Annotated in this window: 47 protein-coding genes (2 of these 47 cut by a window edge); 13 read left to right on the top strand and 34 right to left on the bottom strand. The window is 59.8% G+C overall.

Annotated features, from left to right (window positions below):
- From ureG to BLW11_RS01685, 5 genes are all read right to left on the bottom strand, one after another.
- Positions 1-591: the 5' portion of an urease accessory protein UreG gene (gene ureG, locus BLW11_RS01705; protein ID WP_048360301.1), read on the bottom strand. Its footprint begins 18 nt before the window's first position; the window shows 591 of its 609 coding nt (coding positions 1-591); the start codon lies at positions 589-591; its stop codon lies off the left edge, out of view.
- A 9-nt stretch (positions 592-600) separates the two neighbouring features.
- Entirely contained in the window at positions 601-1,275 is a 675-nt protein-coding gene (locus tag BLW11_RS01700; RefSeq protein WP_048360300.1) for an urease accessory protein UreF, read from the bottom strand.
- On the bottom strand, positions 1,272-1,772 hold the full coding sequence (gene ureE, locus BLW11_RS01695) for an urease accessory protein UreE (protein ID WP_048360299.1): 501 nt from the start codon (positions 1,770-1,772) through the stop codon (positions 1,272-1,274). The genes BLW11_RS01700 and ureE overlap by 4 nt, the downstream gene beginning before the upstream one ends.
- Before the next feature lie 161 nt (positions 1,773-1,933).
- Positions 1,934-2,566 carry a TetR family transcriptional regulator gene (locus tag BLW11_RS01690; RefSeq protein ID WP_046809184.1) on the bottom strand — a complete coding sequence of 211 codons (633 nt, stop codon included), beginning with the start codon at positions 2,564-2,566 and terminating at the stop codon, positions 1,934-1,936.
- Positions 2,567-2,724: 158 nt separating this feature from the next.
- Entirely contained in the window at positions 2,725-2,997 is a 273-nt protein-coding gene (locus BLW11_RS01685) for a hypothetical protein (RefSeq protein WP_048360298.1), read from the bottom strand.
- Positions 2,998-3,250: 253 nt separating this feature from the next.
- On the opposite strand from BLW11_RS01685, the gene BLW11_RS01680 reads away from it, so the two are divergent.
- Positions 3,251-5,317: an AsmA family protein gene (locus BLW11_RS01680; protein WP_048360297.1), complete on the top strand. Its 2,067-nt coding sequence runs from the start codon at positions 3,251-3,253 to the stop codon at positions 5,315-5,317.
- A gap of 90 nt (positions 5,318-5,407) precedes the next feature.
- On the opposite strand, the gene BLW11_RS01675 is transcribed toward BLW11_RS01680, so the two are convergent.
- Complete coding sequence (locus tag BLW11_RS01675; RefSeq protein WP_048360296.1) at positions 5,408-6,295, bottom strand: DMT family transporter; 888 nt, start codon at positions 6,293-6,295, stop codon at positions 5,408-5,410.
- Between the two features lie 97 nt (positions 6,296-6,392).
- Here BLW11_RS01675 and BLW11_RS01670 point away from each other — a divergent pair, with 97 nt between their 5' ends.
- The 3 genes from BLW11_RS01670 to BLW11_RS01660 all read left to right on the top strand — a co-directional run bounded on the left by BLW11_RS01670 (position 6,393) and on the right by BLW11_RS01660 (position 8,770).
- Positions 6,393-7,178, top strand: a complete 786-nt coding sequence (locus BLW11_RS01670) for an AraC family transcriptional regulator (protein ID WP_048360295.1) — start codon at positions 6,393-6,395, stop codon at positions 7,176-7,178.
- A 92-nt stretch (positions 7,179-7,270) separates the two neighbouring features.
- Positions 7,271-7,564, top strand: a complete 294-nt coding sequence (locus BLW11_RS01665) for a PsiF family protein (RefSeq protein ID WP_048360294.1) — start codon at positions 7,271-7,273, stop codon at positions 7,562-7,564.
- A gap of 195 nt (positions 7,565-7,759) precedes the next feature.
- A complete protein-coding gene (locus BLW11_RS01660) occupies positions 7,760-8,770 on the top strand; it encodes an AI-2E family transporter (protein WP_048360293.1) in 1,011 nt (336 codons plus the stop codon).
- 102 nt (positions 8,771-8,872) lie between these two features.
- On the opposite strand, the gene BLW11_RS01655 is transcribed toward BLW11_RS01660, so the two are convergent.
- Complete coding sequence (locus BLW11_RS01655) at positions 8,873-10,138, bottom strand: Hsp70 family protein (protein ID WP_048360292.1); 1,266 nt, start codon at positions 10,136-10,138, stop codon at positions 8,873-8,875.
- 301 nt (positions 10,139-10,439) lie between these two features.
- On the opposite strand from BLW11_RS01655, the gene cbpA reads away from it, so the two are divergent.
- The 4 genes from cbpA (at position 10,440) to BLW11_RS01635 (ending at position 22,380) form a co-directional block, all read left to right on the top strand.
- Positions 10,440-11,351: a curved DNA-binding protein gene (gene cbpA / locus BLW11_RS01650; protein WP_048360291.1), complete on the top strand. Its 912-nt coding sequence runs from the start codon at positions 10,440-10,442 to the stop codon at positions 11,349-11,351.
- A 2-nt stretch (positions 11,352-11,353) separates the two neighbouring features.
- Positions 11,354-11,656: a chaperone modulator CbpM gene (locus BLW11_RS01645; RefSeq protein WP_048360290.1), complete on the top strand. Its 303-nt coding sequence runs from the start codon at positions 11,354-11,356 to the stop codon at positions 11,654-11,656.
- Positions 11,657-11,799: 143 nt separating this feature from the next.
- Positions 11,800-17,022 carry an NEL-type E3 ubiquitin ligase domain-containing protein gene (locus BLW11_RS01640; protein ID WP_048360289.1) on the top strand — a complete coding sequence of 1,741 codons (5,223 nt, stop codon included), beginning with the start codon at positions 11,800-11,802 and terminating at the stop codon, positions 17,020-17,022.
- A gap of 132 nt (positions 17,023-17,154) precedes the next feature.
- Positions 17,155-22,380, top strand: a complete 5,226-nt coding sequence (locus BLW11_RS01635; protein WP_053069555.1) for an NEL-type E3 ubiquitin ligase domain-containing protein — start codon at positions 17,155-17,157, stop codon at positions 22,378-22,380.
- 25 nt (positions 22,381-22,405) lie between these two features.
- Here BLW11_RS01635 and ureC read toward each other — a convergent pair whose 3' ends face one another.
- The 11 genes from ureC to urtA form a co-directional block, all read right to left on the bottom strand.
- On the bottom strand, positions 22,406-24,106 hold the full coding sequence (gene ureC / locus BLW11_RS01630; protein WP_048360288.1) for an urease subunit alpha: 1,701 nt from the start codon (positions 24,104-24,106) through the stop codon (positions 22,406-22,408).
- 55 nt (positions 24,107-24,161) lie between these two features.
- A complete protein-coding gene (locus BLW11_RS01625; RefSeq protein WP_048360287.1) occupies positions 24,162-24,527 on the bottom strand; it encodes an urease subunit beta in 366 nt (121 codons plus the stop codon).
- On the bottom strand, positions 24,524-25,057 hold the full coding sequence (locus tag BLW11_RS01620; protein ID WP_048360286.1) for a GNAT family N-acetyltransferase: 534 nt from the start codon (positions 25,055-25,057) through the stop codon (positions 24,524-24,526). Before BLW11_RS01620 ends, BLW11_RS01625 begins: the two co-directional genes overlap by 4 nt.
- Positions 25,054-25,587, bottom strand: a complete 534-nt coding sequence (locus BLW11_RS01615) for a GNAT family N-acetyltransferase (protein WP_048360285.1) — start codon at positions 25,585-25,587, stop codon at positions 25,054-25,056. Before BLW11_RS01615 ends, BLW11_RS01620 begins: the two co-directional genes overlap by 4 nt.
- Before the next feature lie 9 nt (positions 25,588-25,596).
- Positions 25,597-25,899 carry an urease subunit gamma gene (ureA, locus tag BLW11_RS01610; RefSeq protein WP_048360284.1) on the bottom strand — a complete coding sequence of 101 codons (303 nt, stop codon included), beginning with the start codon at positions 25,897-25,899 and terminating at the stop codon, positions 25,597-25,599.
- Between the two features lie 82 nt (positions 25,900-25,981).
- Positions 25,982-26,821: an urease accessory protein UreD gene (locus tag BLW11_RS01605; protein WP_048360283.1), complete on the bottom strand. Its 840-nt coding sequence runs from the start codon at positions 26,819-26,821 to the stop codon at positions 25,982-25,984.
- Between the two features lie 33 nt (positions 26,822-26,854).
- The gene (gene urtE, locus BLW11_RS01600) at positions 26,855-27,553 is read right to left on the bottom strand and encodes an urea ABC transporter ATP-binding subunit UrtE (RefSeq protein ID WP_048360282.1); all 699 of its coding nucleotides are present in this window, start codon (positions 27,551-27,553) and stop codon (positions 26,855-26,857) included.
- A 139-nt stretch (positions 27,554-27,692) separates the two neighbouring features.
- A complete protein-coding gene (urtD, locus tag BLW11_RS01595) occupies positions 27,693-28,538 on the bottom strand; it encodes an urea ABC transporter ATP-binding protein UrtD (RefSeq protein ID WP_048360281.1) in 846 nt (281 codons plus the stop codon).
- Entirely contained in the window at positions 28,535-29,614 is a 1,080-nt protein-coding gene (gene urtC, locus BLW11_RS01590) for an urea ABC transporter permease subunit UrtC (protein ID WP_048360280.1), read from the bottom strand. Before urtC ends, urtD begins: the two co-directional genes overlap by 4 nt.
- On the bottom strand, positions 29,614-31,116 hold the full coding sequence (gene urtB / locus BLW11_RS01585; protein WP_048360279.1) for an urea ABC transporter permease subunit UrtB: 1,503 nt from the start codon (positions 31,114-31,116) through the stop codon (positions 29,614-29,616). Before urtB ends, urtC begins: the two co-directional genes overlap by 1 nt.
- 172 nt (positions 31,117-31,288) lie before the next feature.
- Positions 31,289-32,554: an urea ABC transporter substrate-binding protein gene (gene urtA, locus BLW11_RS01580; RefSeq protein ID WP_048360278.1), complete on the bottom strand. Its 1,266-nt coding sequence runs from the start codon at positions 32,552-32,554 to the stop codon at positions 31,289-31,291.
- 545 nt (positions 32,555-33,099) lie between these two features.
- Here urtA and BLW11_RS01575 point away from each other — a divergent pair.
- Positions 33,100-36,546, top strand: coding sequence for a DUF4329 domain-containing protein (locus BLW11_RS01575; RefSeq protein WP_053069554.1), 3,447 nt, complete (start codon positions 33,100-33,102; stop codon positions 36,544-36,546).
- On the opposite strand, the gene BLW11_RS01570 is transcribed toward BLW11_RS01575, so the two are convergent.
- From BLW11_RS01570 to BLW11_RS01505, 14 genes are all read right to left on the bottom strand, one after another.
- On the bottom strand, positions 36,543-37,553 hold the full coding sequence (locus BLW11_RS01570) for a FecCD family ABC transporter permease (protein ID WP_048360277.1): 1,011 nt from the start codon (positions 37,551-37,553) through the stop codon (positions 36,543-36,545). The two genes, BLW11_RS01575 and BLW11_RS01570, sit on opposite strands and share 4 nt — an antisense overlap.
- Complete coding sequence (locus BLW11_RS01565) at positions 37,550-38,500, bottom strand: ABC transporter substrate-binding protein (protein WP_048360276.1); 951 nt, start codon at positions 38,498-38,500, stop codon at positions 37,550-37,552. Before BLW11_RS01565 ends, BLW11_RS01570 begins: the two co-directional genes overlap by 4 nt.
- Positions 38,497-39,285, bottom strand: coding sequence for an ABC transporter ATP-binding protein (locus tag BLW11_RS01560; protein ID WP_048360275.1), 789 nt, complete (start codon positions 39,283-39,285; stop codon positions 38,497-38,499). The genes BLW11_RS01565 and BLW11_RS01560 overlap by 4 nt, the downstream gene beginning before the upstream one ends.
- 167 nt (positions 39,286-39,452) lie before the next feature.
- Positions 39,453-41,582, bottom strand: coding sequence for a TonB-dependent receptor (locus tag BLW11_RS01555; RefSeq protein WP_048360274.1), 2,130 nt, complete (start codon positions 41,580-41,582; stop codon positions 39,453-39,455).
- Positions 41,583-41,745: 163 nt separating this feature from the next.
- Positions 41,746-43,122, bottom strand: coding sequence for a PepSY-associated TM helix domain-containing protein (locus tag BLW11_RS01550; RefSeq protein ID WP_048360273.1), 1,377 nt, complete (start codon positions 43,120-43,122; stop codon positions 41,746-41,748).
- A 93-nt stretch (positions 43,123-43,215) separates the two neighbouring features.
- Positions 43,216-45,294 (bottom strand): TonB-dependent copper receptor, encoded by a 2,079-nt coding sequence (locus BLW11_RS01545; protein ID WP_048360272.1) that lies wholly within the window; start codon positions 45,292-45,294, stop codon positions 43,216-43,218.
- 98 nt (positions 45,295-45,392) lie between these two features.
- Positions 45,393-45,761, bottom strand: a complete 369-nt coding sequence (locus BLW11_RS01540) for a DUF2946 domain-containing protein (RefSeq protein ID WP_048360271.1) — start codon at positions 45,759-45,761, stop codon at positions 45,393-45,395.
- Between the two features lie 48 nt (positions 45,762-45,809).
- Positions 45,810-46,304, bottom strand: coding sequence for a copper chaperone PCu(A)C (locus BLW11_RS01535; RefSeq protein WP_048360270.1), 495 nt, complete (start codon positions 46,302-46,304; stop codon positions 45,810-45,812).
- A 48-nt stretch (positions 46,305-46,352) separates the two neighbouring features.
- Positions 46,353-46,751 (bottom strand): DUF2946 domain-containing protein, encoded by a 399-nt coding sequence (locus BLW11_RS01530; protein WP_048360269.1) that lies wholly within the window; start codon positions 46,749-46,751, stop codon positions 46,353-46,355.
- A gap of 102 nt (positions 46,752-46,853) precedes the next feature.
- Positions 46,854-47,177, bottom strand: a complete 324-nt coding sequence (locus tag BLW11_RS01525) for a helix-turn-helix domain-containing transcriptional regulator (RefSeq protein WP_048360268.1) — start codon at positions 47,175-47,177, stop codon at positions 46,854-46,856.
- Between the two features lie 17 nt (positions 47,178-47,194).
- Positions 47,195-47,521, bottom strand: coding sequence for a type II toxin-antitoxin system RelE/ParE family toxin (locus tag BLW11_RS01520; protein WP_048360267.1), 327 nt, complete (start codon positions 47,519-47,521; stop codon positions 47,195-47,197).
- Positions 47,522-47,575: 54 nt separating this feature from the next.
- On the bottom strand, positions 47,576-48,298 hold the full coding sequence (locus BLW11_RS01515; protein ID WP_048360266.1) for a cobalt-precorrin-6A reductase: 723 nt from the start codon (positions 48,296-48,298) through the stop codon (positions 47,576-47,578).
- Entirely contained in the window at positions 48,295-49,392 is a 1,098-nt protein-coding gene (locus tag BLW11_RS01510) for a cobalt-precorrin-5B (C(1))-methyltransferase (protein WP_048360265.1), read from the bottom strand. Before BLW11_RS01510 ends, BLW11_RS01515 begins: the two co-directional genes overlap by 4 nt.
- Complete coding sequence (locus BLW11_RS01505) at positions 49,385-50,596, bottom strand: bifunctional cobalt-precorrin-7 (C(5))-methyltransferase/cobalt-precorrin-6B (C(15))-methyltransferase (RefSeq protein WP_048360264.1); 1,212 nt, start codon at positions 50,594-50,596, stop codon at positions 49,385-49,387. The genes BLW11_RS01510 and BLW11_RS01505 overlap by 8 nt, the downstream gene beginning before the upstream one ends.
- Positions 50,597-50,940: 344 nt before the next feature.
- On the opposite strand from BLW11_RS01505, the gene cobG reads away from it, so the two are divergent.
- Genes cobG through cobJ form a run of 4 tightly spaced genes read left to right on the top strand, consistent with a single transcriptional unit; the run spans position 50,941 to position 55,286 of the window.
- A complete protein-coding gene (cobG, locus tag BLW11_RS01495; protein ID WP_241486135.1) occupies positions 50,941-52,272 on the top strand; it encodes a precorrin-3B synthase in 1,332 nt (443 codons plus the stop codon).
- Entirely contained in the window at positions 52,265-52,891 is a 627-nt protein-coding gene (locus tag BLW11_RS01490; RefSeq protein ID WP_046810051.1) for a precorrin-8X methylmutase, read from the top strand. Before cobG ends, BLW11_RS01490 begins: the two co-directional genes overlap by 8 nt.
- A complete protein-coding gene (locus BLW11_RS01485) occupies positions 52,891-53,622 on the top strand; it encodes a precorrin-2 C(20)-methyltransferase (protein WP_048360262.1) in 732 nt (243 codons plus the stop codon). Before BLW11_RS01490 ends, BLW11_RS01485 begins: the two co-directional genes overlap by 1 nt.
- Complete coding sequence (gene cobJ / locus BLW11_RS01480; protein ID WP_048360261.1) at positions 53,619-55,286, top strand: precorrin-3B C(17)-methyltransferase; 1,668 nt, start codon at positions 53,619-53,621, stop codon at positions 55,284-55,286. The genes BLW11_RS01485 and cobJ overlap by 4 nt, the downstream gene beginning before the upstream one ends.
- Positions 55,287-55,365: 79 nt before the next feature.
- Here cobJ and BLW11_RS01475 read toward each other — a convergent pair whose 3' ends face one another.
- Both BLW11_RS01475 and BLW11_RS01470 read right to left on the bottom strand, forming a co-directional pair.
- Positions 55,366-55,962: a MarC family protein gene (locus BLW11_RS01475; protein WP_048360260.1), complete on the bottom strand. Its 597-nt coding sequence runs from the start codon at positions 55,960-55,962 to the stop codon at positions 55,366-55,368.
- A 67-nt stretch (positions 55,963-56,029) separates the two neighbouring features.
- Positions 56,030-57,671 carry the 3' portion of a hybrid sensor histidine kinase/response regulator gene (locus BLW11_RS01470; RefSeq protein WP_048360259.1) on the bottom strand. 1,139 nt of this gene lie beyond the right edge of the window, so only the last 1,642 of its 2,781 coding nucleotides appear in the window; its start codon lies off the right edge, out of view; its stop codon occupies positions 56,030-56,032.

Genomic DNA, 57,671 nt, shown 5'->3' with positions numbered 1-57,671 from the left:
ACGCTCGATAAACGCCACGATGGCATCCAGGCCATGCCCGGTCTTTTGGTTGCTGAACACAAAGGGTTTGTCGCCGCGCATGCGCCGTGTGTCGTTGTCCATCAACTCAAGCGATGCACCCACCAGCGGCGCGAGGTCGATTTTGTTGATCACCAGCAAGTCCGACTTGCAGATCCCCGGCCCGCCCTTGCGCGGCAGTTTGTCCCCGGCGGACACGTCGATCACGTAGATCGTCAGGTCGGACAACTCCGGGCTGAAGGTGGCCGACAAGTTATCCCCACCCGATTCCACCAGGATCAGATCCAGCCCCGGAAAACGGCGGTTCAATTGATCCACAGCCTCCAGATTGATCGACGCATCTTCGCGGATGGCCGTGTGCGGGCACCCCCCGGTTTCGACACCGATGATGCGCTCCGGCGCCAGCGCCGCATTGCGCACCAAAAAGTCGGCGTCTTCGCGGGTGTAGATATCGTTGGTCACGACGGCCAGGTTGTATTTGTCGCGCAGGGCCAGGCACAGGGCCAGGGTGAGCGCGGTTTTGCCGGAGCCCACCGGGCCACCGATGCCAACACGCAAAGGCTGTGTGTTCATTGCATTCTCCTAGGAACGAAACAGGCGGCTGTACTGGCGCTCGTGGGCCATGCTCGCCAATGACAGGCCGAAAGCGGCACTGCCCAAGTGGGATAAGTCGAGGGTGCTGGCGTGTTGCTGGGCTTGCTGCAAGGCGGGCGACAACTCGCTGGTCATGCGCTGGGCAGCTTGCTGGCCCAGGGGCAAGGTTTTCATCAGCACCGCCAATTGGTTTTCCAGCCAGCTCCAGAGCCAGGCGGCCAGCGCGTCCTGTGGGGTGATGCCCCACGCGCGAGCGGCCAGGGCCCAGCCGAGGGCCAGATGGGGTTCGTTCTGTTGTACGAGAAACTGCCGTGCAGGCTCGTCCAGCTCTGGCAAACCGGTGAGCAACTGTTGCAGGGAATAGCCCATCTGCCGGCTTTCCTGATGCAGCTCGCGGGTTTCACGGCTGGCGCGGTGCTCATCGCAAAACCGCTGCAGGGCGCTCCAGTCTTCGTCGGCCGCCGCCTGGCAATGGGCGAGCAACAACGGTGCCTCGAAGCGCGCCAGGTTGAGCAGCAATTGGTCGCAGATCCAGCGGGCGGCACTTGCCGGGTCAGCCACGCGGCCATTCTCCACGGCCATTTCCAGCCCTTGGGAATAGCTGTAGCCGCCAATCGGCAGCTGCGGGCTGGCCAGACGCAGCAGCGCCCAGGCCGGACTCACAAGCGCACGCCAAACTGATGCAGGCGCGGTGCGTAGTTAAAGTCTTCCTCACCCGCACGGGAGTGATGATGACCGCCACCATAGGCGCCGTGTTCCGGCTGGAAAGGTGCTTCGATGGCCTCGGTGTGAGCGCCCAGTTGCTCCAGCATGGCCTTGAGCACGTAGTCATCGAGCAGCCGCAGCCAGCCATCACCGACCTGCAAGGCCACGTGGCGGTTGCCCAGGTGATAGGCGGCGCGGGTCAGTTCAAAGGCGTTGCAGCAGGTGACATGCAGCAGTTTTTCGGGGCTGGCGCAGACACGTACGATGCGCCCGTCCTGGGCCTGGAGAAATTCGCCGTCATGCAGCGCAGACTGGCCACGCTCAAGGAACAGGCCTACGTCTTCGCCACTGCTGCTGAAGCAGCGCAGGCGACTTTTGCTTCGGGCTTCGAAGTTCAGGTGTAACTCGGCGCTCCACACGGGGTGGGCCTGGACTCTGCGATGTATAACCAGCATCGGAAGGCTTCCTGCAATTGACAATACCGGGGTCAGAGCAAGGGGCTTGCCAACCCGGGTAAAGACCGCAGATGCAGGCCCAAAAAGAGTGCAGGAAGATGAAGATGTTCTAAATAAGTGCGCAATAACCGCGTTGACGCCCCAATAAGGTGCGCTTGCGGCTACTCGGTGCTGCCCAAGCCTTTCCAGTGCTTGAGCCCGATGAAGATAAAGCGCAGTTGCTGACTGATCTTGGCCTGGGGTTGCAGGTGGTCGGGCAGGGTGTCGGCAGGCGGGTCGATGACGTCGGGCAGGGCGGCAAACACGCTTTTGACCACCAGGTCGGCAATCACGGTCAGGCCGGCGTGGTCCAGGTGCTGCAACTTGGGCTTGGAGCCAAGGTCGGCAGCCAGGTCCGAGGTAATGTCTTCGCGCAGCGCACCAATAGCCTGACGCACCGGTTGTGAACCGCCGTATTGCTCACGGGCCAGAAACAGGAACTGCGAGCGATTGGCCTCCACCACGTCGAGAAAAATGCGCACCGAGGCGTTGATCACGCCGCCCATGAACAGTTCGTTGTGACGCACCAGTCGAATGGTTTCGCGAAAGGTCTGGCCGACTTCACTGACCAGCGCCAGGCCCAGTTGGTCCATGTCACTGAAGTGACGATAAAACCCGGTGGGCACGATGCCAGCCGTTTTGGCGACTTCGCGCAGGCTCAGGCTGCCAAAGCCGCGACCCGATTCCATCAAGTGGCGGGCAGCATCCATCAGCGCAAGGCGGGTTTGTTGCTTCTGTTCGGCGCGAGGCAGCATCGGGGCTGGTATTCCAGACAAGTACAGCGGCGCACTCTAGCAAATTTGATCCATCCCTTGTAGCCGCTGCCGAAGGCTGCGATGGGTGCGTAGCAACCCCAGGATTTTTAAGGCCTTGCGGCCCTTATCGCAGCCTCGCGGCACCCGCAGAGAGAGGGTTAGCTGGCACGTTGATTTCTCTCTGCCAGACGATCAGCACCACCTTCGGCGACAAACTGGTTGCTTGGGGTGCGGTCGTAGCCATCTTCGGCGTAGCTGTTTTGCTGATCCAGGGTACGTTGTGCGCCGTCTTCAGCCACTGGGTCGAGCGGTTGGCTCAGGGTGCTGGAGGCCGGTTGTACCATTGGGGTTGGCGTTTCATCGGCAGGCATGGCGAATGCGTTGAAGGCCAAAAGTGAAAGGGAAAGACCAAACAATACTGGGCGTTTCATGGTGTGTGCTCCGTAGCAATGCAACTGGGTGGGTGTGGTGGCAATGCTACGCTTGGCTACCGGATATCAAAGTTCATACGGCCAATGGTGATAATCAACACAATTGATTGTCCAGATTCGGAGGCTCTAGCCTGCGCCTTCTGAGGTTTTTTACACGAAAGACGTACCGGGGTTAAACCTTCAGGCGTCTTTGTCAGTCGTACATTTACAGCGTCGAAACTGGGACGTTCTGTCGTAATCAAGGAGCCGTGACATGACGCGCACCCGTAAAACCCTTGCCTGGGCAGGCGGTATTTTTGTCTTGCTGGTGGCCGTGCTGGTGGTGATCCTCGCCACCTTCGACTGGAACCGCATCAAGCCGACCATCAATAGCCAGGTGTCCGGGATTCTCCATCGCCCCTTTGCCATTAATGGCGATCTGGCCGTGCGCTGGCAGCGCGAGGAGGGCGCGGGGGGCTGGCGGGCATGGGTGCCGTGGCCGCATGTCATCGCTCAGGACCTGACCCTGGGTAACCCCGAGTGGGCGAAAAATCCGCAAATGGCCAGCCTCAAAAAAGTTGAGCTGCGCCTTTCGCCGCTGGCGCTGCTGAGCCAGACCGTGGATATCCCGCGAATCAACCTCACCGAGCCCAGCGCCAACCTTGAGCGCCTGGCCGATGGCAAGGCGAACTGGACGTTCACCTTCGACCCCAAAGACCCGAATGCCGAGCCGTCCAGCTGGACGCTGGACATCGGTGCCATTGGTTTCGACAAGGGGCACGTGACGTTCGCTGACCAAACCCTGGATACCCGGCTGGATGTGCTGATTGACTCCCTGGGCAAGCCGATCCCGTTTAGCGAGATCGTCGGCGAAACGGACGCGAAAAAGATCCTGGAGAAAGGTAGCGCGCCGCAAGACTATGCCTTCGCCCTGAAGGTCAACGGTCATTATCACGGCCAGAAACTCAGTGGCAGCGGTAAAATTGGCGGCCTGTTGGCGTTGCAGGACGCAACTCAGCCCTTCCCGTTGCAGGCCCAGGTGAGCATTGCCGACACCCGCGTGGCGCTCGCCGGTACCTTGACCGACCCGCTGAACCTGGGGGCTCTGGACCTGCGCCTGAAGCTGGCCGGTGCCAGCCTGAGCAACCTTTACCCTTTGACTGGCGTGACCCTGCCGGACTCGCCGGCCTATTCAACGGAGGGTCATTTGACTGCCAAATTGCATGAGCCGGGCGGGGCGGTCTTCAGCTATGAAAACTTCAACGGCAAAATCGGCGCCAGCGATATCCACGGTGATTTGAAGTACGTGGCCAGCCAGCCGCGACCAAAACTGTCAGGCAAGCTGGTGTCCAACCAACTGCTGATGGCTGACCTCGGGCCGCTGATCGGTGCCGACTCCAACGCCCAGCAAAAGGCCCGTGGCGGTGAGAGCAAACAACCTGCAGGCAAGGTGCTGCCGGTCGAAGAGTTTCGCACCGAGCGCTGGCGCGACATGGACGCCGATGTTGAATTGACGGGTAAGCGCATCGTGCAGAGCGCCGAGCTGCCGTTCACCGATCTCTACACCCATGTGGTGCTCAATGACGGCGAGCTGAGCCTGGAGCCGCTGCGCTTTGGTGTGGCGGGCGGCAAGCTGGATGCGCAGATTCGTCTCAATGGCCGGGCTATGCCGTTGAAAGGCAGCGCCAAACTGACCGCGCGCAACTTCAAGCTCAAGCAGTTGTTCCCGACCTTTGAACCGATGAAAACCAGCTTCGGTGAACTCAATGGCGATGCCACGATTACCGGGACCGGCAACTCGGTGGCCAAGTTGCTGGGCACCGCCAACGGTGATTTGAAGATGATCATCAATGACGGGGCCATCAGTCGCAGCCTTATGGAGATTGCCGGGTTGAACGTCGGCAATTATGTGGTGGGCAAAATCTTTGGTGACGAAGACGTCAAGATCAACTGTGCGGCAGCGGACTTCGGGATCAAGAGCGGCCTGGCCAGCAGCCGGTTGTTTGTGTTCGATACCGAGAACGCGATTATCTACATCGACGGGACGGTCAACTTCGCCACCGAACAGCTCGACCTGAAAGTCACCCCCGAGTCCAAAGGCCTGCGCCTGTTCTCACTGCGCTCACCCTTGTATGTGCGTGGCACATTCGCCAAGCCTTCGGCGGGGGTACAAGCCGTGCCGTTGCTGTTGCGCGGTGCTGGCATGGTGGCGTTGGGCGTGATTGCGGGCCCGGCGGCGGGGCTGCTGGCCCTGGTTGCACCCAGCGGCGGCGAACCCAACCAGTGCGCGCCGCTGCTGCAACAAATGCAGCAGGGCAAAGTGCCGAAAACGGTGAAGTAAGAGCCTATCAAAAGCCAAAAGCGCCCTCTCCCTGCGAGGGGGCCGCCGGACATCGGAGGTGGGCAGGGAGAGGGTTGGGGTGAGGGCAGATCAGCAGGCCGCTTTCACCGCCCGCAACGGCGTAGTCCAGCGCTCCGACAAAATCACCCCGCCCAGGGTCAGCGCGCCGCCAATCAAGTGGTAGGCATGCAGCTGTTCTTTCAACACCACGGCAGCAATCAGTGCCGTAATCAGTGGCAATAGATTGAAAAACAGCGTGGTGCGGCTCGGGCCCAAGGTGGCCACGGCCTTCATCCATGCCAGCGGCGCGATCATCGATGCCAGCACGCAGGCGTACAGCACCAGCCCCATGTTGTGCACGGTCGGGCCGACCTTGGGGGAGGCCAGGTACAGCGGAAACAACACCACAATCGCCACCAATATCTGCATGTACAGCATTTGCAGGGGCGGCAGGCGCAGCTGCCATTTCTTCAGCAGGGTGCTGTAAATCGCATAGGCCAGGGTGGCGAACAGCATCATCGCGTCACCCAGGTTCAGGCCATGGTCGAGCAAGGCCCCGAGGCTGCCGCTCGACACCACCACCAGCACACCGGCAAACGACACGACGGCGCCCACCAGAGCTCCGGCCGTCAGGCGCTGCCCCAGGCTGATAATCGACATGGCCAGCACCATCAACGGCATCAGCGACAGGATGATCCCCATGTTGGTGGCCGAGGTGCGGGCCGCCGCGTAGTAGGCCAGGCTTTGGTAAATCGCCATGCCGAGCACGCCGAGGACGAAGATCTTGCCCAGGTTGGGGCGGATAACTGACCAGTTGGCCATCACCGGTTTGAGCATAAACGGGGTAAACAACAGGCCGGCCAGCAGCCAGCGGTAAAAGCCGATCTCGGACGGGAAGATCGCACCGACCGCCAGTTTGTTGATCACGGTATTGCCGGCCCAGATAAAAATGGCCAGAAGCGGGTAAGCGTATTGCATCAGGAACAACCACAGGGTTAATGAGGGGGGATTATCCGCTTGTCTGTCTGCAAGCCTATACTTCGATCCAGTCAACCTCGTACCGAATCCAGACAGCATGCGCAAAAACCTGATCAGCGTTCCCGAATTCGACGGCTTGCCGGCGCCGGTTTACTTCCGCTACGCCGAAATCGAAGCCCACAGCCATGCCGAACCCCACGTACATGCCTGGGGTTCTCTGGATTACGTGGCCCGCGGGGTGATGCGCTTCGAGGTCGACGGTCGGCGTTTTATGTCGCCGCCACAGTACGCGGTCTGGGTCCCGCCCAACACCGAGCACAGTGCCTACAACGCCCAGGCCATTGTGTACCGCTCGGTGTATCTGGATGCCGAGCATTGCCAGCATTTGCCGACCACGCCGGTCACGCTGGCCATCAGCGATATTCTCAAGGCCATCCTCAGCGACTTTGCGCGCCGAGATATCAATATCCCCGAGACCGAAGCGGACATTCGCCTGGCCCGGGTGCTGGTCGACCAATTGCGTCAGGCGCCGGTGCATCAGTGCTATCTGCCTTATGCCAGCCACCCTGGCTTGCTCCATGTGCTTGAAGCGCTGCAACACCAGCCCGGCGATAACCGGCCGCTGGGCCAGTGGGCTGAGCAGGTGCATGTCAGCGAGCGCACGCTTGCACGTTTGTTTGTCCGCGAATTGGGCATGAGCTTTGGCGAGTGGCGCCAGCGGCTACGCTTTCTGGCGGCGATTGAGGCGCTGGAATCGGCGCGCAGCGTGCAGGACGTGGGTTTCGATCTGGGCTACAGCACCTCATCGGCGTTTATCGCCATGTTTGCGCGCCAGGCCGGGTGTACGCCGGAGCAGTATCGACGCCAGGTTCGCTCGCGCTGAGAAGTCGCTGGCCATGCCCGCGATGTAACAGAGTTTGTCTACACTTCAGAAACATCCGCGGCCACTCGGTGCGGTGATAAGGAGAAAACTCCATGAAGATGCTGCGTGTACCTTTGCTGCTGATTGGCTTGTTGTTGTGCTCCCAGGGTTTTGCGGCCACCGCCCAACAAAACAAAATGACCACCTGCAACGCTGACGCCAGCGCCAAAGCCCTAAAGGGCGATGAGCGCAAAGCCTTTATGAGTAACTGCCTTAAAGCCAAACCGGCGACCGCAGCCACCACCCAGCAGGACAAAATGAAAACCTGCAACGCCACTGCCGGCACCCAGGCCCTCAAGGGCGATGCACGCAAAACCTTTATGAGCGATTGCCTGAAGAAAAAATAAAGCGGGCTCTTGTAGCTGCTGACGAGACACTTCAACTGTGGGAGCGAGCCTGCTTGCGAAGATCATTCGCGAGCAGGCTCGCTCCCACAGGGGCATTGAGGTGTGGCTTCAGCACTCGCCGGTCACAAAATCTAGTGCTGCCGGTCGAAGGCTGGCAGACTGCCTGTCCTTTCGCGCTGCCAGTTTTGAGGCTGTATGCCATCGTTTTCTCAGCGTCACATCATGCTTGCCAGCTACATCATCATTGCTGGCGGTCTGTTGCTGGTTTTTCCATTGCGTTTGTTGCCAAGCCTGCTGGCCGGTTTATTGGTGTTCGAGCTGGTCAATATGCTCACCCCGCAATTGCAGCGCCTGATCGCAGGTCGGCGTGCGCGCTGGCTGGCGGTGGCGTTGCTGGGTACCCTTATTGTCAGTGTGCTGGCGCTGATCTTCGCCGGAGCCATCAGCTTTTTGCTGCATGAGGCCGAAAATCCGGGGGCTTCGCTGGATAAGTTCATGACCGTGGTTGATCGGGCCCGTGGCCAGCTGCCGCCGCTTCTGGACAGCTACTTGCCCGCCAGTGCCGCAGAGTTCCGCATCGCCATCGGCGAATGGATGAACAAGCACCTCAGCGATCTGCAACTAGTGGGCAAAGACGCGGCCCACATGTTTGTGACCCTGCTGATCGGCATGGTGCTGGGGGCAATCATGGCCTTGCAGACCATTCCCGATATCAGCCGCAGCAAACCGCTGGCTGCCGCGCTGTTCGAGCGTCTGCACCTGCTGGTACAGGCCTTTCGCAATATCGTGTTTGCCCAGATCAAGATCGCGCTGCTCAACACCGTGTTTACCGGCGTGTTTCTGGCGGTGGTACTGCCGCTGCTGGGCATTCACCTGCCGCTGACCAAAACCCTGATCGTACTGACCTTCCTGCTGGGCTTGCTGCCGGTGATCGGCAACCTGATCTCCAACACGCTGATCACCATCGTTGGCTTGTCACTGTCGATCTGGGTGGCGGTGGGTGCGCTGGCCTATCTGATTGTTATCCACAAGCTGGAATACTTTCTCAACGCCAGGATTGTGGGCGGGCAGATCAGTGCCAAGTCCTGGGAGCTGCTGCTGGCAATGCTGGTGTTTGAAGCAGCCTTCGGCCTGCCGGGTGTGGTGGCGGGGCCGATTTATTACGCGTATTTGAAAAGCGAATTGAAACAGGTGGGGCTGGTTTAACAGCTTGCCCTCACCCTAGCCCTCTCCCGGAGGGAGAGGGGACTAAAGGCAAAAGCAGATTTGCGCCCTCTCCCTCCGGGAGAGGGTTGGGGTGAGGGTGTTTTAGCCGTACCGCTTTTTAGCCTCAATCGCCAAACCGCTGCCGATGCTGCCAAAAATGTTGCCTTCCACGTGGTTGGCATTGGGCAGCATGGCCGAGACGCTCTGGCGCAAGGCCGGAATACCGCTCGAACCACCGGTGAAGAACACCGTATCCACCTGCTCCACACCTACGCCTGCGCTGTTGAGCAGGTTGGTCACGCTGTTGCGGATACGCTCAAGCTGGTTGTCGATGGCCGCTTCAAACATCGCCCGGCTCAGGTCAACGCTCAGTCCGGGTTCAACCCGATCCAGCGCCACGTGGCGGTTTTCGTTGTGGGTCAGTTCGATCTTGGTTTCTTCGATTTCCATCGCCAACCAGTGACCGGCACGCTGTTCGATCAACTTGAACAGGCGATCAATGCCGCCGGTGTCAACGATGTCGTAGCGCATGCTGTTCAAGGCAATCTGGGTTTTTTGCGCGTACACCGAGTTGATGGTGTGCCAGGTCGCCAGGTTCATGTGGTGGCTGGTCGGCATGTAGGCGCCGCTTTTCATCCGGCTGCCGTAACCAAACAACGGCATCACGCCTTGCAGGCTCAGCTGTTTGTCGAAGTCGGTACCGCCCACGTGCACACCGCCGGTGGCGAGGATGTCGTCCTGGCGGTTGTCCATGCCACGACGCTCGGGGGACAGGCGCACCAGCGAGAAGTCGGAGGTACCGCCGCCGATATCGACAATCAGCACCAACTCTTCACGCTCTATGGTCGACTCGTAGTCGAATGCCGCCGCAATCGGCTCGTACTGGAAAGACACTTCCTTGAAGCCGATGGCGCGGGCCACGTCGGTCAGGGTGTTTTCGGCTTCCTGGTCGGCCAGGGGGTCGTCATCGACAAAAAACACCGGGCGGCCCAGCACCACTTCTTCGAAATCCCGACCTGCGGTGTCTTCAGCGCGCTTTTTAAGCTGGCCGATAAACAGCCCCAGCAAGTCCTTGAACGGCATCGCCGTGCCCAGCACGCTGGTGTCGTGCTTGATCAGCTTGGAGCCCAGCAGGCTCTTGAGCGAACGCATCAGACGGCCTTCGTAGCCTTCCAGGTACTCATGCAGCGCCAGACGACCGTACACCGGGCGGCGTTCTTCAATATTGAAGAACACCACTGAGGGCAGGGTGATCTTGTCGTCCTCCAGCGCGATGAGGGTTTCCACGCCTGGGCGAAGCCAGCCGACGGTGGAGTTGGACGTGCCGAAGTCGATGCCGCAGGCACGTGCTGGAGTGGCGCTTTTCATGTCTTTCGTGTTCCGGTTAAAAAACGGCCGCGCAGTGTATGTCAGACCGCCACAGAATCGAAGGGCGACGATTCGCTAATTCGCAGGTTTTAATCCCCTTGAAAGACTATCCTTCATCCCCAAACTTCCAGACATTGGTTTGGTAGTTGTCAGGCGACTCTGTGAAGCCCGTAGGCTGCCGATAAACTTTTGCAGCACCGTTCAGCCACACGATTGAGATCGGTCAATCCACAGGCGGGCCGACCAGAGCATTCTGGGTGCCCAGAGCGGCGCGATATTGATAACGGATGGTGATCCTTACATGGACTTCAAAGACTATTACAAGATCCTGGGTGTCGAGCCCACGGCTGACGATAAGGCGATCAAGACCGCCTATCGCAAGCTGGCGCGCAAGTATCACCCGGATGTAAGCAAGGAAAAGGACGCCGAGAGCAAATTCAAGGACGTCAACGAGGCCTATGAAGCGCTTAAAAGCGCCGAAAAACGTGCCGAGTACGATGAAATTCGCAAATACGGCCAACACGGCCAACCGTTCCAGGGCCCGCCGGGCTGGCAGGGCCATTCCAGCGGTGGTTTCGAAGATCAGGGCGATTTTTCAGATTTTTTCAGCTCGATCTTCGGTTCGCGCGGTAATGGTTTTGGTGGCCAGTCGGGCCGCAGCGCGGGTCGACGTGGACAGGATGTAGAAATGGAACTGCCGATTTTCCTAGAAGAAACCCTGTCGGGCGAGTCGAAGCAGATCAGCTTCCAGATCGGCGACACCAGCAAGACCCTTAGCGTGAAGATCCCGGCCGGTGTGACGGACGGTGAGCGTATCCGCCTTAAAGGGCAGGGCGCGCCGGGCATGGGCGGTGCAGCCAATGGTGATCTATACCTGATCATTCGCTTTGCGCCGCACCCTAAATTCGATGTTGAAGGTCACGACCTGGTCATCACTGTGCCGTTGGCACCGTGGGAAGCTGCGCTGGGCACCAAGGTGGCGATACCGACCTTGACCAGCAAGGTGATGATGACCATTCGCCCGGACAGCCAGAGCGGTCAACGCTTGCGCATCAAGGGCCACGGCCTGAGCGACAAGAAAGGCCAGCGTGGTGATTTGTATGCCCAATTGAAAGTAGTCATGCCGACCCATGGCGACGAGGCCACCAAAGCACTGTGGCAAGAACTCGCCGACAAAGCGGCATTTGACCCGAGAGCCCAATGGAGTAACTGATCATGAGCAGCACCCTGATCGTTCAGCTGGACATGGAAAGGTTCTGCGAAGAGGCCAATATCCCGGCCACTTACGTGATAGAGATTGTCGAACACGGAATTATCGAACCTCAGGGCCGCACGCCAGACGTGTGGCGTTTTGAAGACTACGAACTGGTCATCGCCAAGCGTGCGGCCAAGCTGCGTGATGATTTGCACATGGAGTGGCAGGGCGTCGCCCTGGCGCTGGAACTTCTGGAAGAAGTGCAGCAACTGCGTGACGAAAACCGTCGGTTGAAGCAGCAATTGGGGCGGTTTGTAGGGTAATGACCACGCTAAACCTGCAGGCGCGCTACTTGAGTGTGCCTGCAGGCTTTCACCTGACGTGCGCTGGGGGATAAATAGATACCCCTTGAGTAAATCACCTCCTCGATAACCTGATGAACTCATCATTTATCAAGGAGTTTTCCATGTCTGAGACGACAGGTCGTGTCTTGCTTCCCGGCGCAACGCCGATCACCGAAGCGCGGCATTATGAGTTCTTAAAGGCCTCTATTCCCCATTATCTGGTAGACGCTAAGCCAGAGCATCGCGCTGCACTTAAAAGCACCGAACTACGCATGCCAGGCTGGTATGGCGCTTTGACGCCTGCTCGTAAAAAACATCTCAAGCCTTTACTGGAGGCGCGATTTACCTCGCAGAATCGTCTGGATCTGTACTTGAACAAAGTGCTACCGCTTGAGGCGTTTGCACAGCCTTTATTGGAAGCCGCCCTGAAAACCGCAGGCTTCACCCTGAACGTCAATGATGTGTACCTGAAGCTATACATCCCGGCAGTAGATGCTTTCGGCGTTAACACCGGGGGGTATGGCACGTACACGTTGTCATTGCTGCAAGCGGCGTTGCACAACTTCGAACAACCCGAAACTCAAGCGAATTTCTTTGCCGCAGAGTCCGGTTTTATCACTCGCCCGGATGACCTGGGGCGATATCAACCCTACAGCACCTTGCTGAAAATCGAAGTCTTCACCCAGCTGTGTCGTGACCTCGATCTTGGCGCTAAATACCAGGAGTACCTTAAACCGTACCTGGATCCCCAGGAGCCCGTGTCCCAAGGTGTATTGGAGCACCGTTACTTCACACAGCAAAAAGCCATGCTCAAGCTGGATGCGCAAATCGCGTTGTTCAAAGGTGATATTCGCCCCGACGATCATGACCTGATGCTGCGAGTGATCAACGGTGAGCGCAACATCACTTATGGCGACCAGCAACTGTGGTATCGCACGCCCTGCGTGATGGAGCTTTTGCTGCATGGCTGCGTCGTGTTCTCTTTTAGCGAGAAATACCGATACGCCACGGATCTCATTGTCTGGATTCCCGGTGATCCCGAGCACCCCCTGAAGCGGTACGCCACTTATGATGATTTTCGCGATGAGTTGGTTCGCAAGCTCACGGCTCGCAGCTCGTCTTTGGCGCAGACCGGTTTTACGCCGTATCAGGCGTTTATTAGCCGTTTTATCAAGCAAAGTGATCGCCCTTATTACTACAAGCGCTTAACTGAGCTGGTTGAGGACGCTCCGCAACAGCCATGGGGGGTTGAGTGGTTCCGTTCTGAAACCACCCAGTTCTGGGTCCGCGCCTTAGCGCCGCAAGCTTCGTTGATATTCGTTGTATCGCCAAACCCTGAAACCCATAAAAGCCGTGTTCTGGCAGAGCATCCCTCGATCCATGTTAACGCCACCAACATGGGCGGCGAAGGCATCTGGGCAGACATTGATCTGTGGAGCACCTTGCTCAAAGAGATGCGCACCCAAGCCTTTGCCAATGCACAAAGCATGGCGATCCCTACTGCGCTGGCTGATGCAAATAATCGCTCGCTGCGCTATTCGCACTACCTGAACATCGGGCTGTTTGCGGTCAACCTGGTGGCGATGCTCATACCACCCTTGGGCGAAGTCATGATGGTGGTCATGGCGGGGCAATTGCTCTACGAAACCCTGGATGGGTTTGTCGAATGGAGCGAGGGGGACACGCAAGCAGCCTGGGCTCATATCAGCGACGTGCTTGAAAACCTGGCAACACTGGCGGTAGGCGCTGGCGTCTTTCACGTTGCGTCGCCGGTTATCGAAAAGCTCAAAGTGGTTTTCTTGCCCGATGGTTCACAACGACTGTGGAAGGCTGATCTGAGCCCCTATGAACGCTCAATTGAAATTCCACTGAATTCCCGCCCGGATAACGCGGGGTTGCACACAATAAAGGGGCAGAACGTGCTGTTGCACGAAGGTAAAACCTATGTGCTGCAATTCGATCCCATTTCCGGGCAGTACCGCGCCGGTCACCCCTATGACCCACATGCCTATAAGCCCGTGTTCAAACACAAAGGGCTGGGTATTTGGGTACATGAGGGCGAGAAGCCGCTGACCTGGGATCTGCCGATGCTGAAGCGCCGTCTGGGGACCTTGGGCGCAGATTATAGCGATACCGAATTCGATCACATCCTCAAGGTCAGTGATGTACAGGAAGATGATCTGCGGCGCATGTATGTCGAGGACGAGCCATTACCCGGCTTGCTGGTAGATAGCCTGCGTCAGTTCAGGGCCTACACCAAGGCCATGAAGGCTGTCGAAGAAGTACGGGCCGGGCGTCTCTCCAGGGATCTGAGTACGTATAGCGTCATTTTTACCACCGAGCTTGCGAGGTGGCCGCAGACCATGGCCTTTGATGTGTACGATGAGTTTTGGCCGCAAGTAAACGCCAAGCGTTACGGCAGCGCGCAGGCAACGGGCAGTAATCTAATCAGAATCAGCCAGGAAGAGTTGATGGAGGGGCAGTTACCGGGGCGAGTGATCGGTGCGTTGAGTCAGTCGCAAATAGAAGGGTTACTGGGTGATCAGGTTCCCTTTGACACCGAAGAGCGAGTGCGTGTGTTCAAGGAGCGACTGGCCATGCACATGGAAAAAAACACTCATCGGCTGTACACAAGTTTGTATGGCGAACCTGTGTCGGACACAGACCCGGCCAACGCATCCATTAAACTCGTCAAGCGTCTGTTCCCCCAATTGTCGACTGGCATGGCACGTCGGCTAGTGGCCGACATCAATCCCGCAGAAAGTCTTCAGCTCAAGGGCGGTAAATTACCGGCGCGCCTGCACAGGGTCGCGCGTCAATGGCAGCGCCAAACCCGCTTGTCTGCCGCTTATTTAGGGTTGTACCTGGACGGCCTGATAACAGCCGATACCGAAACCCTGGTCTTGAATACCCTTGAGCATCTGCCTGGCTGGCAAAACGACCTGCGTATTGAAATACGTAATAACCAGTTCAGTGGTGAGTTGAGAGCCAGTTTTGGAAAGAGTGATGCGAGCGTACGAAAAGTAGTGGTCCGAATCTCGGACGGTAGATACAAGGCGTTTGACGGCGAAGGCAATGAACTGCACGGCGATGATGATCTTTACAGCAGCCTGCAACATGCCCTGCCGGATGCCCACCGTAAAGCGGTGGGCGTGGCCCATGTCGGCCAAGGGGGTGAGTTAAAGCTCAAGATCCAGCAGCACGCACTACCGCGCCCCTATTTACGCGAGTTATTAGGTATGCGAGCTGATAATCGCCCATTTTTTCAGCCTCCCGAGCGTTTGTCTGACGGTCGACTGGGCTATCCGCTCAGTGGCCGAGGCGCAGCAGGTGCAGCCACCACCGCTAATGAAGCTTTGAAGGCCCGGCTTCAAAACCTCTATCCCGAGGTGGGTGAGGCGGCTGTGTCGAGTTTTCTGAATGCGCATGGGGAAAATGCGGTGGCTCGTATAAAGGTGTTGGAGGGCGAATTAGACCAGTTGGAGAGCACGCTTAATCGATGGATTATTTCGCCTGTTGACGGGGAAGTGGCGGGGTCGGGTGGTGTTTCTTGGGACCGCAAACGGGTAGTACTCCGTCAACGGCATTCGGTACGTAATCTCCTGAAGAAAGCCTGGCGTCGAGTGGGGCCCCGGCATGTCGTCAGCGACCGTAATCTGGGGCAGATGTTGGAATTCAAAGAACCGGGGTTGGGGCCCATTCTGGAGTCCTTGCCGCCCCTGACGGCGGATTTTGGTCATGTCACCCGCCTGGTCATGGACGATATCGGCGCAGCCGATGGCATCGATAGCTTTATGTCTCGCTTCAGCAAACTGCGCTCGCTCGAAATCAGGGATTGCAATTTGACGCATTTACCCGCGTCGATTGGGCGGATGCCGCGATTGGGCGAGCTTGACTTGTCGTTTAACGACATTGTGCTGACGCCTGAGTCTGTGATCCAACTGAGCCGATTGCCCCGCATGCAACTGATGTCGCTGGAGTCCAACCCTATTCGCTTGTCCCCGGATATCAGTCACATGCCTCTCCTGCGAGGCTTGAATCTGAGAAATTGTGAGGTCGAGCAATGGCCAACAGGGTTTTTGGCTGTTCCACGGCCTCGAGAATTTCAGATGTTCCTTGAACGAAACCGCCTTTCGAGCATTCCTGATGTGGCGCCGGGCTCCGACAGGGCTAATACCCTGGCCCGAGCATTGGTGACTTACGATGACTTGCCATTTGAGGTGCTCAATAAGTTGAAAACTTACCGGGAGGCAGTTGAGCTTGACCCTGAACGTCAACGACCCTTTGGCTTGGAAGGGGACAGCCGCAATTGGTTGCGCGGTTTTAGTCCTGAAGAGGTTGTGAGTAATCAAGCCTTGTGGAATCGCATAGAGCAGGAGCATGGTTCAGAACCCCTGTTTAACCTTTTTGAACAGCAGGTCTGGTCGTTTAAGAATCGCCCGAGGGAGGCGATCCTGGATATGCAAGGCAAGATATGGCGAATGCTGGGGGCGATGGATGAAAGCGCAGAACTTCTCGACAAGATTTTTCTGATGGCCTCTGCTCCCATGACGTGCGTGGATGCAGGGGCACAGATTTTCAATGCATTAGGCATTGAGGTGATGTTGCATGAGGCCTACCGCTTACCGCAGGAGTGGCTGGTTAAACTCGAGGTGCTGGACCTGTCCAGAGGCAAGGCACGTCTCAACCAGTTGGGCAGAATTGCCCGTGCGCGGGTCGATGAGTTGATCGCCGGGGGGCGTCGGCATCAAGCTTTTGATGAGACGGGCGATGTTGTGCCGCATTACCAGAATGGGGTTTTAATGAAGTCCATCGATGAGGTTGAGATTTACCTTAAATACACCACCGAACTCAATGACAGGTTGGCCTTGCCCTGGCAAGTACCTCATATGGTGTTCACCGAAGGTGATGTGACCGAAGAGATGCTTGAGAGCGCTTACCTCCACGTGAGAGCTTTGGAGGCGGGAACAGGGTTGCGTGATCAATTAATTGAACTGCCAATGTGGACTGAGTTTCTTGAGCGTTCTAACCCTGTCACGTTTGAGGCTGTGAAAAATAAAATAAATGCATTGATCGACTTGCAAGAAGCGCAAGAAACATTGGTCGCGCAAGGCGCCATGTTGTCCGAGGGGCAAAAAGAGGTATTGCGCCAGAGCATCCAGGCGGCCGCCGACACCCTTGCCATGGAGGTGGTTCCAGGGCAGGTGCTCGGTGATGAGGCGTATTACACGCTATTGGGCGTTTTTGACCAACAGAAGCAGGCCGCCATGCGATCTCTGACGAACGAGGCGTTGGGTGTAGGAGCCGACGAGGACGAGCCGAAAACAGGCAGAGCTGATTCCTGATTCGCCGTTACTTGTTGCGACGCGGATTGTAAAACCCAGCGTGGGCTTAAGTGAACGGCACTAAATAGATAACCCTTACAGCCGGTTGCCCCTCGATAAGCTGATGACTCAGACATTTTTCGAGGGTCAACCATGTTTGATTCCAACACTCAAGCGTCCTCCCTGATGATTCAAACGGCACGGCGAGGGCGTCATGATGCCTTCCTTAAGCGATCACTTCCCCCATGGCTGGTCGATACCAGCGTTGAACGCAAGACCGAGCTCAAGAACACCAAGCCCCATATTCCGGAGTGGTACGCGACTGCGACCGACAGGCAAAAAGCACAGCTCAAATCGTTGCTTGAGGTTCGATTTACTTCGCAAAATCGCTTGGATAAACACCTTAGCGCTTTGCAGACGGCTGAGGCGTTCGCGCAACCGCTGTTGGAGGTCGCCCTCAACTCTGCAGGCTTCACACTGCCCGTGAAGAACGTGTATCTGCGGCTCTACACGCCGACGGTGGATGCTTTTGGCGTCAGATCCGGGGCGCACAGCGTGCGTACGTTGTCATTGCTGCAAGCGGCGCTGCACAACTTTGAGCAGCCCGAATCACAAGCCAATTACTTTGCTGAAGAGTCCGGTTTTATTACGCAGCCCGATGAACTGGGGCGATCTCAACCCTATACCACTTCATTGAAACTCGAGACCTTTACCCAGTTGTGCCGTGACCTTGATATTGGCGCTCAGTACCAGGAACACCTACAGACGTATTTGAACCCCCAGGGCCGGGTGTCCCAAGGCTTACTGGAACAACGCTATGCCACACAGCAAAAAGCCATGCTCAAGCTGGATGCGGAAATTGCCTTGCTCAAAGGGGACATTGATCTCAACAGCCATGCTCTGATGCGGCGAGTGATCAACGGTGAGCGCAACATCAGAGTTGGCGAGCAGCAACTGTGGTATCGCACCCCCTGCGTGATGGAGCTTTTGCTGCATGGCTGCGTCGTGTTCTCTTTTAGCGAGAAATACCGATACGCCACTGATCTCATTGTCTGGATTCCCGGTGATCCCGAGCACCCCCTGAAGTGGTACGCCTCTTACGATGATTTTCGCGACGAACTGGTGCGCAAGCTCACGGCTCGCAGTTCGGCATTAACGCAGATAGGTTTGACGCCGTATCAGGCGTTTATTAGCCGGTTTATCCAACAAACGGATCGTCCTTATTACTACAGGCGCCTGACCGAACGAATCAAGGATGCTCCTGATCAGCCTTGGGGGGTGGAGTGGTTCCGCTCCGAAAGTACCCAATTCTGGTTTCGTGCTTTAGCGCCGCAAGCCTCGTTGGTGCTAGTGGTATCGCCCAGCCCCGAAACCCACAAAAGCCGTGTTCAGGCTGAACATCCTTCGATCAGCATTAACGCCACTACTTTGGGCGACGAAGGCACCTGGGTAGACATTGACCTCTGGAGCACATTGCTCAAACAGATGCGCGCCCAAGCCTTTTTAAATGGGCAAGCCATGGCGCTGCCCACCGCGATTACCGATGCTCATAACCGATCATTGCGCTATTCGCACTACCTGAACATCGGGCTGTTTGCAGTCAACCTGGTGGCGATGCTTATACCGCCCCTGGGCGAAGTCATGTTGGCAGTCATGGCCGGGCAATTGCTCTACGAAACCATCGAGGGTATTCACGAGTGGTCTGATGGCGACAAGGAAGCAGCCTGGGCCCATATCAGCGACGTGCTGGAAAATATGGCGACATTGGCAGTAGGTGCTGGTGTCTTTCACGTTGCGTCACCGATTATCGATGGCCTCAAAAAAATCAACTTGCGCAATGGGACTCAACGCCTGTGGAACCTTGACCTGCGTCCCTATGAGCGCTTGATTGAAATTTCCCCAGGCTCCAGGGTGAGTGAGCTGGGGCTGCACCTGATTGAGGGGCAGAAAGTGTTGTCGCACGAAGGTAAAACCTATGTGCTGGAATATGACCCCATTTACGAGCAATACCGCGGCATTCACCCCACAAACCCCACTGCCTACAGGCCCGAGTTTAAGAGCAGCGGGTATGGGGTATGGGTGGATGAAGGAGATCAGCCTCTTACATGGAGTCGCACGACACTGAAGCGTCGCTTGGGGCCATTGGTGAAAGGCCTGCGGGACATAGATATAGAGCTCATGCTCAAGGTGTGTGACGTGCAAGAGGGGGACCTGCGGCGCATGTATACCGAGGGCGAGCCGATGCCAGTGTTACTGCTGGAAAACTTGCGCCAATTTGAGGCCTACACCATGGCCAGGAGAGCCGTCGCTGAAGTGCGGGGCGGTTGTATTTCCGAAGAGCTGTGCGGCTATGCGGCCGCGCTCACGGTTGATATGCCCGGCTGGCCAGCGTCCAAAGCGGTTGTAGTGTCTGATTCACACGAGCTGGACGCGAGCAGCATCAGTTATGGCAACGCCAGGGCAACGCAGGCTGATGTGATCAACGTCAGTCGGGCTGATTTGATGGCAGGCGAGCTGCCGGGCCGCGTGGTGGACGCCTTGAGCGTGCCGCAACTTGAAGCGCTGCTGGGCAATCGCATGCCCTTTGAACGGGCAGATCGCCTGGCTATGTTCAAAGAACAGTTGAGCGTGCATATGGAAAAAAATATTCAGCGTCTGTTCAACAGCTTGCGTGAGGAGCGTGTAGCCACAGCAGAGCCTGCGCATCCGTCCATTGAATTGATTAAACAGATGTTTCCAAAACTACCCAGGGTGATGGCTCTGCGGTTGGTCGCCCAGGCGGGCCCTGACGAACTTAAACAGCTCGCCACGGGCAAGGTGCCCTTACGTTTGATGGAGGCGGCCCGCACGTTGCAGCGCAATGCTCGGCTTTCCTGCGCGTACTTGGGGTTTTATCTGGACGGATTGGTAACGACAGATACCGAAGTCCTGGTCTTGAATACGCTCAAATCGCTGCCCGGATGGAAAAACGACCTGCGCCTTGAAGTGCGCGAGGAGCACTTCAAAGGTCAACTGCGGGCCAGCATTGGCGCGCAGGATGCCGCCCATCGAAAAGTACTGGCGAGAATCTCCGATGGCAAATACCAGGCGTTGGATGAAGAGGGCAATCAGCTGCATGGCATCGATGACTTTTACAGCAGCTTGCAACACGCCTTGCCGGATGATTATCGAAAAGCACTTGGGGTACCTCATGTTGGGCAAGGTTTGCAGTTAAAACGTGATTTGCAGCATCGAGCGTTATCCCGCGACCAACTGCAAAAACTGCTGAAATTGAAATCCGACAGCCGCCCCTTTTTTTTGCCGCCCCAGCGTTTGGTTGATGGCCGGTTGGGTTATGTGCTCAGCGGTAGTGCTGTGCTTATTGAGGATGACGCTCAATGGGCTGCGATGAAAGTTCGGCTGGGACGGCTTTATCCAACGTTCACGCCGAACGAGATAAACGCTTTTTTTAAAAATAAAGATGCCTCCTCGAAACTTCGCCTCCAAGCGTTGGAGGATGAATTTGATACGTTCACCACTGCACTGTGGGAGTGGAGTTATCTGTCCATCGAGGGCAAACCTGTGAGTGCTACAACAACACCGCAAGAACGACGCATTCTAAGGCTCAAACATCAGGTGCGTGGGCGTCTGGAAAAAGCCTGGCGTCGATCCGGGCAGCCTCACTTTGACCGCACGGGGCAATACCTGGGCCAACAGTTGAGCTTTCCACTGGAGGGCGTGGGCCCGGTTTTGCAGAGCTTGCCGGCGCTGGGTGCTGACCTGGGTCATGTCAGCAAGCTTAGTTTCTCAGGGGTCGGGGTCACGGACGGGATTGACACATTTCTTCGCAGTTTCAAACACCTGCGAGAACTGGACATTACGGGCGAGTCTTTGACTCATTTGCTCCCGGCCATTACAGACATGCCTTTTTTAGAGGTACTCAATCTCAAAGGCAACGCTATTGTGCTGACCCCTGAGGCGATCGCTCAGTTGCGAACCTTGACCCTTATGCGCAAGCTGAACTTTGAGGGCTGCCCGTTGGGCTTGCCTCCGGATATCAGCCGCATGCCTTACCTGAAGCGATTGACGCTGACCCGGTGCAATCTTGATCGTTGGCCGACGGGGCTCTTCGCGCACCCGCGGGCACGTGAATTCAAGCTGCTTCTGGATGAGAACCCGCTTCGTCACATTCCCGATGTGGGGCCAGGTTCGGATAAGGCAGCAACCGTTGCGCGCACCTATTTGACCCTTAGTGAGCTAACCACGGCGGTGGCCGAGCGCTACAACCTGTATATCGAGTCGGTGGGTATAGACCCGCTGCGACTTACTCTTTCGAGATCTGAGCCCGATAGCCTCCACTGGATGAGTGGCTTGTCGCCCGACCAAGTGGCTCACAACCAGGCGCTATGGAACTTCGTAGAAGCACACGCAGGCTCTGAGCGCTTTTTCAATGTCATCCGCGATCAGGCTCGCCACTTGGACCTTCGCAGTCATGCGTTCAAGCTGGATATGACAGACAAGGTCTGGCGCATGCTGCAAGGGATCTCGGATAGCCCCGAACTTCGCGACACATTGTTCGAGATGGCGACCTCCCCTTATTTCTGCGTGGATGCGGGGGTGCAGTTGTTCAATGCGATGGGGGTCGAAGTCAGGCTGTATGAGATCTATCGGGGTTCCCCGATATTTGTCGGTACCGAAATTTTTGAGCTGGCCAGAGGCAAGGTGCGCCTGGATGAGTTGGGAGCCATTGCCAGGGCGCGGGTACGTGTGCTTGAAGCCGAAGGGCGTCTACACCCTGAGTACGATGCGAACGGTAATCGGGTTCTGCATTTTGACAGCCTTGGCAGGCAGATCCGCGACATTGATGAGGTTGAAATCTACCTGGCCTACACCACTGAGCTGGCGCAGAGGCTGAATTTGCCATGGCAGTCACCCGAAATGATGTTCCCCGAGTCTGATGTGCCCCCGGCAATGATAGAGCGTGCCTTTAAGCGAGTTCAGGAGCTGGAGCAAGGCGATGGCCTGATTGATCAACTTCTGGATCAGCCCATCTGGATCGAGTATTTGAAGGGCGCTCATGCTGCACAGCTCAAGCCGATAAGGGAAAAAATGATCGCTTTGACCGATTTGCAAACAGCGCTACGCGACTGGGTCGAAGAGCTGGGCTTAACTGAGCAACAGCGGGCGGAGCTACGCACAACCATCGAAACAGCCGCCCGCTTGCTGGGTAAATCTGCTGACGAGGTTGCCCTCGGCAGATTGATGTCCAATACGGTCTATGACGCTGACATGCGCGAGCTTGATGCCGAGGAGCGTGAAGTAATGCATGCCTTGACAGTACAACGCTCCAGACCGCCCCTGGATTCCCTGCTGAGCGATTCAGGCTCTGACCTGGATTAAGAGTCAGAGCGCTGCAAGGCGTGTTTCAAAACAGAAAATAACGCTGGGCCATCGGCAGCACGTCTGCCGGTTCACACCACAACAACACGCCATCGGCCTTGACCTGATAGGTCTGGGGGTCGACTTCAATGTCGGGTAAATAGCCGTTGTGAATCAGGTCGGTTTTTTGCACGTCGCGACAGCCTTTGACCACGGCAATCTTCTTCTGCAGGCCCAGCGCAGCAGGCACCCCTGCGTCGAACGCCGCCTGACTGATAAACGTCAGGCAGGTGGCATGCCGCGAGCCGCCGTAGCTGGCAAACATCGGCCGGTAGTGAACCGGTTGCGGCGTCGGGATCGAGGCGTTGGCATCCCCCATCAGGCTTGCGGCAATTGCCCCACCCTTGAGAATCAGCGTCGGCTTGACCCCGAAAAACGCCGGGCGCCACAGCACCAGATCGGCCCACTTGCCCACCTCGACTGACCCCACCTCATGGCTCACACCGTGGGTAATGGCCGGGTTGATGGTGTACTTGGCGATATAGCGTTTGGCGCGGAAGTTATCGTTGCCGGGGCAGTCTTGCGCCAGCGGGCCGCGCTGCTTTTTCATCTTGTCGGCGGTCTGCCAGGTGCGAGTAATGACTTCGCCCACCCGGCCCATGGCCTGGCTGTCGGAGCTGATCATCGAGAACGCGCCCAGGTCATGGAGGATGTCTTCAGCGGCAATGGTTTCACGGCGGATACGGCTTTCGGCGAAGGCCACGTCCTCGGCGATGCTCGGGTCCAGGTGATGGCACACCATCAACATGTCCAGGTGTTCGTCGATGGTGTTGCGGGTGAACGGCCGGGTCGGGTTGGTGGAGCTGGGCAGCACGTTGTTCAGGCCACAGGCCTTGATGATGTCCGGTGCATGACCGCCGCCCGCACCTTCGGTGTGATAGGTGTGAATGGTACGGCCCTTGAAGGCGGCCAGGGTGGTTTCGACAAAGCCCGATTCGTTCAGGGTGTCGCTGTGAATGGCCACCTGCACGTCGTACAGATCGGCCACGTTCAGGCAGTTGTCGATGGCGGCGGGGGTGGTGCCCCAGTCCTCATGCAGCTTGAGGCCGATGGCCCCGGCTTCGACCTGTTCGATCAGCGGTTGCGGCAGGCTGGCGTTGCCCTTGCCGGTGAACCCCATGTTCATCGGGAACGCGTCGGCTGCTTGCAGCATGCGCGCCATATGCCACGGCCCGGAGGTGCAAGTGGTGGCATTGGTGCCCGTGGCCGGGCCGGTGCCGCCGCCGATCATGGTGGTCACGCCGCTCATCAGCGCTTCTTCGATCTGCTGCGGGCAGATGAAGTGGATATGGGTGTCGATGCCGCCTGCAGTGAGGATCATGCCTTCGCCGGCGATGACTTCGGTGCTGGCGCCAATGGCGATGGTGACGTTGGGCTGAATGTCGGGGTTGCCGGCTTTGCCGATGGCGTGGATGCGCCCGTTCTTGAGCCCCACATCGGCTTTGACGATGCCCCAGTGGTCGACGATCAGCGCGTTGGTGATGAGTGTGTCCACCACCTCGCTGGCGAGCAATTGGCTTTGGCCCATGCCATCGCGAATCACCTTGCCGCCGCCAAACTTCACTTCCTCACCATAGGTGGTGAAATCCTGCTCGACCTCGATCCACAACTCGGTGTCGGCTAAACGAACCTTGTCGCCTACGGTGGGGCCGAACATGTCGGCGTAAGCCTGACGGGATATTTTCATTGTGAGTTCCTAAAAAATTGGTTCGAACCCTGTGGGAGCGAGCCTGCTCGCGAATTCATGGGGTAATGGTGTTGCTCCCGGGAGCTTCGCGAGCAGGCTCGCTCCCACGGGGGCTGTCCAGGTCGCCCATCACGCGCCCGGCAAAACCGAACACCCGGCGCAGCCCCGCCAGTTCAACCAGTTCCACTTCCCGGGTCTGGCCCGGCTCGAAACGCACTGCCGTGCCTGCCGCAATATTCAGGCGCATGCCGCGGCTGTCGCCACGGTCAAACATCAGGGCATCGTTGGTTTCGAAAAAGTGATAGTGCGATCCGACCTGGATTGGGCGGTCGCCGCGGTTGGACACGCTGAGCGTGTGCGTGCGACGGCCTACATTCAGCTCGATGTCACCCGATTCAATGCGGTATTCGCCCGGGATCATCGCGGCTCACTCAATGTCTTGAAGTAGATGGCGGTCGGGCTGTAATGGCCGTTGGGGCTTTGGCAATAGTTGGGCAGTTCGCCGACGCGGGTGTAACCCAGGGCACTGTAAAAGTTTTCGGCAGGGGAGCCGGCTTCGGTGTCCAGGTGCAGCAAGCCGCGCTTTTGCTCACGTGCGCCTTGCTCCAGGGCGTGGATCAGCACCTGCCCAAGCCCCCGGCGCCGCGCTTCATTGAGCACCAGCAGCTTTTGCACTTCGGCGCGGTTCAGGCCGTTGGCCTTTTGGCACAAAATCAGTTGCACGCTGGCCAGCACGCGCTGGTCTTCGATCAGGACCCACAGCAGCAGGTTGCCTTGCTCCAGTTGGGCGTGAACCTCGTTGAAATAGCGGCTGGCCTGCGGCTGATCGAGGTCGTTCATAAACCCTACCGAGGCGCCGTGCCCGACGGCGTCGAGCAGCAGCACAATCAAGTCATCGCGGTACTGGGCAAAGCTTTGCGCCGTGACGCGCACTACCTGTTCTGTGTTCATTCGGCGCATTCCTTTGGCGGCAGTGCGCCGGGGTTGAGCATCAGTTGCATAAAGGTCAGGTCGAGCCAGCGGCCGAACTTGATCCCCACCTGGGGCATGCGCCCGCTCGTGACAAAGCCAAGCTGTTTATGCACATGGATCGACGCCGCGTTGGCGCTTTCAATGGCCGCGACCATCACGTGTTTGTCGCAGGCCCGGGCGCGTTTGATCAATTCGGTCAGCAACTGTGGGCCGAGGCGTTTGCCCCGTTGTTCGGGATGGACATACACCGAATGCTCGACCGTGTGGCGGAACCCTTCAAACGGGCGCCAGTCGCCAAACGAGGCGTAACCCAGGGCGATATTGGCGTCGTCGACGATTACCAGAACCGGATAGCCCTGGGCCTGGCGGGCGTTGAACCATTGCTGGCGGTTGTCCAGATCGACCGTCTGCTCGTTCCAGATCGCGAGGGTGTTGAGCACCGCATCGTTGTAGATATCGCGAATCGCCGGCAGATCGGCCGGGACGGCATCACGAATGACGTAAGACATGGTGCGGCCTCAGGCGATGGGTTGATGGACAGTGACCAGCTTGGTGCCGTCCGGGAAGGTGGCTTCGACCTGGATGTCGGGGATCATTTCCGGGATGCCTTCCATCACCTGCTCGCGGGTCAGCAGGGTGGTGCCGTAGTGCATCAGGTCGGCCACGGTGCGGCCATCGCGGGCGCCTTCGAGCAGGGCGGCAGAGATATAGGCGATGGTTTCCGGGTAATTGAGAATCACGCCGCGCGCCAACCGTCGCTCCGCCAGCAGGCCGGCAGTGAAGATCAGCATCTTGTCTTTTTCGCGTGGAGTCAGGTCCATGGTGGAGTCCGTGTTCGGCAGTTAAAAGTAATCGGGGCCTTTTGCCCTCACCCTAATCCTCTCCCTGAGGGAGAGGGGCTCTTCAAGTGCTCCAGATCCGTGGCGCCAGTGCTTCTCGTCCCAGCAGCGCCGGACGCAGCAAGCGCCATAAATCAATCAGCCAGGCCCGTGCCTGCATGGCTTCACCGGCCAGACAGCGGGCCACCAGCAAGCCCGGTAACTGGGTCAAGTCACCGCGCACCGGGTTGGGCAAGTTGCGGCACATCTCCAGTAACCCGGTACTGATTTCACCCGTCACCAGCAAGGTTGCAAACACCGGGTTGCCATCCAGCCCGATGGGGGAATCCAGCAGACCGTCGCCGCCCACAATGCGCTGGCGCTCATGCCAGAGCAACTGGCCGTCACGGCGAATATCCAGCCGCGATTGAAAGTGGCCGTGCTCAAAACGCTCGCCGCTGGCCAGTCGCCCCAGCGCGACCATATCCCAGTAAAACAGCCGCGCATCGCCTTCAAGTTCGATGCGGGTGGTGAGTTCGGCCTGGGCGGCGCTGAACACGATGGTTTCTTGTGGCAGCCATTCCAGGGTCGCTCCGGCGGCCACGTTCAGGGTCAGGTTTTGATAGGCCGGGCCGGCAGCGCGATACCACTTGGCCGCGCCGGGGCTGGTCAGTTGCGCCCAGGCATCAGGGCCGACGCTGGCGCGAATGTCGAGGATGTCACCACCGGCAATCCCGCCCGGCGGGTGGACGATGATGTGCTGGCACACCTGGGGGCCTTCGGCGTACAGGTGCTTTTGCACCCGTAGCGGGCCGACGTGACGGCGCAGGGTCGGGCGCGTGCTGTCGCCAAAGCGGCCATAGCCCAGCTCCAGCTCGGCATGCCAGCTGGGGGTGAACAACGCGGTAGTGGCGGGCAAGTTCATATGTAGGAATTTTCGTTTAGAGATCGGCGCAGATTAAATCGTTACCAACCCGCGTACACCTTCTGTTTGCATATTTTCGCCGCGGCCTTGCTGCACGATTTCGCCTCGGGACATCACCAGATATTGGTCCGCCAGTTCTTCGGCAAAGTCATAAAACTGCTCCACCAGCAAAATCGCCATGTCCCCCCGTGCGGCGAGCATTTTGATCACCGCGCCGATCTCCTTGATGACGGAGGGCTGAATGCCTTCTGTGGGCTCGTCGAGAATCAGCAAGCGCGGACGGCTGGCCAGTGCGCGGCCAATGGCCAACTGTTGCTGCTGCCCGCCGGACAGATCACCGCCCCGACGGTGCTTCATTTGCAGCAGTACCGGGAACAGTTCGTAGATAAACGCGGGCACCTCTTTGGCCTCTGAACCGGGGAAGCGCGACAGGCCCATCAGCAGGTTTTCCTCCACCGTCAGGCGCCCGAAAATTTCCCGGCCCTGGGGCACGTAAGCGATGCCGGAGTGGACCCGTTGGTGGGGTTTAAGCGAGGTGATGGTTTTGCCCTCCCACTGCACACTGCCTTCCTTGACGGGCAGCAACCCCATCAGGCACTTGAGCAGGGTGGTTTTGCCCACGCCATTACGGCCCAGCAGGCAGGTGACTTCGCCGACTTTGACCTCGAACGACAGGCCCCGAAGAATATGGCTGCCGCCGTAGAACTGATGGAGCTTTTGGACGTTAAGCATGTTGATTTCCTTTATGAGCTGCGCCGTCTCTGTAGCCGCTACCGAAGGCTGCGATCGAGCGTGTAGCGGTCGCGCTCTTGAAATGGTTGAAGCCCCTTCGGGCCTTATCGCAGCCTTCGGCAGCGGCTACAGGTATTCGTCAGCGGCCCAGATAAACTTCGATCACCCGTTCATCCGCCTGCACCTGTTCCAGCGAGCCTTCGGCCAGAACACTGCCCTGATGCAGCACGGTCACATGGTCGGCAATCGAGCCGACAAAGCCCATGTCGTGTTCCACCACCATCAGCGAATGCTTGCCCGCCAGGCTTTTGAACAGCTCGGCGGTGAACTCGGTTTCGGCGTCGGTCATGCCCGCCACCGGCTCGTCCAGCAGCAACAGTTGCGGGTCTTGCATCAGCAGCATGCCGATCTCCAGGAACTGCTTCTGGCCATGGGACAACAGGCCTGCCGGGCGGTGCGCCGAGCTGGTCAGGCGTATGGTGTGCAGCACCTCGCCGATGCGGTCCCTTTGCTCGCCCGTCAGTCTGGCGCGCAGGCTGGCCCACACCGACTTGTCGGTTTTTTGCGCCAGCTCCAGGTTTTCAAACACGCTCAGGGCTTCGAACACCGTGGGCTTTTGAAACTTGCGACCGATACCGGACTGGGCGATTTGCACCTCGCTCATCTGCCGCAGATCGAGGGTTTCGCCGAACCAGGCCTGACCTTCGCTGGGCCGGGTCTTGCCGGTGATCACGTCCATCATGGTGGTCTTGCCCGCACCGTTGGGGCCGATGATGCAGCGCAACTCACCCACGCCGATGTACAGGTTGAGGTTGTTCAGCGCCTTGAAGCCATCAAAGCTGACGCTGATGTCTTCCAGGGTCAGGATGGTGCCGTGGCGGGTGTTCAGGCCCGGTTCAGCGCGCTGGCCAAAGCTGATGGCGTCACGGCTGCTGCCCGCGTCTTTGTTGGGGTCGAGGATAGGTTCGAGCATGACATTCCTCATTGGTCGGCCTTTTTCTTCAGCAGGCCGATCACGCCTTTGGGCAGGTACAGGGTCACGACGATGAACAGCGCCCCCAGAAAGAACAGCCAGTATTCGGGGAAGGCCACGGTGAACCAGCTTTTCATGCCGTTGACCACGCCCGCGCCCAGCAACGGCCCGATCAGCGTGCCGCGCCCACCCAGGGCAACCCACACGGCGGCTTCGATGGAGTTGGTCGGCGACATTTCACCGGGGTTGATGATGCCCACTTGCGGCACATACAAGGCCCCGGCCAAACCGCACAGCACCGCGCTCAACACCCAGACAAACAGCTTGAAACCGCGCGGGTCGTAGCCGCAGAACATCAGGCGGTTTTCCGCATCGCGCAGCGCGGTCAGTACCCGCCCAAACTTGCTGCGCGCCAGACGCCAGCCGAGAAACAGGCTGACTACCAGCAACAGCACGGTGGCGAAAAACAGCGCTGCGCGGGTACCGGGTTCGGTGATGCCAAACCCCAGAATGCTGCGAAAGTTGGTGAAGCCGTTGTTGCCGCCAAAGCCGGTTTCGTTGCGGAAGAACAGCAACATCCCGGCAAAGGTCAGGGCCTGGGTCATGATCGAGAAATACACGCCCTTGATCCGCGAGCGGAAGGCGAAAAACCCGAACACCAGCGCCAGCAAACCGGGGGCCAATACCACCAGGCACATGGCCCACCAGAAATGCTCGGTGCCGACCCAGTACCAGGGCAGTTCAGTCCACGACAAAAATGTCATAAAGGCGGGCAGTTCATCGCCCGAGGCCTGGCGCATCAGGTACATGCCCATCGCGTAGCCGCCCAGGGCGAAGAACAAACCGTGCCCCAGGGACAGCAGTCCGGCGTAACCCCACACCAGATCCAGCGCCAGGGCGACGATGGCATAACAGAGGATTTTGCCCATCAGGGTCAAGGTATAGGCCGAGACCTGAAACGGGCTGTCGGCGGGCAACAGCGAGAGCAGCGGCAAGGCCAGCAGCACCAGCAAGGCCAGGCCCCCGACCCATGCGGTGACGGTGGGGCCGGCCTTTTGTGTGGCAGTGAGCATCAGAGGCTGATTCATCAGTCGATCACCCGTCCCTTAAGCGCGAAGAGCCCCTGCGGACGCTTCTGGATAAACAGAATGATCAGCCCCAGGATCAGGATTTTGCCCAGTACGGCGCCGATCTGCGGTTCAAGAATCTTGTTCGCGATGCCCAGGCCAAAGGCTGCGTAGACGGTGCCGGCCAGTTGCCCGACGCCGCCGAGCACCACCACCAGAAACGAATCGATGATGTAGCCCTGGCCCAGATCCGGGCCGACGTTGCCGACCTGACTCAAGGCCACGCCGCCCAGCCCGGCAATCCCCGAGCCGAGGCCAAAGGCGAGCATGTCCACCCGCCCGGTGGGTACGCCGCAGCAGGCGGCCATGTTGCGGTTTTGGGTGACGGCCCGAACGTTGAGGCCCAGGCGGGTTTTGTTCAGCAGCAACCAGGTCAGGAACACCACCGCCAGGGCAAAGACAATGATCACCAGACGGTTGTACGGCAGCACCAGGTTGGGCAGTACTTGCAGCCCGCCTGACAGCCACGCAGGGTTGGCCACTTCTACGTTTTGCGCGCCGAACAGCATGCGCACCAGCTGGATCAGAATCAGGCTGATGCCCCAGGTGGCGAGCAGGGTTTCCAGCGGGCGGCCGTAGAGGTGACGAATGATCGTGCGCTCCAGCACCATGCCCACGCCCGCAGTGACGAAGAACGCCACCGGCAACGCCAGCAACGGGTAGAACTCGATGGCGCCCGGTGCAAAGTGCTGAAACAGCAACTGCACGCAGTAGGTGGAATAGGCGCCGAGCATCAGCATTTCGCCGTGGGCCATGTTGATCACCCCGAGCAGGCCGAAGGTGATCGCCAGCCCGAGGGCGGCCAGCAGCAGAATCGAACCCAGGGACAAACCGCTGAACGCCTGCCCCAGCAAGTCACCGATCAGCAGTTTGCGTTTGACCTGAACCAGGCTGGTTTCAGCGGCGGTGCGCACCGTGGCATCGGTTTCGATATCCGGTTGCAGCAAGGTTTCGAGGCGGGTGCGGGCCAGCGGTTCGCCGGTCTCACCGAGCAAACGCACAGCGGCCAAACGCACGGCCGGGTCGGGATCGACCAGTTGCAGATTGGCCAGTGCCAGGCTCAGTGCGGTATGCACGTGGCTGTCATCTTCTGTGGCCAGTTGCCGGTCGAGGAATTTGAGTTGTGCAGGTTTTGCGGATTTTTGCAGGTGTTGAGCGGCACTTAACCGCAGCGCCGGATCTGTGGCGAGCAATTGATGGCTGGCCAGCGCGGTGTCGATCAACCCGCGCAGGCGGTTGTTCAGGCGCAGGGTTTTGACTTGACCGTCAACGGTGATCTGGCCTTGTTGCAGGCTGCTGATCAGCTCCGCGCGGGCGGGCGTGGGTTGAGCGGCCCAGCTTTCGAGCAGCGTGGCTTGTTGTAAGTTGTTGGCAGAGGCGAACTCGCTGGCGTCATCGGCCTGTGCGGCCAAGGGCAGCAACAGCGCGCACGCGAGGATGAAGCGGTAAAGGGCAGTGGGCATGGTTGGTGTCCCTGTTTGTCTGGCAGGTGGTAGACCTTCAGGGCGCTGGCCCTCACCCTAACCCTCTCCCGGAGGGAGAGGGGACTAAAAGCAGATGTGCGCAACGCTGTAGATCAAGCTCCCTCTCCCTCTCCCTCCGGGAGAGGGTTGGGGAGAGGGGCTTTTAATTGGCTCAGTTACCCTTCACCGCGTAGTCCGGCTTTTTGTCGTTGCCCGAAATGTATGGGCTCCATGGCTGGGCCCGGATCGGGCCTTCGGTTTGCCACACCACGCTGAACTGACCGTCCGGCTGGATTTCGCCGATCATCACCGGCTTGTGCAGGTGGTGGTTGGTCTTGTCCATGGTCAGGGTGTAGCCCGATGGCGCGGCAAAGGTCTGGCCGGCCAGGGCTTCGCGCACCTTGTCCACGTCGGTGGACTTGGCTTGTTCCGCCGCCTGGGCCCACATGTGAATGCCCACGTAAGTGGCTTCCATCGGGTCGTTGGTCACGGCTTTGTCGGCGCCTGGCAGGTTGTGTTTCTTGGCGTAGGCTTTCCACTGCGCGACGAATTTATCGTTGGCCGGGTTCTCCACCGACTGGAAGTAGTTCCACGCTGCGAGGTTGCCCACCAGCGGTTTGGTGTCGATGCCGCGCAGTTCTTCTTCACCCACCGAGAACGCAATCACCGGTACGTCGGTGGCCTTCAGGCCCTGGTTGGCCAGCTCTTTGTAGAACGGCACGTTGGAGTCGCCATTGACCGTGGAGATCACCGCCGTTTTGCCGCCTGCAGAGAACTTTTTGATATTGGACACGATGGTCTGGTAATCGCTGTGACCAAACGGGGTGTAGACCTCTTCGATGTCCTTGTCGGCCACGCCTTTGGAGTGCAGGAACGCGCGCAGGATTTTATTGGTGGTGCGCGGGTACACGTAGTCGGTGCCCAGCAACACAAAGCGCTTGGCACTGCCGCCGTCTTCGCTCATCAGGTATTCAACAGCCGGAATGGCCTGCTGGTTAGGCGCGGCACCGGTGTAGAACACGTTGGGCGACATCTCTTCGCCTTCATATTGCACCGGGTAAAACAGCAGGCCGTTGAGCTCTTCGAACACGGGAAGCACCGATTTGCGCGACACCGACGTCCAGCAACCGAACACCACAGCCACTTTGTCCTGAGTCAGTAACTGTCTGCCCTTTTCGGCAAACAGAGGCCAGTTGGACGCGGGGTCGACGACGACTGCTTCGAGCATCTTGCCGTTGACGCCGCCTTTGGCATTGATCTCGTCAATGGTCATCAGCGCCATGTCTTTAAGCGAGGTTTCGGAGATCGCCATGGTTCCGGACAGGGAATGCAAAATCCCCACCTTGATGGTCTCGGCGGCCTGCACCGTCCAGGTCATGCCCATGGCCGCGATGGAGGCGGTCAGGGTGAAAGCCTTGATCAAGCTACGACGCTTCATGGTGCGATCTCCAGGTATCTGATTTATTAGGGGGCTGATCTGAACACTGAGAAGGTCTTAGCAAAGGCTGTGCCGAGATAGGGAAAAGGCTCTGTATCGGGCTTTTGCGCGAAGATTGGGCGTAATGGCGCACCAGTTCGGGGCTGGAAGGGGCAAGTGGTGCGCCGAGTGCGCCGCCTTGGTGCCTGCGGGGCAATGGGCGCTGTAAATAACCACCACCGGGCAACGGATCATCCGGCGAAGGATGGAAGTCGACCTTGCACAGGTCGATCACTTCTAACAGTGAGAGATAACCCTCCATGGATCTTTCAGATATCCCCCAGCCCGGCAGGGCACCCCATGAGTTGATCGGCGATCATCGTGACGTTCAATACGGCGGGGCGATTTTTAAAAATAGACAGGGGCCGTATTTCGTGACGCGACCGGTGAAGGGGCACTCGGCCCCGGTCAGCTAACTATGTACAGCCCGTGACGCTGCGACTGGCTGGATTATGCAAGGAGGGCGCACCTTTGCCGCCCTTCTTTTCATAAAGGAAGCCAGTGTTATGGAACAGACTGACAGCCGTGAAAAACGGCATGCACGCCCCAATGTACAAGCCTCGTTACCGACCTTGAGTCCGCCCTTTATCAACGCCGATGACGCCGCGCGCTTTGCCCATCAACTGATTGGTGATTTCCGCTCTGTGGAGTATGGCGGCGCTATCTTGAAAGATGCCGAAGGCCGCTACTTTGCGACGCGCCCGGTGCGAGGCAAAACCGGTTCATTCGACCCCTCGTTGGTCATGTCAACTGACCGTAACGGGGGATTCATCAGCCCGCCGGGTTATACCTGTGCCGCCTTCTACCACTCGCATCCGGCGAACTATGACAAGTTGAAGAGGTCCTTCAAACACTGGGGCCCAGAAGACATTTACACGTCGATCAATGCTTTTTCTTCGCTGGACATGGTGCTCAACCGTCTAAATGCCAATTTTGCCCCCGCGCATTATTTATCGGGTGTAAACGGTTCGCTGATCAAGTTCATGTCCAGCGGCTCGCCCCTGGAAAATGCGCTTGTCGAGCGAATTGCCCTCGATACCACGGCCGGTAAACTCACCTTTGCGACCATCGCAGAATTTGTGCAGGCGGCGGCCAGCATGGGCCAATTAAGGGTGATCCAGGCCACGGAAGTCTGGGGTGGAAAAGTCGGCACGGTGCAACCTGACTTCAAGGTGTATGCGCCGACCCAATCCCTGGATATTGCCCCTGTGATTGTTCAACAGCCCGCATTCGGGCCTATTAGCGACACCCTCGAACAGGCGGTCAAAGAAGTGCGGGCCCGGGTAAGCCAAACCAGCGAGCCCGTGTTCGGGGTGATTCTCAAGCATAGAGGGCGACCCATTTTTGTGGCCTCTGAACCGGTGACAGGGGGCATGGATTTTTCGCTGTCGAAGATTTTTCCGCCGACGGCCAGCAACCCATTACCCCTGCCAGAGCAGTACCAGGTGGCAAGCTTTTATTGCAGCGATGGTTTTTACCGTGATCCGGGCCTGATGCCTGCGCAGCAGCCTTCGCTGTTCAAGCATTTTGTGGCCCCTGCGACGTTGGTCCGCGGGATCAGCGCCGCACAAGCATTTCCCGGCGCTGCGCGTGGGCGGGCAGTGCCGCTTTTTATCTGCACCAGCGACGGCGCTGTCTTGAAGTACGTCTCGAGGTTTGCCACGGCTGAAACAACATTTTCAGCGTCTTTGCCAGAAAGCGAAGGGCAAGGGCTGGCCATTGTGCGCGAGCTGCTAAGCGGCGTGACGACAACCCTTGACTACATCCTCCAGGTTGCCAGCGCCGGTGAGTTGAACGTGCTGCATACCAGCGATTTATGGAGCAGGGCTGGCCGGGTAAAGGCCACCTGGAAGCCTTACGAGGGGTTCAGTCGACGGGCGCTGGGGGCGTCCTTTGTTTCTGTGGATGATGCCGCGCGCGATGCCCACGAAAAAATTGCCCGTCGCGACGACAAGGTTTACGGCGGGCTGATCTACCAGCGGTTGGACAACCGCTTTGTCGCAACCGAGCCCCTGGCATGCCATCACGAAACCTTCGATCCGACGTGCGTCCTGCCCCCGGAGCTGATTGCACTCACGCCCCACGGTTGCTCGGTGGTTGCGGTGTATCACACGCACCGTGTGCATCCATTGAAGCTGTGGCGAACGGAAGCTGAGGAGCAACTGGTTCGAAACATGCTTGAACCCCATGAGCTGGAGGCCGCGTTCAGGGATCGGGAGTGGGCCCCCATCCGCTATTTTTCGGCCCGGGACGGCACGCTGCTCAAGTACACGCCCAGCGACTCGGTGCGCGAACGTGAACTGCGCAAGCAGCTTGCGGCCCCTGTGGAGCACCCTGAGCAGGTTCGCAAAAATGCCATTCACATGGCGATGCGGGCCAACGCCCTCAAGCCCAGTGAATACATCCGCCGGGTCGCGCAGGCAGGGGACCTGGAGGTTGTAGTGGGCAGCACGCTGTGGGGGGCTGAGGGGCAGGTGAGGTCGGACTTCACCGCCAATGCACGGCCAGCACCTCAGGCCCGGGCGATTCGTCAGCCGGCCCTGAGCCCTGTGTTTAGCCAGGCGCAAGATGCCATGCGCTATACCCATGAACGTATGGTCCATGGTGATGTGGCGCAGTACGGTTTGATCCTCGGCAACCCCCACAGCAATGAATATGTGGCGACCCTGCCGGTGCAAGGGGGGGTATTTAGCCTGAACCGATTGTTTCCACAGGATGCTTCGAGCAGTCAGTTCAGCCTGCCCACCGGGTTCAGGTTTGAAGCGGTGTATGTGGCCGCGCCCAAGATCCCTCCTGCTGTGGAAGGCATGGACACCCGCAGAATCTATGAAGCGTTTGTGTCGCCGGTGGATATGGCCCGGGGCTTGATGCTCAGTGAAAGCATCAAGGACCAGAGTGGACTGGTCCCTGCGACTGCGGTGCTATTTTTGTCCTGCAGCGACGGCGGATTATTGCGCTACCTGGACCGCTCGGCAGCGACACAGTTGTCTACCGGGGTGTTCAAGGACGCGGGCCAGGCAACCCTCACTAAACTCACGACCCTTAAAGTGACGCCGCTGGAGTATGTGCGCCAGGTAGCGATGGCGGGCGATTTGCAGGTAATCAAAACCAACCCGGTCTGGCTCCACCCGGGTCGCGTATCGCCCGCCTGGCGCCCCTTCGAACTGGAGGTGCCAAGTGCGGCGGGCAGGAGTATCCGCTTGTTCGCGATGAGCCCGGTATTCAGCCATCCCGATGATGCTGCGCGGTATGAGCATCTGCACCTCAAGCGTCCACAGACCGTGAGTGTGATGGGCGGGGTTTTACGTCACGGGGCCTACGACACCTGCGTGGCGCTGCAATGGGTGGAAAACGGCGAGCCGGTCAATGTGGCGCAGATGATCCTCAACACCCATTTGTCGATACCGAACCAGAGAGTTCCCAAGGCGATTTTACCGACAGGCTATTCACTCAAGAGCCTGCATTTTTCCCGCGATGTAAGCGGGCAGCCGGCGGGTAGCCCTGTCGAAACCAATCTGCTTAAAAACATGTTTTGGCCGGTCGACATTTGCTACGCCACGCGAACGCTTCACCGGCAACTGGAGGACGCGAGTTTTGATTATCTGTACCTCTCAACCGATGACGGTGCATTGTTGAAGTACACCCGGGGGGCCAAGGAGGCTAATGACAGGTTGTGTGAGTATGTCAGTGGCGCCAGTTTCACCTACGAGCGCTACTTCCTTGAAAACAGTACCCCCACCCGAACGCCGGGCAACCCCGAGGATCTGCTGACCCGGGTGCTCAATTCTGGCGTTTTGCAGGTACTGGAACCCAGCGCGACCTGGCCGCGAACCGGGGCAGTCGACACGCGTCTGACCGTCTCGACGCAACCGCTGTCGTTCGACGATGAAGGGCCGACCCCCGGTACGCCGGTGGCGCAGTTGAAGGTCGGGCCGGTACGCGATGAGCTTTAACGCTTACGCATCAAGCCAATAAAGAACAGGCCGCCAATGGCTGCCGTGGCGACGCCAATGGGCAAGTCTTCGGGGGCGATCAAGGTACGGGCGGCCACATCGACCCATACCAGAAACACGCTGCCCAGTAACGCCGACACCGGCAGCAATCGCCGGTGTTCAGCACCCACCAGACGGCGGGCGATGTGCGGGATCATCAGGCCGACAAAACCAATGGAACCGCTGATGGCCACCAGTACGCCGGTCATCAGCGAGGCGATCAAAAACACCCGCAGCCGCACATTGCGCGCATTCAGGCCCAGGGTCACGGCGGTTTGTTCACCGGCCATCAGGGCGTTCAGCGGGCGGGCCATGCCCAGCAGCAGCACCAGCCCCAGCAGCACGCTGGCGCTGGGGATGGCGAGCAGTTCCCAACGCGCCAGCCCCAGCCCGCCGAGCATCCAGAACAGCACGGCGGAGCTGGCGCGATGGTCACCCAAAAACAGCAGTGTGTTGGCCACGGCCATCATCACAAAGGACACCGCCACCCCGCACAGCAGCAGGCGGTCACTGTCCAGTCGGCCATGCCGGCTGGCGATGGCCAGCACCAGCAGCATGCTCAGCAAGGCGCCGATAAAGGCGGCGATGGGCAGGGTCAGCAGGCCGACGATTTCGCCCACGTGCAGCACCACGATCACCGCGCCCAGGGTGGCGCCGCTGGTGACACCGAGCAAGTGCGGGTCGGCCAGCGGGTTGCGGGTGACCGCTTGCAGCACCGCGCCGATCAGGGCCAGCCCGGCGCCGACCAGGGCCCCGAGCAGCATGCGCGGCACACGGATCAGCCACACGATATGTTCCTGACCTGCGCTCCAGCTCACCTCGCCAATGCCAAACAGCTTGTTCAGCAAAATGTGCCACACCACGTCTACCGGAACCCGCGCCGGGCCAAAGCCCAGCGACACCACGCACGACACCAGCAGCAGTGCGCCGAGGCCGGTCAGTAACAAGGCGTAGCGACGAGCGATCATTGTGGGTGGAACCCTTGGGCCATGGTTTCGATGGCCAACACGTTGTCGATGCCCGGCGTGGCCTGCACGTAGGGGATGACGATGAAGCGTTTGTTGCGGATGGCGTCCACCGATTGCAGCGCCGGGTTGGTTTCAAGGAAGCGCTGTTTTTGCCCGGCTGTGACTTCGCTGTAGTCGACGATCACGATGACCTGCGGGTTGCGTTCAACCACGGTTTCCCAGTTGATGCGGGTCCAGCTGGCGTCGATGTCGCCGAGGATGTCGTTGCCGCCTGCGGCTTCGATCAGCGCGTGGGGGATGCCGAGCTTGCCCGACGTCATGGCGCGGTCTTCGCCGCTGTCATACAAAAATACCCGTGGGCGTGCGGCGGGCAGGTTTTTTTGAACGTCGGCGATTTTCTGCTGCATGTGCCCGATCAATGCCGTGGCGCGGTCTTGCACGTCGAAGATTTTGCCCAGGTTGCGCAGGTCGTTGTAGGTGTCCTCCATGCTGGCCGCAGGGCGCTTCATCACGAACGCGCAGGACTCGGTCAGCTCGTACACGTTGATACCCAGCGGGGTCAGGGTTTGCGGTGTGAGGTCGCCGCCCACGCGCATGCCGTAATCCCAACCGGCGAAGAAGAAATCGACGTCGGCGTTGAGCAGGGTTTCAACCGAGGGGTATTTGCTCGCCAGCTCTGGAAGGCCGTCGAGGATGACTTTCATCTCCGGGGTTACCGCCTTCCAGCCACTGATGCCGCTGTAGCCGACCATGTGCGGCTTGAGGCCCAGGGCGAGCATCATCTGGGTCATGTTGATGTCGTGGCTGACCGCGTGCTTGGGCGCATGGTTGAAGGTCACGTCGCGGTTGCAGCTCTTGATCGTCAGTGGGTACTGCGTGGCGTCAGCCAGGGCCAGCCCGGAGCCGAACAGGACGCTGAGGCAAAGGGCGAGGCGGATCAGGTTCATGGTTGGGTTATCCAGGTAATGCGCGGGTAGCCGGACAGCGGGTGATCGTCGATCAATGCCGCCACGCCAAAGACATCGCGCAGCAGTTCGACGGTCAACACTTCGCGCGGGGTACCGCTGGCGATGATTCTGCCGTGGTCGATCACGTACAGCCGGTCGCAGAAGGCGGCGGCCAGATTGAGGTCGTGGATGCTGGCCAGGGTGCCGATCTTCAGGCGCTTGACCAGTTGCAGCAACTCCAGCTGATAGCGCGGGTCGAGGTGGTTGGTCGGCTCGTCCAGGATCAGCAGGTCGGGTTGCTGGGTCAGGGCGCGGGCCAGGATCACTCGCTGTTTTTCGCCCCCTGACAAGGTGGCGAAGGCGTGGTCTTCAAAGCCATGCAGGCCGACGGACTCGAGGGCGTTTCTGGCCAGTTGGCGGTCGGCTTCGGTGTCGCCGTCGAACAGGCCTTTGTGCGGGGTACGGCCCATGGCGACCACTTCGTCGACGGTCAGGCCAAAGGCGTCGGGGAATTCCTGCAACACCACGGCGATGCGCCGGGCGCACCAGCGGGGCGACTGTTGCCAGAGGTTGTGCGAGCCCAGGTGGACCTCGCCCGACTCGGGTTTGCTGAAGCGATAGGCACAGCGCAACAGGCTGGTTTTGCCGCTGCCGTTAGGCCCGATCAGCCCCACGAACTCACCTGCGGCCACGTGCAGGTTGGCATCACGCAGCTGGAACTGGTGATGACAGTGGCCGTGGCCCAGAGGGGTCCAGGCGAGTTGTGTGAGGGTGAGGCGGGTCATAAAAATCCGGGTTGGCCAATGTTGAGAATGTAGTGTGCTGCCTGGATCTGTGTTGAGGCTTTGTTTGCGCTCAAGGCCCCCCGTGGGAGCGAGCCTGCTCGCGAATGCTCTTCGCGAGCAGGCTCGCTCCCACGGTTGAAGTGCCTTGTCAGCGGCTACAGGTTGGGTCAGAAGGCGTAATCAGCGGTCACGAAGAACGATCGCGGCTCGCCCATGATCCATTGCTGGCCGCCATTGTATTGGGTTACGGCGTACTGGCGGTTGAACAAATTGTTCAGGCGCAGCCCCAGGGTGGTTTTTGGCAGGGCTTTCCAGCTTACGGTGGCGTCGACCACGGTGTAGCTCGGCAGCTCGACGGTGTTGGCGTAGTCGGCATAACGCGAGTCGACATAGCGCACGCCGGCACCGGCGTTCACGTCATCGGTAACGGCCTTGCTCAGCCACAGGTTGGCGGTGCGGCGCGGCACGTCGGTGGGGCGGTTGCCTTTGCGTGAGACGGCCACGTTGTTCACGTCTTCATCGAATGTGTCGTATTGAGCGCGTACCACCGAGGCATTGGCCTGTAGCTGCCAGCGATGGGGCAGTTGCAGATCAAGGCTGGCTTCCAGGCCACTGGAGGACTGCTCGCCCACTTGCTGCGAATTGCCCGGATTGATCGGGTCGGCCGTGATCAGGTCTTTCTTGACGATGTGATACGCCGCCACTGTCCATTCGCCGCGCTGGTCCCAGAAGATCTGCTTGAAGCCGATTTCGGTCTGGCGGGCGCGGGCCAGGTCAAATCCCTGCTCGCCCGGGTACAGGCTGATCAGCCCGGCCACGCCATCAACGCTGGTGGCCTGCTGGGCATAGATCGACATGTCCGGCTTCAACTCATACACCAGCCCGACTTTCCAGCTGTTGGCCGACAGGCTGCGGTCGCTGCGCGTGTCGTTGACCAAGTCATCGCGGTCCAGATGCACAATATCGCGGCGCACTCCCGTGACCAGCGACAGCTGATCGGTCAGTTCGGTGCGGTTTTCGGCAAACAGCGACACCTGTTGCGTGGTGGTCTTGAACTGGTCGAGGTACGGCGAGTCACTTTCGAATTGACCGCGATCCGGGTGGTACAGGTCGATCGGCTGGCCCTTTGTATTCACATCGGTATACGGCGAGTTGCTGTGCAGGTTGAAGTGGATACGGTTGTAGTCCGCGCCCACCAGGGTTCTGCTTTTGAGGCCGAACAGATCGTGGCTGAGGGTAAAGGTCTGGCGGTCGCCAACCTGTTCCTGCTCATGCTTGATGCTGAAGTAACCGCTGCGCAGCAAGGTCTGGCGGTCTTCATTCCAGGCATGGCGCTCGGCGTTCTGCCAACGGCGCTGGGCCTTGAGGTAATACAGCTCGTTGCTGGCGCTGAGGTCGTCGTTGATCTGCCATTCGGTGTTCAGACGCGTCCACTGGTCGTTGTAATGCAGCTTGGCATCACGCACGTTGTAGTTCTTGTCGCGCAGGCTCTTGTGGTAACGGCCATTGATCAGCGGTACGCCGAAGTCGTTTTGTGGCTCCTGGTCGCCGTAGTCGTGGCTCAGGGTGAATGCCAGGTCGTCATTGGCCTGCCAGCGCAGGGCGGCACTGATAAAGGTGTTTTCGGAGTCGCCGTGGTCGACCCAGCCATTGCTCTGGGTGTGGTTGAGGTTCAACCGGTAGCTCAGGGTATCGGTGAGCGAACCGCCACTGTCCAGCGCCTGTTGGCGGGTATCGTAGGAACCGTAGCCCACGCGGATATGGTTTTCGATTTCACCGCTGAAGGGCTTTTTCGGGATCACGTTGATCACCGCGCCGGTTGCACCTTCGCCATACAGCACCGAGGCCGGGCCGCGCAGCACGTCGATGCGCTCTACCGACCAGTCGTCCACCGGGAAGGTCACGGTGCCCGCACCGCTGTACATGCGAATCCCGTCATACAACTGCATCACCGAGCCCTGGCCGACAAAGCCGCGGGCCGAGTACGACGAGCCGCCGTTGCCCGGTGTGCCGGTGTTGCTGATGCCGGTGGTGCGTGTCACGGCGTCCTGCACACTGCGATCGCCACGGGCGCGGATTTGCGCACCGGTCAGGCTCTCGACGCTGGCCGGGGTTTCGAGGCTGTTGAGGTTCAAGCGCGAACCGGCGCTGGTGGCGGTCTTGAGGTCGATGCTTTGGTCATCGACTTCAGGGGCTGTAATGCTCGAAGTCGACAACATCAGGGAGGGGGCTGTGTCATCCGCGTGTGCGCTGTTTATCGCCAACAGACAGAGGCTGGACCAAAGGTACTTATTCATCGGGACAGTGAGTCGCTTTTTCTGGAGGTGAACCCGCTACCTCCTGGCGGCGGGTCTTGGAGCTTAAATAGATTGTTATACAGTAACAACTATTTTGTGTCTGATACTGGCTCGCCAGTATAGCGAAGGCTCTGGAATGCGCATCTCGGATGACTAATGTTGGTTATGAGCGCAGCTCATGTCGCTGTTTTGAGCGCAAGATCATCAGCATGCGGTCGAGTATCCACACCGCAATCAGAGACGCGCCCACCATCGGGAACACAATCGCCAGCGCGAGGATGATTACCACGCCGGTCTTCCAGGTCGGCAAGTCGTGGCGCAGCGGCGGGACTCCCAGACGACCCTGCGGGCGACGTTTCCACCAGATCACCAGGCCGCTGACCGAGCTGAGCAGAATTATCAGGCACACCACCAAAATCGCGATCTGGTTCAGTGAGCCGAAGAGTTTGCCTTCGTGCAGCATCACGCTCATTTCGGTAGCGCGGGCGACGTTGCCGTAATGTTGCCAGCGCACATCGGCCAGTACCTGGCCGGTGTATTGGTCGACATGCAGAGTGGCATCGTTGCGCGGGTCGTCGGCGAACACGGCAATGGTGAACACGCCTTCTGCGGTGGTGGGCAGGGTGATGCTGTAGCCGGGCTCGACCTTGCGTGCGGTGGCAGTGTCGACCACGTCCTGCAACGTGATGCCCGGTGCAGCGGGTCCGCTTGGCATGGCGCCGTGGCCCATGTGTTCGGCGTGGGCGCCAGAAACCGGCATCGGGGTGTTTTCCATCGCCCAGGGCACGGTCTGGCGGGCGGCGGTGTTGAGGTCGCGGGCCTCTTGGTCGGACTTGGGGACGTTGTTCCACATCGCCGCCGGGAACTGGTTCCACAGGTCGGCGTATTGCTTGCCCCAAAAGCCGGTCCAGGTCATGCCGCTGAGCAACATGAACAGCAACAGGGCCGCGCCCCAAAAACCGGTCACGGCGTGCAGGTCACGCCACAGCACGCGGCCCCGGCGAGTAAAGCGTGGCCACAGAATCCCGGCCGCGGATTGCCCCCGTGGCCACCAAAGGTACAGGCCGGAAACCACCAGCACCACGCCCCAGCCAGCGGCCAGCTCTACCAGCCGGTCGCCGAGGGTGCCGATCATCAATTCGCCATGCAGCGCCCGGGCCACGGCTTGCAGATTGAGCTTGGCATCCTGCTCGCCGAGGACTTCACCGCTGTAGGGGTTGATAAACACGTTGAGCTCGCGCCCGCCGCTGTGGATGACAAATTGCCCGCTGCGCTCTGGAGAGACGGGCGGCAAGTACTGGCTGATCTGGCCTTGAGGATAAGTGGCTTGTACGCGGGTGAGTTGTTCATCGGCAGTGAGGCTGTGATGGCCGGGGCTGACGTTGAGCAAATGGTCGTACATCAGGGGATCAAGTTGGGGCTTGAACAGGTAAATAATACCGGTCAACGCCAGCAGGATCATGAACGGGGCGACAAACAGCCCGGCATAGAAATGCCAGCGCCAGGCCAGGTTGTAGAAAGACGGTGTTGGTTGGCTCATGTGAGCGGCTCCGCAAGTTCAAAAGTGTTGTTGTCAGCCATGCCCCTCACCCCAACCCTCCGGGAGAGGGTTGGGGTGAGGGCCTGGGATTTATCAGAAACTCACATCAACCTTGGTCCACAGCGTGCGGCCCGGTTCGTTGATCGGGGTCGGGTCGTTGGCCGGGTAGCCGTAACCGGCGTTGCCCGCCATGTTCAGGTGCTCGCTGTAGTTTTTATCCAGCAGGTTGTCGACCCCTGCGCTGACCTTGAGGTTTTTGTTGATGCGGTACGCGCCATTGAGCGAGAACACGCCAAAGCCGGCGCTCTTGTCGTAGTCCTTGCCCACCACGTTGCCCGCGTTGCGGTCGATCCGGCCCTGAGGGGCAACCACGCGCCACAAGGCACCGGTGCTCCAGTGATCTTCGCTGTAGGTCAGGCCCAGGCGGGTGTCCAGCGGCGGCATTTGCGGCAGGGCCTTGCCATCGGTGGTGTTTTTGCCCCAGGCATAGGCCAGGGTTGCGTCGGCTTTCCAGTTGGACGTCAGTTGGTAGGCCGCGCCCACTTCACCGCCCATGATCCGGGCGTTGATGTTCTGAGCCTGGGACGCGCCCCTGGTGTAGTCGAACAGGATGTAGTCGCGGATTTCACCGGCGTACACCGAGGCCCAGGCCTCCAGAGCCTCGGTTTTGTACTGCAGGCCCATGTCGAGCTGAGTGGTTTTTTCGGGCTTGATTGCATCGAACGCATTGACCGAGCCGGCAGGGCCTGCGCTTGGGGAAAACAGCTCCCAGTAATCCGGGAAGCGCTGCACGTGGCCCAGGCCTGCATACACCGTGGTCGGGCTGTTGGCCAAATCATGCTCGTAGCGCACAAAACCGCTGGGCAGGGTGTCGGCGCGGGTTTTGTCCAGCGTGGGGTTGGGCCGGCTCATCATTCCCGAGCCGATGCGGGCGCGGTAGTCCTTGGCTGACGCGCGGTCCAGGCGGGCACCGGTGATCACCCGATCACGCTCGGCGGCGTACCAGGTCAGTTCGCCAAAAGCGCCGTAGTTGTGGAAGTCGGCGTCTTTGCTCCAGTTCTGGTCCTGGTAGGTGTTGATGCCCATGCCCATGCGTTTACGGTGCTCGTTGGTCTGGGCGTCGATACCGCTGATCAACTGGTAATCGGCCCAGCGCCAGGTGGCCTTGACCCGTGCGCCAAGGGTGCGGCGGTCGACATTGCTGGCCATCGGCCCGGCCATCATGCCGGTACCCGACGGGGTGCGCAGGCTGTAGTTGTCCATCACGTGGTCGGCGTAGTTGTAGTAGACCTGGGCTTCGATTGTGTCGAGAACGTCGCCGATATTGGATCTTTCAAAGCGCAGCCCCAGGCTTTCACGCTTGTACTGGCTGCCGTCCATGCCGCGTCCGGCCGAGCGTGCTTCGCCATCGCCCTTGCCGGCGGTGAGTTCGAGCAGGGTGTCGGCGTCCGGGGTCCAGCCCAGGGCAACATCACCGTTCCATTTGTCGTAACGCGAGGGCACGGTGTCGCCATTGCCGTCCTTGTAGTCATCGGAGCGGGCGGTGTTGCCGATCACCCGCACGTAGCCCAGTGGCCCGCCGGCGGCGGCGTCGACGGTCTTGTCGAAGCGGCCATTGGAGCCCGCCAGCAGGCTGGCGTTGACCCGGGTACCCAGTTCGCCGAAGTGTTCGGGTTCGCGTTCAAACAGGATCGTGCCTGCGGAGGCTCCCGGGCCCCAGAGCACGGTTTGCGGGCCTTTGATCACGGTGAGCTTGTCGTAGGTTTCGGGCGATATATAGGACGTGGGCGCATCCATGCGGCCGGGGCAGGCGCCGAGCATCATGCCGCCGTTGGTGAGGATGTTGAGCCGTGAGCCAAACATGCCGCGCAGCACCGGGTCGCCGTTGGTGCCGCCGTTGCGGATCAGGGCGAAACCGGGGATGGTCTTGAGGTAGTCGCCACCGTCACTGGCGGGCACCGGCTGGCGCGGGTCCTTGGGGTTGGTGACGATGGTCAGCGGTGAGCTGGGGGCGATGGCGGTAATCACCAGCGGGCTGATTTCATGGACATGCCCGGCATGTTCATCGGCCTGTGCGGCAGGGGCCAGCAATGCACAGCACAGTGCGCTGAGGGCAAAAGGGAAGACCGTTTGGGCGTGAGGCAAACGGGAGGCAGCAGTAAAGCGGGACATAAGCATTCCAATATTCAAGCGAATACAACACAGCCATTAGCCTGCGGCTGTCTAAAGCAGCGCATGCAGGTTGGCCAGGTGGTGAGTTGCGGCGAGACTTAAAGGAATGCGGGCGGGGCGCGTGAGCGAGCACCGGGGAATACCGGTTGCCGGGCATGGCCCAGCCGGGGGTTGGACGCCAGATAGCTTTTGGGCTGTGGCGTGTCAAACAGGGTTAGATCAGGTGTGCCCGGTAGTGCGGGGCAACTGAACAGCAGGGTGCAGTAGCCACACTTTTCCCAGATGGCATGGTGGTCGGCGGCTGGTTTTGCATGTTCGGCGTGCGCAGACATGTCCATGCCCATGTCCATCATGGGCATAGGCATGGAGTCGTGATGATCCATCGGCATCGACTGGGAAATCAGCGGGCCGATAAAGATCATCAACATGGCAAACAGGCTCAGCCAACTGCCGCGAATGTGCGACATGGAGTGCCTGGCGCGAGGTTCGCGCACGGGGGTCAGAAACCTTGGCCGTTAGTGGGCGTGCATGGTTTCCATGCTGTCGGCCGGCGCCTGCTTCTGCACGTTGACTTCAACCGGTACGGCACCGGCCTTTTCAAAATGCAGGGTCAACGGGAAGTGCTTGCCGTCTTGCAGCAGGCTGCGGTCCTTAAGGCCCACCATCATCACGTGATACGCCATGGGCGCAAACGTCACGGTGCCACCGGCCGGTACATCGACGCTGGCCACCGGTTGCATTTTCATCAAGTCGCCCTGCATCACGTGCTGATGCAGTTCGGCTTTATCGGCAATGGGGGTATCGACACTGACCAGGCGGTCGGCGCTGCTGCCCGTGTTGTGAATGATGAAATACGCAGCCACTGTCGGGGCGTTGGGCGGCAGCTCTTGCGACCACGGGTGGGCTATCTCAAGGTCCCCGCTTTTGTATTCATGGGCATTGGCAAAACAGGCAGGCAGCAATACAGCCACCGCAATCACGACGTGCTTGAACAGGGACAGGTTCAACATGGCAATTCTCCGGAACGATTCAAAACGCAAAGGGGTTGCGAGGATGAATCAGACCAGGGGCGAGGCGCGGGGGTTGAGGCTCGGCCATTGCTGACGCGGGGTAGGGCGTTTGAGGTGGTCGGGGACCTGGCTGTGACCATGCTCGATGGCCGCAAAGTACAGCGTTGGGATATGGGCGGGCAGGGCCACGACAGAGGCGGAACCCGAACAGCACCAGCAGTGCTGCATGGTGGAGTGATCGTCTTTCTGACTGTCGCCGGCGTCAACCTGACCCAGCGATACGGCGACCATCTTGGTGCCGGTGGAGGTGCAAAAGCTGCTCCACATGAACTGCTCGGTTGATGCTTGTTGAGTGTCACTCATCGCCCCGGCTGTCGACATGGCGAGCATATTGAACAGCACTGCAAAGCAGGCGATCCAGGCAAATGCAAACCGTTGTCGGGACATGAGCAATTCCATGAGTGAAGCGATCAGGCGGCTATTTAGCCTGAATGATCGGCGTAAGTAAAAAGAGCGAGTGTGGCGAAGTGTCGCTGCATCGGGGACACCTCAGTGCGTGGGCACTGCATGTACCTCCATCTGAACACCGAGATTACTACGGATAACTGCAAAGATGGCCGCCAGATTGTCCATGCTCGGGTTGCCACTGACCGAGAGCATTCGATGCAGGCTCTTGCTGGGTTTGGCTGTTTCTTTGGACAAGCCTTCAAACCCCACAGTGGCATTCACCAGGTCGCGAAGAATGACGCGTGCCATCTCCGGCTCGCCATTCAGGAACAGCGTCGCGGCTTCGTCGAGCAGAGCTTGAGCAAATGCGGGATCGCGTTCGGCTCGCTCAGCAATCGTTTGCTTGAAACTTCTTGTGAGAGCCATAAAAATTACCTCGTGTATTACGTTGTGTTTTTCCGGCTTCTGTACTCGGCAATGAGCTTTTTCGCTTGTTTGATATCTTGCTTCTGGCTGGATTTGTTGCCGCCGCCAAACAGGATAATCAAGCGTTTTCCTTCCTGTAACAAATAGATTCTATAGCCTGGGCCCCAATGAATGCGGTATTCCCCCAGGCCATCAAACCATTTTATGTTTGAGGTGTTGCCCATCTCCATGCGCAGGATTGCCGTGGATACTTTGGCTGCTGCTTGAGCATCCAATGACGAAAACCAGCGCTCGAAAGGGCTGGTTCGGTCTTGACCGCAATATTCTTCTACGGAAATCGTCATGCGCTACAAGGTAACGTATAGGTTACCTTTTGACAAGGCAGGTAAAAGTCATAACTAATGAAATATACGCAAGGCCATCAGTAACTCATCAACTCGCCAAAACTCCCGATCAACCCCCGCCAACTCCGGCCGCTTGAGGATCAGCACGGGCACCCCGCGCTCACGGGCCACTTCAAGTTTGGGTTCGGTGGCGCTGCTGCCGCTGTTCTTGCTGATCAGCACGTCAATCTGGTGCTGTTCAAACAACGCACGTTCTTCGTCGATCAGGAACGGTCCGCGTGCGCCGATCACTTCGCAGCGTTCATTGCCGGGATAGACGTCCAGTGCGCGCAAGGTCCAGAACTGGTCCTCAGGGATCTCATGCACATGCTCCAGCGGCTCGCGGCCCAAGGTAAACAGCGGGCGCTTGAAAGGTTTGAGGGCTTGGATCAGTTCGCTCCAATCTGCCACTTCGCGCCAGTCATCATCCGGTTGTGCCACCCATGCGGGGCGGCGCAAGGCCCAGCATGGCACGCCGCTGGCGGCTGCGGCCAAGGCAGCGTTCTGGCTGATTTGTGCGGCGTAGGGGTGGGTGGCGTCCAGCAGCAGGTCGATGCGCTGTTCGCGGATGTACTGCGCCAGGCCCTCAGCGCCGCCGTAACCCCCCACCCGTACTTCGCAAGGCAAGTCGGTGGGCACGCGGCCGACCCCGGCCAGGCTGTAAAGGTGTTGCGGGCCAAGGGTACGGGCGATGGCCAGTGCTTCAGTCACGCCCCCCAGCAATAGAATGCGTTTCATACAAAGGCTCCGGCATGGCCAACAATCCCGCCCTGGCGATCAATGGCGAACACTTCAATCTGCACTTGGGCAGGCACCACGCTGCGGGCAAAATCGAGTGCGTGCTGGCACACCGCATCCCCCAGCGCGATACCGACGGCGCTGGCCATTGCCAGCGCCTGCTGGCTGGTGTTGGCCTGGCGGATGGCGTCTTGCAGCGCGCTGTCGGCACCGATGGCGGCGGCCCACTCGGCCAGTTGTGGCAGGTCGATGCTGGAGTGGCGACTGTGCAGATCCATGTGGCCGGCCGCCAGTTTGCTGATCTTTCCGAAGCCGCCACAAATGCTCAACTTATCCACAGGGACTTTGCGCAGATGCTTGAGTACCGCACCGACGAAGTCGCCCATTTCGATCAGGGCGATTTCCGGCAGGTTGTAGACCCGGCGCATGGTGTCTTCACTGGCATTGCCGGTGCAGGCGGCGATATGCAGGTAGCCATTGGTTTTGGCCACGTCGATGCCCTGGTGGATCGAGGCGATATAGGCCGCGCAGGAAAACGGGCGGACGATGCCGCTGGTGCCCAGAATCGACAGCCCGCCGAGAATGCCCAGGCGCGGGTTCATGGTTTTGAGGGCCAGGGCTTCACCGTCCTGAACATTGACGGTGACTTCAAAGCCGCCGCCGTAACCCAGCTCGGTGGCCAATTGCAGCAAATGGTCGGTAATCATCTTGCGCGGTACCGGGTTGATCGCAGGTTCCCCTACGGCCAGCACCAGCCCCGGCCGGGTCACGGTGCCAACTCCAAAGCCTGCGACAAAAGCAATGCCCGGTTCGGGCTTGAGACTGACCCGCGAGTACAGCAGCGCACCGTGGGTCACGTCCGGGTCGTCGCCCGCGTCCTTGATGGTGCCCGCTTCGGCCCCGCCTTCGCACGGGCGGCAGAACTCCAGGCGCATCTGCACCTGCTTGCCCTTGGGCAAGGTGATGTGTACCGCGTCATGGCTGACACCACTGAGCAGCAGGCGTGCGGCGGCCAGGCTGGTGGCGGTGGCGCAGCTGCCGGTGGTCAGGCCGCTGCGCAGTGGCGCGGGTTGTTCGCCAGTTTCGTCACGCATCGAGGGGCTTGGTCATGTCTAAAAGGGTAATGGGCAAGGCCTGACGCCAGGTATCGAACTCACCCAGCGGCTGCGCTTGGGCGATATGGATTCGGGTCAGCTCGCCGCCGTGGCGCTCACGCCAGCTCATCAGCAGCATCTCGCTTTGCAGGGTCACGGCATTGGCCACCAGCCGTCCGCCGGGTTTGAGCTGTTGCCAGCAGGTGTCGAGCACGCCTTCGCGGGTGACGCCGCCGCCGATGAAAATCGCATCCGGGCGTTCCAGCCCTGCAAGGGCTTGCGGGGCTTTGCCGCGGATCAGTTGCAGGCCCGGCACGCCCAGCGTATCGCGGTTGTGCTCAATCAATTGCTGGCGCCCGGCATCGGCTTCAATCGCCAGGGTGCGGCAGCTGGGCCAGGTGCGCATCCACTCGATGCCGATCGAGCCGCTGCCCGCGCCCACGTCCCACAACAACTGGCCGGGGAGCGGCGCGAGGCGGGCGAGGGTGATGGCGCGCACATCGCGTTTGGTCAGCTGGCCGTCATGGCTGAAGGCGCTGTCGGGGAGCCCGCCGGTGCGTGACAGCGGCTGGGCGCTGTCATCGGCCAGGCAGTCGATGGCGATCAAATTGAGGGCGGCGATGGGCGGGTCGCTCCAGTCATTGGCAGTGGCCTCGACCTGCCGTTCCGCCGGGCCGCCCAAGTGTTCCAGCACGTGCAGGCGGCTGGGGCCAAAGCCGCGTTCGCGCAGCAGCGCGGCGATGGCGGCCGGGCTTTTACCGTCGTTGCTCAATACCAGCAAGCGCACGCCGCTGTGCAGGTGTGCGTTGAGGGCCGCCACCGGGCGCGCCACCACTGACAGCGTGACCACGTCCTGCAGCGGCCAACCCAGGCGGGCGGCAGCCAGCGAGAAGGATGACGGTGACGACAGCACCTGCATCTCGTCGCTTGCAATCACTCGCGCCAGGCTGGCGCCGACACCAAACAGCATCGGGTCGCCGCTGGCCAGAACGCAGACTGGCTGGCCACGCAATGCGAGCACCGGCGCCAGGGAAAACGGGCTTGGCCATGCCTGGCGTTCGGCGCGAATACAGGCAGGCAGCAGGTTGAGCTGACGCTGGGCGCCGAACACGGTGGTTGCGCCAAGCAATGTGCGACGCGCATTTTTGCCCAGCCCGCTAAAGCCGTCTTCACCGATTCCCACAATTGTTAGCCAGGGCGACATGCCAATCCTCTTGTATAACGCCAAATTATCCATCCGCCAGCAGGTTTGCATGACCGCGCGAATACAGGCCGCATGATAGCGCGCCTTGGGCCGCAGGTGCCGTGTGCATGCATCTCGGACTACGGGTGGCAGGGGGCTGGAGGCATCGCCTTTTCTTCAGAATCACCCGGTCAAACCCGACGAATTGAGGCAGACACCGTGGTGTTGCTGCTTGCTCGCTCGTTCGGGCTCACCCGATATCGCCCCATGTGCATTCATTCCGTCCGGCAGGCTTTTCATGCGGCTGTCCAAAGCAGGCATAATGCGCCACCTGCAATAGCCCATTGCCTGCTCTGGATCGACCATTGACCTTGCCATCTGAAATTCCTGTCACGACGTCTGTGCGCCCTTCGGCTTGCCCGGGGTTATTGCGCATCGTCCAGGCACTGGACGGCGGTATTTGTCGGGTCAAGTTGGCCGGTGGCTCGATAACGGCCTTACAGGCGCTTGCGGTGGCTGATGTTAGCCAACGTTATGCCAGCGGCGTGATCGAGGCCACTAACCGGGGCAATCTGCAAATTCGAGGGGTAGGTGCGCAACATGCGGCGCTGATCAGCCCCTTGCTGGCGGCAGGGTTGGGGCCCGCCACGGCGGCCAGTGATGATGTGCGCAACCTGATGCTCAGCCCCGGTGCGGGCATCGATCGGGACCTGTTGGTCGATACCTGGCCTTTGGCGCGACAGATCCTCGCCAGCCTGGAAAGCACTCCGCGCTTTGCCGAGTTGTCAGCCAAGTTCGCCGTGCAACTGGACGGCGGCGAAGCGCTGGCGATGCTTGAGCATCATCACGACCTTTGGTTGTCTGCCTTTGATCAAAATGGCCAGACGTTGCTGGCCTTTGGTCTTGCGGGATGCCCGGCGCACAATCGCGCACTGGCTGCTGTGCCCATCGAACACGGGCATGAGTTGGTGCTGGCGGTACTCACGTTGTTCCTCGACGTGGCCCGCCCCGAGCAGATCCGTATGCGCCACCTGCTCAAGGAGCTACCGGTCGAGGCCTTTATGGCGCAGTTGGCACAGCGTCTGCGCATGCCGCTCGTTGCGCTCTCGACCTGGCAGCGTGAGCCCGGCGCGGCGTCCTTGCACATCGGAACTTATCCACAGCGTGAAACGGGCCGGGTCTATATCGGCGCTGTTCCGCCGCTGGGGCGGTTGAGTGCCGACATGCTCGAGGGCTTGGCGCAACTGGCGCGCGAGTATGGCGACGGCACGTTGCGGTTTACCCCGTGGCAAAGTGTACTGCTGCCCAACATGCGGGCAGCAGACGCGCCGACGGTGACGCACCAGTTACACGCGCTGGGGTTGTTGTGTGACGCGGCCAGCCCGTTGGCGCACCTGATCGCCTGCACCGGCTCCAGCGCTTGCGTCAAAGGCCTGGCCGACACCAAGCAGGACGCCCGCCAACTGGCCGCGAGCCTGTCGCAACCGCTGAATATCCATTTGACCGGCTGCCTGCGTTCTTGCGCGGCAGCCCATGTCGCGCCGGTCACATTGCTGGCCGTGGCGCCCGGTCACTACGACCTTTATTTACGTGCCCCAGAACAGCCGGGTTTCGGTGTTCTGTGTGGGCGCAACCTTACTATTGAAGCGGCGGGGGCCTGGCTTGAGTCCCGCCAACGGAGCAACACCGATGATTGATTACATCCGCGATGGTCAAGAGATCTATCGCAACTCGTTCGCCATTATTCGCGCCGAGGCCAACCTGGACAGCATCCCGGCGGATCTGGAAAAGCTCGCGGTGCGGGTGATTCATGCCTGCGGCATGGTCGATGCCATCGAGGACCTGCGCTTTTCGCCGGGTGCAGGCAAGGCCGGGCGCGACGCGCTGGCTGCTGGCGCTGCGATTTTGTGCGATGCGCGCATGGTCTCTGAAGGTGTAACCCGTACCCGCTTGCCGGCCAACAACCCGGTGATCTGCACCCTGCGTGAAGAAGGCGTGCCAGAACTGGCGCTGGAGAAGGGCAACACCCGTTCGGCCGTGGCCCTTGAACTGTGGCGCCCGTATCTGGAAGGCAGCGTGGTGGTGATTGGCAACGCGCCCACTGCGCTGTTCTATCTGCTGGAAATGATCGACGCCGGCGCACCGAAACCGGCCCTGATTCTGGGCTTCCCGGTAGGGTTTGTTGGCGCTGCCGAGTCCAAGGCAATGCTGGCCGCAGACAGCCGGGGCGTGCCGTTTGTGATCATGCAGGGCCGCCGTGGCGGCAGCGCGATGGCTGCGGCTGCGGTCAACGCACTGGCGACGGAGATCGAATAATGGCGCAACCAGGACGTTTGATCGGTCTGGGCGTTGGCCCGGGCGACCCTGAGCTGATTACCGTAAAAGCCCTGCGCCTGCTGCGCGAATCGCCGGTGGTGGCGTACTTCGTGGCCAAAGGCAAAAAAGGCAATGCGTTCGGCATCATCGAGGCCCATCTGCAAGATGAGCAGACGCAGATGCCGCTGGTGTACCCAGTGACCACTGAAGTGTTGCCGGCGCCGTTGTCGTACGAACAGGTGATCAGCGATTTCTACGATCAGGCCGCTGAGGAAGTGGCCGTGCATCTGGCCGCTGGCCGTGATGTGGCGGTGATCTGTGAAGGCGACCCGTTCTTCTACGGCTCCTACATGTACCTGCACGATCGTCTGGCCCAGCGCTTTGAAGCGCACGTGGTGCCGGGTGTGTGCTCGATGCTGGGCGGCGCTTCGGTGCTGGGCGTGCCGCTGGTGTATCGCAACCAGAGCCTGTCGGTGCTTTCAGGCGTACTGCCCCACGACGAACTCAAGTCGCGTCTGGCGGTTGCCGATGCGGCGGTGATCATGAAGCTGGGGCGCAACTTTCATAAAGTGCGCGAAGTGCTGGGCGAACTGGGCCTGGCCGAGCGTGCGCTGTACGTCGAGCGCGCCACCATGAGCAATCAGAAAATCGTGCCGCTCAATGAAGTCGAACCGATGTCGTCGCCTTACTTCTCGCTGATCATCGTTCCGGGCGAACGGTGGCAGGGATGAGTCGACCAGCGCCGGCCATTGTCATCCTGGGCACTGGCAGCCTGAACACTGCGCGGCGGATTCAGCAGCGCTATCCCGAGGCGCTGATTTATGGCCTGGCGGATCGCGTTGATGGCGTCGACCGTGTGTACAGCGATTTTGGCGCCACGTTGCGCCAGCTGTATCAGCAAGACACTCCGATTATTGCCCTGTGCGCAGCCGGCATCGTGATCCGTACGCTGGCGCCTTTACTGCTGGAAAAAGGCGCCGAGCCGCCGGTTCTGGCGGTCGCCGAAGACGCGAGCGCTGTGGTGCCGCTCTTGGGCGGGCTGGGCGGTGTGAACGATCTGGCGCGGGAAATTGCGTCGGCCCTGGGCGTGGCCCCGGCCATTACCACCAGTGGTGAGTTGCGTTTTGGCACCTGCCTGCTCAACCCTCCGAGCGGTTATGCCTTGGGCGATCTGGAGCTGGGCAAGCGCTTTGTCTCGGACTTGCTGGCGGGCGAATCGGTACGGATCGAGGGCGAGGCGCCATGGTTGGCGCGTGCGCAACTGCCTGAAAGTCAGCAGGCACGTTTGGCCATTCACGTCGGCAGCGCTGAGCGTGAACCAGCGGCTGATGAACTGATGATCTATGCGCGCACGGTGCTGGTGAAAGTGAGCGCTGATGTCTCGGCGCAAACGATTCGCGAGGCGTTGCATGACGCGAAGCTGGCCTGGCAATCGCTGGCCTGCATTGTTGCGGTCGACACCTTGATGGTCAGTGCACCGTTGCGTGAAGCAGCCCTCGAACTGGCGGTGCCGCTTCGGTTTGTCAGCGCGGATGAGCAGGACTTGCCTGGCGCCTGGCGTGAGCTGGACAACGGCATCTCGCTGGGCGTAGCGCCCGCGCCACTGGACCCGCAGCAGATTGGTCGGCCACGCGGGCGTTTGGCCGTGATCGGCCTTGGCCCGGGGGCTGCCGAGCTGATGGTGCCAGCGGTCAAGGCCGAGTTGGCCCGCGCCAATGACGTGTTGGGCTATGAAACCTATGTGCGCATGGCGGGGCCGTTCCGCGACGACCAGGTAATGCACTGCACCGACAACCGCGAAGAAATGCAGCGCGCACGCCATGCCTTTGAGCTGGCGGCGCAAGGCCGTTCGGTGGTGGTGGTGTCTTCGGGTGATCCCGGTGTTTTTGCCATGGCGTCCGCTGTGCTGGAGGCTTTGCACGAGTCCACGGACCCGCAGTGGCACAGCGTTGATCTTGAAATACTGCCCGGTGTGTCCGCGTCTCTGGCCACTGCTGCACAGGCGGGGGCGCCGCTGGGGCATGACTTCTGTGTGATGTCGCTGTCCGACAACCTCAAGCCGTGGAGCATTATCGAGAAGCGTCTGGATCTGGCGAGCGAAGCGGACCTGGCTCTGGCGTTCTATAACCCGATCTCCCGTTCCCGTCCGTGGCAGTTGGGCGTGGCGCTGGATATCGTCAGGCGTCATCGCACGCCTCAGACGCCGGTGGTGTTGGGCCGTGATATCGGCCGCCCGGGCCAGACCCTGCGCGTGACAACGCTGGGCGAGTTGACGCCGGATCAGGTGGATATGCGCACGATGGTGCTTGTCGGGTCGTCCACGACCTGTGTCTTCCCGCGTGCCGATGGTTCGGAGTGGGTGTACACGCCGCGCTGGTATGGCGAGAAGCCCTGAGCCCCGAGGGAGCTAGCCTGCTCGCGAAAGGCGCTGACACCGCTTCGCGAGCAGGCTAGCTCCCACAGTCCTGTGTGTTTCAGGGGATCATATAGCCCCTGATCCCGGTAAAGATGATCTGCGCTGCAAGGGCGCAGACGAACAGGCCCATCAAGCGGCTGACGATCTGCAATCCCTGTTCGCCCAGAATCCGTTCGATCCTGTTGGAAAGGTAAAGCACCACGCCGACTGTAAGGCTCGCCAGCGCAATGCTGACGATCGCCATCAGTTTGTCGTCCCAGTGGGGCTGGCTGACGCCCATGACCAGTAACGCACCGATAGTGCCGGGGCCCACCGTCAGCGGGATGGTCAACGGAACAATGGTCACGTCCTGCTGCACGTTGTCGGTCTGCACCGCTGATTTGCCTTGGGCCATGCCCAGTGCGGAGATAAACAGCACGCTGCCGGCGCCGATGCGGAAGGCGTCAACGGTAATGCCGAACACATTGAAGATCGCGCGACCGAACAGATAGAGCAGCACGCTGGAGATCAGCGTGGCCAGTGCCACCTTCCAGGCCAGACGGCGGCGCTCCTTGTTCGAGTAACCCCGGGTCAGGCTGATAAAGCACGACAGCACGAAAAACGGGCTGTAGAGCACCAGCATCTTCAAATACACACTGAACAACACATGGAGCATGGTCTGAGCTCACATCGAAGGAGGGCGCCGAAAGTCTATCAGGGCTTTGGCGGTCTGTCGGGCGCTTCTAGGAGTGTTGTGGGCGGGTTTGACGCAGCTCACGCTGTTCGACCCAAAACTCCACCAGTTCACGCAGTTGCGACAGTTCTACGGGTTTGGACATGTGCCCGTCCATGCCAGCCTGCCGGGCGCGTTCTTTGTGCTCGGTGAGGATGTGAGCGGTCAGCGCAACCACCGGGGTGCGAACCCGTTGATGGCTGACTTCCCAGGCGCGCAATTGCTCGGTGGCCGAAAAACCGTCCAGCACGGGCATTTCACAGTCCATCAGGACCAGGTCGTAGTGCTGGGCTTTCATTGCCTTCAGGGCTTCTTCGCCATTGCAGGCCGTGTCCGGGTGCAAGTTGAGCTTGCCCAGCATGCCGCGAATGACCTTGGTCGAGATGTTGTTGTCTTCGGCCACCAGAATGCGGAAGTCGCTCGGGACTGAAACCGGCACGGCGGCCGGGCCATTGGCCGGAGTGTGTGCGGTGGCATGGCCCTTGTTGCGCTGGGTCAGTTCATCGGCCAGGGTGGTTTTAAGGGTGTAGCCGGCCACCGGTTTGGCCAGGATGCGCTTGATCCCGCAGTTTCGCGCAATGATCTTGCTTGGCGCGTTGCTGATGCCGGTGAGCATGACCAGCAAGATATCGTGGTTCAGGCTCGGGTCTTCCTTGATCTTGGCTGCCAGCTGCATGCCGGTCATGCCGGGCATGTTCTGGTCCAGCAGCACGATATCGAAGTAATCACGCAAGTGCGCCTTGGTCCGCAGCAGGGCCAGGGCCTCTTTGCCCGACGCGGCGGCACTGACATTCAGGCCCCAGGCGGAGCATTGCTGCACCAGCACTTTGCGGCAAGTGTCGTTGTCGTCGACCACCAGCACCCGTGCGCCTTTGAGCGGGCTGTCCAGGTCCGATGTCGGGTGCTCAAGATGTTGCGGGTCCAGGGGCAGGGTCAGCCACAGGTTGCTGCCGGTGGTTTGCCCGGATTTGATGCCGAATTCGCCGCCCATCAACATGATCAGCTGGCGTGCGATCACCAGCCCCAAATGGCCGCCCAGGCGGGTCGCGGCAAGGAAGTTTTTGCTGTGCAGTTCGGCGTGCAACAGAGCGTCGCGCTCCTGTTCATCCATCGGTTCGCCGGAGTCTTGAATGGCAATGCGCAGACGCGGTGAGCCATTGCGATCCTCCAGGGCGACAACGATCAGGATCTCGCCTTCATCGGTTTTCTTCAGGGAGCTTTCCAGCAGGCTCAGCAGAGTTTGGCGCAGGCGTGTGGGGTCACCGCTGATCACCCGGGGTACTTGGGGCTGGATAAAGCTGATGAGCTCGACGTCCTGTTGCTCGGCTTTGGTGCGGAAAATGCTCAGGCAGTCTTCGATCAGGGCGTTGAGGTCGAACTGAACGTCGTCCAGCTCGATTTGCCCGGATTCGAGTTTGGAAATATCGAGGATCTCGTTAATCAGCGTCAGCAATTCGTTGCCCGCGCTGTGGATGGTCTGCACGTAGTCGCGTTGCTTGACCGACAGCGGCGTGCCCAGCAGCAGCTCGGTCATGCCCAGAACGCCGTTCATGGGGGTACGGATTTCATGGCTGATCTTGGACAGGAACTCGGCCTTGGCATTCACCTCGGCGTTACTGGCGGCCAAGTCGCGGCTGATGCTGAATTGGTCC

Origin of the sequence: Pseudomonas deceptionensis, assembly GCF_900106095.1 — a bacterium.
GTDB classification, from domain to species: Bacteria; Pseudomonadota; Gammaproteobacteria; order Pseudomonadales; family Pseudomonadaceae; genus Aquipseudomonas; species Aquipseudomonas deceptionensis.
The sequence above is the reverse complement of the archived record's forward strand: the minus strand, read 5'-3'. Positions and strand labels throughout refer to the sequence as shown.

Excerpts from the sequence above, each read along its gene's own strand:
- ureE (WP_048360299.1), bottom strand. The coding sequence starts at position 1,772 with ATGCTGGTTATACATCGCAGAGTCCAGGCCCACCCCGTGTGGAGCGCC.
- BLW11_RS01690 (WP_046809184.1), bottom strand. The coding sequence starts at position 2,566 with ATGCTGCCTCGCGCCGAACAGAAGCAACAAACCCGCCTTGCGCTGATG.
- BLW11_RS01685 (WP_048360298.1), bottom strand. The coding sequence starts at position 2,997 with ATGAAACGCCCAGTATTGTTTGGTCTTTCCCTTTCACTTTTGGCCTTC.
- BLW11_RS01680 (WP_048360297.1), top strand. The coding sequence starts at position 3,251 with ATGACGCGCACCCGTAAAACCCTTGCCTGGGCAGGCGGTATTTTTGTC.
- BLW11_RS01675 (WP_048360296.1), bottom strand. The coding sequence starts at position 6,295 with ATGCAATACGCTTACCCGCTTCTGGCCATTTTTATCTGGGCCGGCAAT.
- BLW11_RS01670 (WP_048360295.1), top strand. The coding sequence starts at position 6,393 with ATGCGCAAAAACCTGATCAGCGTTCCCGAATTCGACGGCTTGCCGGCG.
- BLW11_RS01665 (WP_048360294.1), top strand. The coding sequence starts at position 7,271 with ATGAAGATGCTGCGTGTACCTTTGCTGCTGATTGGCTTGTTGTTGTGC.
- BLW11_RS01660 (WP_048360293.1), top strand. The coding sequence starts at position 7,760 with ATGCCATCGTTTTCTCAGCGTCACATCATGCTTGCCAGCTACATCATC.
- BLW11_RS01655 (WP_048360292.1), bottom strand. The coding sequence starts at position 10,138 with ATGAAAAGCGCCACTCCAGCACGTGCCTGCGGCATCGACTTCGGCACG.
- cbpA (WP_048360291.1), top strand. The coding sequence starts at position 10,440 with ATGGACTTCAAAGACTATTACAAGATCCTGGGTGTCGAGCCCACGGCT.
- BLW11_RS01645 (WP_048360290.1), top strand. The coding sequence starts at position 11,354 with ATGAGCAGCACCCTGATCGTTCAGCTGGACATGGAAAGGTTCTGCGAA.
- BLW11_RS01640 (WP_048360289.1), top strand. The coding sequence starts at position 11,800 with ATGTCTGAGACGACAGGTCGTGTCTTGCTTCCCGGCGCAACGCCGATC.
- BLW11_RS01635 (WP_053069555.1), top strand. The coding sequence starts at position 17,155 with ATGTTTGATTCCAACACTCAAGCGTCCTCCCTGATGATTCAAACGGCA.
- ureC (WP_048360288.1), bottom strand. The coding sequence starts at position 24,106 with ATGAAAATATCCCGTCAGGCTTACGCCGACATGTTCGGCCCCACCGTA.
- BLW11_RS01625 (WP_048360287.1), bottom strand. The coding sequence starts at position 24,527 with ATGATCCCGGGCGAATACCGCATTGAATCGGGTGACATCGAGCTGAAT.
- BLW11_RS01620 (WP_048360286.1), bottom strand. The coding sequence starts at position 25,057 with ATGAACACAGAACAGGTAGTGCGCGTCACGGCGCAAAGCTTTGCCCAG.
- BLW11_RS01615 (WP_048360285.1), bottom strand. The coding sequence starts at position 25,587 with ATGTCTTACGTCATTCGTGATGCCGTCCCGGCCGATCTGCCGGCGATT.
- ureA (WP_048360284.1), bottom strand. The coding sequence starts at position 25,899 with ATGGACCTGACTCCACGCGAAAAAGACAAGATGCTGATCTTCACTGCC.
- BLW11_RS01605 (WP_048360283.1), bottom strand. The coding sequence starts at position 26,821 with ATGAACTTGCCCGCCACTACCGCGTTGTTCACCCCCAGCTGGCATGCC.
- urtE (WP_048360282.1), bottom strand. The coding sequence starts at position 27,553 with ATGCTTAACGTCCAAAAGCTCCATCAGTTCTACGGCGGCAGCCATATT.
- urtD (WP_048360281.1), bottom strand. The coding sequence starts at position 28,538 with ATGAGGAATGTCATGCTCGAACCTATCCTCGACCCCAACAAAGACGCG.
- urtC (WP_048360280.1), bottom strand. The coding sequence starts at position 29,614 with ATGAATCAGCCTCTGATGCTCACTGCCACACAAAAGGCCGGCCCCACC.
- urtB (WP_048360279.1), bottom strand. The coding sequence starts at position 31,116 with ATGCCCACTGCCCTTTACCGCTTCATCCTCGCGTGCGCGCTGTTGCTG.
- urtA (WP_048360278.1), bottom strand. The coding sequence starts at position 32,554 with ATGAAGCGTCGTAGCTTGATCAAGGCTTTCACCCTGACCGCCTCCATC.
- BLW11_RS01575 (WP_053069554.1), top strand. The coding sequence starts at position 33,100 with ATGGAACAGACTGACAGCCGTGAAAAACGGCATGCACGCCCCAATGTA.
- BLW11_RS01570 (WP_048360277.1), bottom strand. The coding sequence starts at position 37,553 with ATGATCGCTCGTCGCTACGCCTTGTTACTGACCGGCCTCGGCGCACTG.
- BLW11_RS01565 (WP_048360276.1), bottom strand. The coding sequence starts at position 38,500 with ATGAACCTGATCCGCCTCGCCCTTTGCCTCAGCGTCCTGTTCGGCTCC.
- BLW11_RS01560 (WP_048360275.1), bottom strand. The coding sequence starts at position 39,285 with ATGACCCGCCTCACCCTCACACAACTCGCCTGGACCCCTCTGGGCCAC.
- BLW11_RS01555 (WP_048360274.1), bottom strand. The coding sequence starts at position 41,582 with ATGAATAAGTACCTTTGGTCCAGCCTCTGTCTGTTGGCGATAAACAGC.
- BLW11_RS01550 (WP_048360273.1), bottom strand. The coding sequence starts at position 43,122 with ATGAGCCAACCAACACCGTCTTTCTACAACCTGGCCTGGCGCTGGCAT.
- BLW11_RS01545 (WP_048360272.1), bottom strand. The coding sequence starts at position 45,294 with ATGTCCCGCTTTACTGCTGCCTCCCGTTTGCCTCACGCCCAAACGGTC.
- BLW11_RS01540 (WP_048360271.1), bottom strand. The coding sequence starts at position 45,761 with ATGTCGCACATTCGCGGCAGTTGGCTGAGCCTGTTTGCCATGTTGATG.
- BLW11_RS01535 (WP_048360270.1), bottom strand. The coding sequence starts at position 46,304 with ATGTTGAACCTGTCCCTGTTCAAGCACGTCGTGATTGCGGTGGCTGTA.
- BLW11_RS01530 (WP_048360269.1), bottom strand. The coding sequence starts at position 46,751 with ATGTCCCGACAACGGTTTGCATTTGCCTGGATCGCCTGCTTTGCAGTG.
- BLW11_RS01525 (WP_048360268.1), bottom strand. The coding sequence starts at position 47,177 with ATGGCTCTCACAAGAAGTTTCAAGCAAACGATTGCTGAGCGAGCCGAA.
- BLW11_RS01520 (WP_048360267.1), bottom strand. The coding sequence starts at position 47,521 with ATGACGATTTCCGTAGAAGAATATTGCGGTCAAGACCGAACCAGCCCT.
- BLW11_RS01515 (WP_048360266.1), bottom strand. The coding sequence starts at position 48,298 with ATGAAACGCATTCTATTGCTGGGGGGCGTGACTGAAGCACTGGCCATC.
- BLW11_RS01510 (WP_048360265.1), bottom strand. The coding sequence starts at position 49,392 with ATGCGTGACGAAACTGGCGAACAACCCGCGCCACTGCGCAGCGGCCTG.
- BLW11_RS01505 (WP_048360264.1), bottom strand. The coding sequence starts at position 50,596 with ATGTCGCCCTGGCTAACAATTGTGGGAATCGGTGAAGACGGCTTTAGC.
- BLW11_RS01490 (WP_046810051.1), top strand. The coding sequence starts at position 52,265 with ATGATTGATTACATCCGCGATGGTCAAGAGATCTATCGCAACTCGTTC.
- BLW11_RS01485 (WP_048360262.1), top strand. The coding sequence starts at position 52,891 with ATGGCGCAACCAGGACGTTTGATCGGTCTGGGCGTTGGCCCGGGCGAC.
- cobJ (WP_048360261.1), top strand. The coding sequence starts at position 53,619 with ATGAGTCGACCAGCGCCGGCCATTGTCATCCTGGGCACTGGCAGCCTG.
- BLW11_RS01475 (WP_048360260.1), bottom strand. The coding sequence starts at position 55,962 with ATGCTCCATGTGTTGTTCAGTGTGTATTTGAAGATGCTGGTGCTCTAC.